Source organism: Geodermatophilus sp. SYSU D00703 (assembly GCF_054050155.1).
The window spans coordinates 1-44,499 of the sequence record NZ_JBJGYU010000037.1 but is presented as its reverse complement, the minus strand read 5'-3'; the positions used below and the strand labels follow the sequence as shown (position 1 = coordinate 44,499).

General features: G+C 69.7%; 33 protein-coding genes and 1 pseudogene. 24 read left to right on the top strand and 10 right to left on the bottom strand.

Annotation, left to right across the window (positions count from 1 at the left end):
• Positions 1 to 191, bottom strand: a 191-nt coding sequence (locus tag ACI782_RS22695) for a 3-hydroxyacyl-CoA dehydrogenase NAD-binding domain-containing protein (protein WP_456912370.1), incomplete at its 3' end; no start/stop codon positions are given.
• 566 nt (positions 192 to 757) lie between these two features.
• On the opposite strand from ACI782_RS22695, the gene ACI782_RS22690 reads away from it, so the two are divergent.
• From ACI782_RS22690 to ACI782_RS22680, 3 genes are all read left to right on the top strand, one after another.
• Entirely contained in the window at positions 758 to 1,996 is a 1,239-nt protein-coding gene (locus ACI782_RS22690; RefSeq protein WP_456912369.1) for a glycosyltransferase, read from the top strand.
• Positions 1,993 to 3,711, top strand: coding sequence for a right-handed parallel beta-helix repeat-containing protein (locus ACI782_RS22685; protein WP_456912368.1), 1,719 nt, complete (start codon positions 1,993 to 1,995; stop codon positions 3,709 to 3,711). The genes ACI782_RS22690 and ACI782_RS22685 overlap by 4 nt, the downstream gene beginning before the upstream one ends.
• A gap of 62 nt (positions 3,712 to 3,773) precedes the next feature.
• A complete protein-coding gene (locus ACI782_RS22680; RefSeq protein WP_456912367.1) occupies positions 3,774 to 4,859 on the top strand; it encodes a hypothetical protein in 1,086 nt (361 codons plus the stop codon).
• 376 nt (positions 4,860 to 5,235) lie between these two features.
• Here ACI782_RS22680 and ACI782_RS22675 read toward each other — a convergent pair whose 3' ends face one another.
• On the bottom strand, positions 5,236 to 5,748 hold the full coding sequence (locus ACI782_RS22675) for a hypothetical protein (protein WP_456912366.1): 513 nt from the start codon (positions 5,746 to 5,748) through the stop codon (positions 5,236 to 5,238).
• A 2,170-nt stretch (positions 5,749 to 7,918) separates the two neighbouring features.
• Here ACI782_RS22675 and ACI782_RS22670 point away from each other — a divergent pair.
• The 10 genes from ACI782_RS22670 (at position 7,919) to ACI782_RS22625 (ending at position 23,676) form a co-directional block, all read left to right on the top strand.
• Positions 7,919 to 9,124, top strand: a complete 1,206-nt coding sequence (locus ACI782_RS22670; protein ID WP_456912365.1) for a Gfo/Idh/MocA family protein — start codon at positions 7,919 to 7,921, stop codon at positions 9,122 to 9,124.
• Positions 9,125 to 9,731: 607 nt separating this feature from the next.
• The gene (locus ACI782_RS22665) at positions 9,732 to 10,679 is read left to right on the top strand and encodes a UDP-glucuronic acid decarboxylase family protein (protein WP_456912364.1); all 948 of its coding nucleotides are present in this window, start codon (positions 9,732 to 9,734) and stop codon (positions 10,677 to 10,679) included.
• Positions 10,680 to 11,076: 397 nt separating this feature from the next.
• Positions 11,077 to 13,515, top strand: coding sequence for a glycosyltransferase (locus tag ACI782_RS22660; RefSeq protein WP_456912363.1), 2,439 nt, complete (start codon positions 11,077 to 11,079; stop codon positions 13,513 to 13,515).
• Positions 13,512 to 15,482 (top strand): ABC transporter ATP-binding protein, encoded by a 1,971-nt coding sequence (locus ACI782_RS22655; RefSeq protein WP_456912362.1) that lies wholly within the window; start codon positions 13,512 to 13,514, stop codon positions 15,480 to 15,482. Before ACI782_RS22660 ends, ACI782_RS22655 begins: the two co-directional genes overlap by 4 nt.
• The gene (locus tag ACI782_RS22650) at positions 15,479 to 17,953 is read left to right on the top strand and encodes a glycosyltransferase family 2 protein (RefSeq protein ID WP_456912361.1); all 2,475 of its coding nucleotides are present in this window, start codon (positions 15,479 to 15,481) and stop codon (positions 17,951 to 17,953) included. The genes ACI782_RS22655 and ACI782_RS22650 overlap by 4 nt, the downstream gene beginning before the upstream one ends.
• A complete protein-coding gene (locus ACI782_RS22645; protein WP_456912360.1) occupies positions 17,950 to 18,759 on the top strand; it encodes a hypothetical protein in 810 nt (269 codons plus the stop codon). Before ACI782_RS22650 ends, ACI782_RS22645 begins: the two co-directional genes overlap by 4 nt.
• Complete coding sequence (locus tag ACI782_RS22640; protein WP_456912359.1) at positions 18,756 to 20,084, top strand: glycosyltransferase family 4 protein; 1,329 nt, start codon at positions 18,756 to 18,758, stop codon at positions 20,082 to 20,084. The genes ACI782_RS22645 and ACI782_RS22640 overlap by 4 nt, the downstream gene beginning before the upstream one ends.
• 151 nt (positions 20,085 to 20,235) lie before the next feature.
• The gene (locus ACI782_RS22635) at positions 20,236 to 22,038 is read left to right on the top strand and encodes a glycosyltransferase family 2 protein (protein ID WP_456912358.1); all 1,803 of its coding nucleotides are present in this window, start codon (positions 20,236 to 20,238) and stop codon (positions 22,036 to 22,038) included.
• Positions 22,013 to 22,714, top strand: a complete 702-nt coding sequence (locus ACI782_RS22630; protein ID WP_456912357.1) for a class I SAM-dependent methyltransferase — start codon at positions 22,013 to 22,015, stop codon at positions 22,712 to 22,714. The genes ACI782_RS22635 and ACI782_RS22630 overlap by 26 nt, the downstream gene beginning before the upstream one ends.
• 65 nt (positions 22,715 to 22,779) lie before the next feature.
• Positions 22,780 to 23,676 carry a hypothetical protein gene (locus ACI782_RS22625; RefSeq protein WP_456912356.1) on the top strand — a complete coding sequence of 299 codons (897 nt, stop codon included), beginning with the start codon at positions 22,780 to 22,782 and terminating at the stop codon, positions 23,674 to 23,676.
• 197 nt (positions 23,677 to 23,873) lie between these two features.
• On the opposite strand, the gene ACI782_RS22620 is transcribed toward ACI782_RS22625, so the two are convergent.
• Positions 23,874 to 24,728, bottom strand: a complete 855-nt coding sequence (locus ACI782_RS22620; protein WP_456912355.1) for a glycosyltransferase family 92 protein — start codon at positions 24,726 to 24,728, stop codon at positions 23,874 to 23,876.
• Between the two features lie 94 nt (positions 24,729 to 24,822).
• Positions 24,823 to 25,080 carry a hypothetical protein gene (locus tag ACI782_RS22615; RefSeq protein WP_456912354.1) on the bottom strand — a complete coding sequence of 86 codons (258 nt, stop codon included), beginning with the start codon at positions 25,078 to 25,080 and terminating at the stop codon, positions 24,823 to 24,825.
• Positions 25,081 to 25,528: 448 nt separating this feature from the next.
• Here ACI782_RS22615 and ACI782_RS22610 point away from each other — a divergent pair.
• The 3 genes and pseudogenes from ACI782_RS22610 (at position 25,529) to ACI782_RS22600 (ending at position 28,031) form a co-directional block, all read left to right on the top strand.
• Positions 25,529 to 26,796: pseudogene (locus ACI782_RS22610) on the top strand (IS256 family transposase).
• Positions 26,797 to 26,853: 57 nt separating this feature from the next.
• Positions 26,854 to 27,018: a hypothetical protein gene (locus tag ACI782_RS22605; protein ID WP_456912372.1), complete on the top strand. Its 165-nt coding sequence runs from the start codon at positions 26,854 to 26,856 to the stop codon at positions 27,016 to 27,018.
• Between the two features lie 156 nt (positions 27,019 to 27,174).
• Positions 27,175 to 28,031, top strand: a protein-coding gene (locus ACI782_RS22600; RefSeq protein ID WP_456912371.1) for an IS5 family transposase whose coding sequence is annotated in 2 segments (ribosomal slippage) — positions 27,175 to 27,690 and positions 27,693 to 28,031 — 855 coding nt in all. Because the reading frame shifts where the segments join, the coding sequence is not laid out codon by codon here.
• A gap of 19 nt (positions 28,032 to 28,050) precedes the next feature.
• Here ACI782_RS22600 and ACI782_RS22595 read toward each other — a convergent pair.
• From ACI782_RS22595 to ACI782_RS22570, 6 genes are all read right to left on the bottom strand, one after another.
• Positions 28,051 to 28,947, bottom strand: coding sequence for a class I SAM-dependent methyltransferase (locus tag ACI782_RS22595; protein WP_456912353.1), 897 nt, complete (start codon positions 28,945 to 28,947; stop codon positions 28,051 to 28,053).
• A 357-nt stretch (positions 28,948 to 29,304) separates the two neighbouring features.
• Positions 29,305 to 30,873 carry a glycosyltransferase gene (locus ACI782_RS22590; protein WP_456912352.1) on the bottom strand — a complete coding sequence of 523 codons (1,569 nt, stop codon included), beginning with the start codon at positions 30,871 to 30,873 and terminating at the stop codon, positions 29,305 to 29,307.
• Positions 30,870 to 32,093 carry a DegT/DnrJ/EryC1/StrS family aminotransferase gene (locus ACI782_RS22585; RefSeq protein ID WP_456912351.1) on the bottom strand — a complete coding sequence of 408 codons (1,224 nt, stop codon included), beginning with the start codon at positions 32,091 to 32,093 and terminating at the stop codon, positions 30,870 to 30,872. Before ACI782_RS22585 ends, ACI782_RS22590 begins: the two co-directional genes overlap by 4 nt.
• A 6-nt stretch (positions 32,094 to 32,099) precedes the next feature.
• Positions 32,100 to 32,765 carry a class I SAM-dependent methyltransferase gene (locus tag ACI782_RS22580; protein ID WP_456912350.1) on the bottom strand — a complete coding sequence of 222 codons (666 nt, stop codon included), beginning with the start codon at positions 32,763 to 32,765 and terminating at the stop codon, positions 32,100 to 32,102.
• On the bottom strand, positions 32,762 to 34,090 hold the full coding sequence (locus ACI782_RS22575; protein WP_456912349.1) for a glycosyltransferase: 1,329 nt from the start codon (positions 34,088 to 34,090) through the stop codon (positions 32,762 to 32,764). Before ACI782_RS22575 ends, ACI782_RS22580 begins: the two co-directional genes overlap by 4 nt.
• A gap of 2 nt (positions 34,091 to 34,092) precedes the next feature.
• Positions 34,093 to 35,355 carry a glycosyltransferase family 2 protein gene (locus ACI782_RS22570; RefSeq protein ID WP_456912348.1) on the bottom strand — a complete coding sequence of 421 codons (1,263 nt, stop codon included), beginning with the start codon at positions 35,353 to 35,355 and terminating at the stop codon, positions 34,093 to 34,095.
• A gap of 121 nt (positions 35,356 to 35,476) precedes the next feature.
• Here ACI782_RS22570 and ACI782_RS22565 point away from each other — a divergent pair, with 121 nt between their 5' ends.
• From ACI782_RS22565 to ACI782_RS22530, 8 genes are read left to right on the top strand one after another with little or no spacing between them, the layout of a single operon-like run.
• Positions 35,477 to 36,514 carry a hypothetical protein gene (locus ACI782_RS22565; RefSeq protein ID WP_456912347.1) on the top strand — a complete coding sequence of 346 codons (1,038 nt, stop codon included), beginning with the start codon at positions 35,477 to 35,479 and terminating at the stop codon, positions 36,512 to 36,514.
• Between the two features lie 6 nt (positions 36,515 to 36,520).
• Complete coding sequence (locus ACI782_RS22560; RefSeq protein WP_456912346.1) at positions 36,521 to 37,678, top strand: glycosyltransferase; 1,158 nt, start codon at positions 36,521 to 36,523, stop codon at positions 37,676 to 37,678.
• Complete coding sequence (locus tag ACI782_RS22555) at positions 37,675 to 38,244, top strand: class I SAM-dependent methyltransferase (RefSeq protein WP_456912345.1); 570 nt, start codon at positions 37,675 to 37,677, stop codon at positions 38,242 to 38,244. Before ACI782_RS22560 ends, ACI782_RS22555 begins: the two co-directional genes overlap by 4 nt.
• Position 38,245: 1 nt before the next feature.
• Positions 38,246 to 40,225 carry a right-handed parallel beta-helix repeat-containing protein gene (locus ACI782_RS22550; protein WP_456912344.1) on the top strand — a complete coding sequence of 660 codons (1,980 nt, stop codon included), beginning with the start codon at positions 38,246 to 38,248 and terminating at the stop codon, positions 40,223 to 40,225.
• 12 nt (positions 40,226 to 40,237) lie between these two features.
• Positions 40,238 to 41,398, top strand: a complete 1,161-nt coding sequence (locus ACI782_RS22545; RefSeq protein WP_456912343.1) for a hypothetical protein — start codon at positions 40,238 to 40,240, stop codon at positions 41,396 to 41,398.
• 10 nt (positions 41,399 to 41,408) lie between these two features.
• Positions 41,409 to 42,554: a glycosyltransferase gene (locus ACI782_RS22540; protein ID WP_456912342.1), complete on the top strand. Its 1,146-nt coding sequence runs from the start codon at positions 41,409 to 41,411 to the stop codon at positions 42,552 to 42,554.
• Complete coding sequence (locus tag ACI782_RS22535; protein ID WP_456912341.1) at positions 42,551 to 43,570, top strand: phosphotransferase family protein; 1,020 nt, start codon at positions 42,551 to 42,553, stop codon at positions 43,568 to 43,570. The genes ACI782_RS22540 and ACI782_RS22535 overlap by 4 nt, the downstream gene beginning before the upstream one ends.
• A complete protein-coding gene (locus ACI782_RS22530) occupies positions 43,567 to 44,313 on the top strand; it encodes a carbohydrate deacetylase (RefSeq protein ID WP_456912340.1) in 747 nt (248 codons plus the stop codon). Before ACI782_RS22535 ends, ACI782_RS22530 begins: the two co-directional genes overlap by 4 nt.
• Positions 44,314 to 44,499 lie beyond the last annotated feature (186 nt).

The window sequence follows — 44,499 nt, the reverse complement described above, 5'->3', positions numbered from 1 at the left end:
AACCGGCCGGTGCCCAGCGTCTTCCGCAGCAACTCCTCGAACCCCGGCTCGTAGAACGGCGCCCTGGCGTCGCACAGCGCCGCCACCTTGCGCTCGTCGACGTCGATGCCCACCACCTCGTGCCCCAACTCCGCCATCGACGCCGCGTGCACCGCGCCCAGGTAGCCGCAACCGATCACCGAGATCTGCATGCCGTCCCCGTTCCGAGAAAGTCGTCGACGCGACGCGCCGGAATGCCGCGAGGAATGCGCGGCCAGGTGCGCACCGTAGGGCGGCAGAAGTGCGCGGCGCCAGTGCAGGGCGTCGGTAATGCGCATCACGGTCCATTACGCACAGTCATGGGACTGACGAGTAGCGTCATGACACGAAGTGTTCACGCAATTCGACATGCGCGGAGAGTGACCGGGCCTGCATGATCCCCCCAGTCGGCGCGCGAGACCTTCGCGACCGGCTGAACTGGGGGGACCGTCCCGATGCGGGGGGCGGGCCCGGGTCCGCACCGCGGTGCGGGCGCCCTCGTCCGCTCTGCGCGGACTCTTCCCGAGGGCCTGGGAACGGCCGTCCGGCCGTCGAGTCGAGTCCTGGTGCCCGCCTGGAGTCAGGCGACCGGGACCCGGGGCCTGCATTTTCCACTGGAGCGATTCAGGCATTGCTCACCATCCAGGGCCATTGCCCGCGATCGCCGCCGATCGGTGGCTGATCCCTGCGGTTCCACGCTGCGCGCGTACCGCCATTGCACTCATGGGGGAATTTCACCGTGTCCGACCTGCTGTCCGTGATCGCCCGCGACTGGCACCTGTTCCTGCCGATCGGCGTCGTGGGTGCGCTGTCCTGGTCCATCTGGCTGATCCGCAAGGTCCTGTCCGCCCGCTACCGGCCGACCATCAACTACTTCCGGACGACGACATCGGTGGTGGTGCCCTCGTTCCGCGAGGACCCCGACGTGCTCGAACGGTGCCTGGACACCTGGCTGGCACAGCACCCCACCGAGGTCATCGTCGTGCTCGACGTCGAGGACACCGAGGCCTTCCAGCGGCTCACCTCACGCGACGACAGCCGCCTGACGGTCATCTCCTTCGCCCACGAGGGCAAGCGATCGGCGCTCGGCGTCGGCATCCGCGCGGCGAAGGGTGAGGTCCTGGTCCTGTGTGATTCGGACACGCTGTGGCGACCGGGCCTGCTGAGCTTCGTGCAGATGCCGTTCGCCGACCCCACAGTGGGCGCGGTCAGCACCAGGCAGAACGTCTACCTGCCGACCTCGAGCATCTGGCGGCGGGTCGCCGACTGGATCATCGACCTTCGCTACCTCGACTACGTGCCGGCCACCGGCCGCGCCGGGGCGGTGGTCTGCGTCTCCGGGCGGACGGCGGCCTACCGGCGCAGCGCCGTCCTGCCGGTCCTCGAGCACCTCGAGCACGAGTTCTTCCTCGGCCGGCGCTGCATCGCCGGCGACGACGGCCGGCTGACCTGGCTCGTGCTGGCCAGCGGCTACCGGACCGTGTACCAGGCCGGGGCCCGGGCGCTGTCGATGTTCCCCAGCACGTTCCGCGCCTTCTGCAAGCAGCGGGTGCGCTGGAGCCGCAACTCCTACCGCTGCTACCTGACCGCGGCGTGGAAGGGCTGGCTGTGGAAGGTCCCCCTGGTCAGCCAGGTGACCGTGCTGCAGATCCTGTTCACGCCGGTGACGATGTTCGCCGCCGTCTACTACGTCGTCGCCTCGGGCTTCTCCGACCGCGGCTGGCAGGCGCTGGCGCTGGCCCTGGCCTGGGTGTTCGTCGGGCGGGCCATCCGCAGCACCAGCCACCTGCGGCGCCGGCCGTCGGACGTGCTGATCCTGCCGCTGGTCGCCCTCGTGATCGCGATGGTCGCGCTGCCGATCAAGACCTACGCGCTGTTCACCATGAACAAGCAGGGCTGGCTCACCCGCCGCACCGACCTCACCGGCGGCGAGGGTCAGGACGAGGCCAGCCTGGGCCCCGCGGCGGTGGCGGCGTGACCCGCCGGCGGCTGGTGACCGGCCCGCGCCTGGTCGCCGCCTTCCTGCTCACCGCCACCGTGCTCGCCGTCCCCCTGCTCACCGGCCCGCTGGGCGGACAGCAGGTGACGGCCGGGGTGCCCCTGCCCCGGCCGGCTGCCGGCCTGACCAACCTCGACCGGACGAGCGCGGAGCGGCAGAGCGCGCTCCTGGCCGAGGAGGACCAGCGGCTGCTCACGCTCGTCGCCTCCGTGCGCCCCGGGTCGGCCCCCTACACGGTCACCCTGGACGACGAGGAGACGCTGGTGCTCACCGCGGGCGGTCTCGCCTACGACCTGGGCGACCTGGTGAAGCTGGGCGCGGCGGAGCTCCAACCGGGCGGCGTCGTGCTCCTCACCAAGCACGTCTTCGTGGCGCCGGACGCGCGCCTGGCGATCGAGGCCCCGGGCACGACGCTGCGGCTGCGCAGCGAGGAGTCCGGGTTCGCGACGCTGGTGTCGTGGAAGGCCGACCTGTTCCTCTCCGGCGACGACGCCGGCCGGCTCAGGGTGACCAGCTGGGACCCGGACCGCGGGGCCCCCGACGAGGAGGTCGAGGACGGCCGCGCGTACGTCCGTGAGGTCAGCGGCGACCTGACCATCGAGGACGCCGGCTTCGCCCACCTGGGTTTCTGGGCCGGGCGGACGGGCGGAGTCGCCTGGACGGGGAACTCCAGCACGGTGGCCACCGGGTCGGTGGTCGACGCGACGTTCCGGGACAGCCACTACGGGGCCTTCGCCTCCCAGGGCGAGGACCTCGAGTTCACGCGGGCCACGTTCGTCGACAACACCGTCGACGGCCTGTCCCTGCACCGCAGCACGGCGGAGACGACGATCGAGGCCTCGGCCGCCCGCGGCAACGGCCGGCACGGCTTCTCCACCGACCACGCCTCGAAGTCGGTGTCCTACACGTCGGTGACCGCGACCCGGAACGGTGCCTACGGCATCTTCTTCAGCGGCACCCCGCTGGCCGAGGGGATGTCCGCGGGCGGGGCGTCGCTGGAGGGGTACGGCGACGTGACCATCGAGGGTGGCGAGTTCTGGGAGAACGGCCGGGCCGGCGCTCGGGTGGTCGACGGGGACCACGTCGTCATCCGCGACACCCACCTCGTGGACAACCGCGACGGCATCGTCCTGGTGGACACCGCGGCGCCGACCACCGTGCAGGGGGTCACCGTCAGCGGCGACCACCGGTTCGGCATCTCCGTCGAGGGCGGCTCGGCCACGGTCGAGGGCAACGAGGTGACCGGCGGCGGGACGGCGATCCGCGTGCGGGACGCCACGGCGGAGGTCAGCGGCAACACCGTCGCCGCCGCCACCGCCCACGGCATCTCGGTCGTCGGCCGGTCCGAGGGCTCCTCGGTCCGGGGCAACACGATCGGCGGCCGCGGGCCCAGCGGGCTGGACACCTTCCGGGTGCCCGAGGGGGTGACCGTCAACGTCGCGGACAACGACGTCGAGGGATGGGAGACCGACCGCGACAACTGGGCGTACTGGTCGACGTTCATCCCGAACCACCCGATGCTGCTGCTCTGGGTGGTCGTCCTGGGCCTCCCGCTGGGCCTGACCCTGCGGGCCCGCAAGCACCGGGTGGCTCCGGGGACGGCGCCCTACCGGGACGACCTGCGCCGCGAGCGACCACCGGCGCTGAGGGTGGACGTCGGCCGCCGCGGTGTCGCCTCAGGGAGGACTGCGTGAACAAGAAAACGTGGCCCGCCGAGGTCACCTCCCGTACCCGCGGTCTCCCCTACCGTGGGCGGATGAGACGACCGGCCGGCCTGTCCCTCCTCCTCGGCATCGCGCTGCTCGCGGGGTGCACCGGCGAGTCGTCGTCCGACGGGGGGACGGCGGCGGAGAGCACGTCGCCCGCGCCGTCGTCGTCCCCGGGCGCGTCTCCGTCGCCGTCCGCCGCACCGGCTCCTGCCCCGCCGGCCGCGACGGCCGGGTGCGACGGCGGCGAGGTGGTCGACGTCAGCACCGCGCGGGAGCTGCAGCAGGCGCTGGACGATGCCCGGCCCGGACAGACCATCCGGCTGGCCGACAGGCGGTACGAGGGCAACTTCGTCGCGTCCGCGCAGGCCGGCGCGGACGCCCCGATCGGGCTGTGCGGCGGCCGGGGCGCGGTGCTCGACGGTGGCGACGTCGAGGGCGACTACACCCTGCACCTCTCCGGTGCCACGTACTGGCACGTCAGCGGGCTGACCGTCACCGGCGGGCAGAAGGGCGTCATGGTGGACGCCGGCGTCGGCAACCGGATCGAGGGTCTGCTCGTGACGTCCATGGGCGACGAGGCGATCCACCTGCGGACCAACAGCACCGACAACGTGGTCGTCGGCAACACCGTCCGCGACACCGGGCTGCGCAAGCCGAAGTTCGGCGAGGGGATCTACGTGGGCAGCGCCGAGAGCAACTGGTGCCAGCTCACCGAGTGCGAGCCCGACCGCAGCGACCGCAACCTGATCGAGGGCAACGACATCGCCGGGACGACGGCCGAGGCGGTCGACGTCAAGGAGGGGACGACCGGCGGGGTGTTGCGGAACAACACCTTCGACGGCGCGGCGATGGTGGAGGCCGACTCCTGGGTCGACGTCAAGGGCAACGGATGGACGATCGAGGGCAACGTCGGGACGTCGGCGTCCGAGGACGGCTTCCAGGTGCACGAGGTCGTCGACGGCTGGGGCCGGGACACCGTCTTCACCGGTAACGCGGCGGGCGGCGTCCCCGGCTTCGCGATCAACGTGGCCGGGCCGCGCGCGATCCGGGACAGGACGACCGTCACGTGCGACAACGACGCCGGGGATGCTGAGGCTGGCCTCAGCAACGTGGAGTGCCGCACCGACCGCTGAACGAAGTCAGGACTCCCCGGTTTCGGCACGGCATCGGCCTAATCCCTCACGCACGGTGAGACCTCGCCGAAGCCGGTTCACCACGGGACCGACGGGGCTTCCAATCTCCGGAAGCGCCACGAAGGGTCTCCGGTCATCGCACAGCAGTGAGGGGCTCCAACTCCGGGTCACCTCGCACCGCCGCTCTGTGACCGAGGGGGACTCTCGTGGGGGTCGGCTGCACCGCCGTGCGGTCGCCCGGCGAGCAGATGCCGGGCACGACCGTCACGAACGAGTGCCGCCATCCCACCGGGGAGTCCTGGGGCCGCCGTCTCCTCGTCGCCGTCCTCACCGTGGTGGGCGCGTGGCTGCTGCTGAGCCTGCTGGCGGGTCCGGCTCAAGCCGAGCCGGGGGGTGACGGCTCGGCTGGGGGCGGGTCGTCCTCCCAGTCCCGGGACAACGGTTCCTCGCGGGGGCAGGACTCCTCGGACCGTTCGTCGGACAACGGTTCCTCCCGGGGGCAGGACTCCTCGGATCGGTCGTCGGACAACGGTTCCTCCCGGGGGCAGGACTCCTCGGACCGTTCGTCGGACAACGACTCCTCACGGCAGCAGGACTCCTCGGACCGTTCGTCGGACAACGACTCCTCACGGCAGCAGGACTCCTCGGATCGGTCGTCGGACAACGACTCCTCGGGGTCCGACGACTCCGCCAACCAGACCTCGGACAACGACTCCTCACGAGAGCAGGGCGCCTCCAGCCGGTCCTCGGACAACGACTCAGCAGAGAACGCCGACTCGGGCAGCCAGTCCAGGGACGAAGCCCCCTCCAGGGACGACGAGTCCCCCGGCCGACCGTCGGACAACGGCCCCATCGACACCGGCGACCGCAGCCCGATCGACGAGAGCACCTCTCCGGACCGGTCCGGCGACCGAGGTCCCGAGGACCAGGGCGCCACCCCGGATCGGGGGCCGGACAACACCACGCCGGACCGACAGACGGACGCCGGCACTCCATCCGATCGAGGCTCCGACAACACCCCACCGGAATCGCCGGCGGACAGCGACCGCGGCCACGACGCCTCGCCGCCTGAGCAGCCGGCGGACCCACCGGGTCGACCCGCCGACAGCGGCACCCCACCGGGGCGGCCAACTGAGCCCGGCGATGCGCCCGATCCCGGACCTGACACCAGCGCTCCTGGCCGGCCCACCGACACCGGCAACGGCACCCCACCGAGCCGCCCGGCCGACCCGGGCAACGCACCCGAGGGCGAGACCGACACAAACGCACCCGACCGGCCCAGCGACACCGGCAACGGCACCCCACCGGGACGGCCCACCGTTCCCGGCAGCGGCCCCGGCACCACCCCGCCGGGACAGCCCGCGGACGCCGGCCGCGGCCCCGACGGGACCGCTGGGACGCCCGACGTCCCTGCCACGGACAACCCGCCGAACAGCCCTGCTCCGCCCGACCAACCACCGGCGTCGGGTTCCGGCGAGGGAACCACTCCCCCGGAACCCGGGCAACCGGCGACAGTCCCCGAGTCACCCGAGTCACCGACCACAGATCCGCCTCCGCCCGGGGACAGCCCCGAGCAGGAGACCACCACCCCGCCCAGTTCGGGCTCCTCCACCCCGGCGCCTGGCTCGGATCTCCCCGCTGGCGACACCCCCTCTGACCCGGTCCCCCCGCCCGCCGTGGATCCACAGGAGCCCGGACCCCCGGCTTCCGAGCCGGACACGGGGAGCACCACTGGACCGGAACCCGGTGAACCAGCGACCGGTCCCGAGACGCCTGAGCCACCGATCAACGCTCCACAGCCACCCGTGACCGCCCCCGAGCAGGGGCACGCCGACCCCAGGGATGCAGGCCCGGACCTGCCAGCCACGGACACCGACTCCCGACCCGTTCCGTCTCAGGCCGACGACCCGCCGCAGTCGAGGTCGACTGCATCCGGCACGGGAGCCACCGACGACACCGATCCCGCGGTGCTGGCATCGGTCCCCGCCAGAGAGGACTCACAGCGGGACCGCCCCTCCAGCGAGGAGACAACGAAGGACGGCCCGTCGGCCACGACACAGGACGGGGCCGGGACGGACGCAGGCGCAGGGTCTTCGGCTGCCGATGCGTCGGAGACCCGAGAGCCGAGAGTCACTGCGGACACCCGTGGTGGGCAGACGACCGCGACGAACGCGCGCGAAGATGACCAGCCGAGCGTCAGCTCGAGCGCTGAGCCCTCGATCGCAGCACCGGTCGATACCCAGATCCGGATCACGACCGTCCATCACGCTGAGCCACCGGTGACGACGCCGCCCGCGGCGCCATCGCCCGAGGCGCCATCGCCCGAGGCGCCATCGCCCGAGGCGCCATCGCCCGAGGCGCCATCGCCCGAGGCGCCATCGCCCGAGGCGCCATCGCCCGAGGCACCATCGCCCGAGGCACCGTCGCCCGCCCTCCTGTCCACCCCTGCGACGGCAGCGACACCTCCACCGGCACAGGCGGCTGCTCCAGAGGCGCCGGCCGTGCTCATCTCCGCCACGGACCCTTGCCGCAGCGTCCAGGTCCGCGATGCGCTCAGGCTGAGCTCCACGGGAAGACCAGGAGCCACGGGAACCAGCTCTGCGGGCAACGGCAAGGGTCAGGCCCGCTCTGCTCGGGCAGGCACAGCGACTGCAGTCGTGCCCTCGAGCGGGCCCACAGATCGTTCGTATCCGCTCGCGCCGCTCCGGACGCCCACCCCCCTGGTCCCCACCGCGCCGACAGCGCCGACCTCGGGCTCGGCCAGCAACACGTCCGCCTGCGGGACCGGCAGCGGCTCCTCCTCTGCCAACGAACTGGCGGTCCTCTCGACCGCGCCCGAGGTCGCCCCGGCGCAGGCGTTGGCCCTCGCCAACGCGCGTGCCGCTGACCGGACCTCTGAGAAGACGTACGACCCGGGATCCCGCCCCGGCTGAGTCAGGTGCACGGCGCTTCGCCCCCACGCTCGTCATCCCGCACCGCAACCTGCACCCGGCCAGCACGCCGCCGGAATCCGCCCTCTTCTCCTGTGCGCGAGCACAGATGCTCCAAGGACCGATCCCATGCAGAACGACCTGCACGTCCCGACCATCCAGCACACCCGCGACAGCGGACGCCCCGAGTCCACGCACCAGTGGCTCCTGCAGGAGACTCCCGCTCCGTCGCGTGACCGCATCGCCGTCGTCGGCTACGGCTACTGGGGCTCCAAGCACGTCCGGGTGCTCAGCAGCACCCCGGGCGTCGACGTGACCATCGTCGACGGCCAGCGCGCGCGGCTGGCGGAAGCGGCGATGCACTACCCGTCAGCACACCTCGCCACCCACCTGGCCGACGTCCTCGACCAGGTCGACGCCGTCGTCATCGCCACGCCACCCCGGACCCACGCGCCGATCGCGCAGCAGGCCCTCGAGGCCGGCAAGCACGTGCTCGTGGAGAAGCCGCTCACCACGTCCGTGGAGGACGCCGAACTCCTCGTCAAGACCGCGACCCGCCAGGGCGTGCACCTGATGGTCGGCCACACGTTCGAGTACAACGCGGCCGTCCGGAAGCTGCGGGAGCTCGTGCGCTCGGGCGCACTGGGCCGGATCCTCTACGTCGACACCGCACGGCTCAGCCTGGGGCGCTACCAGAGCGACGTGAACGTGATCTGGGATCTCGCCCCGCACGACATCTCGATCGTGTCCTACATCCTCGACGAGATGCCGTCGTGCGCGACGGTGTGGGCGCACAGCCACATCAGCAGGCAGCACGCCGACGTCGCCTACCTCCGCTTCGACTTCCCCCGGTCGCAGACGCGGGCCTACGTCCACGTCAGCTGGCTGACGCCGAACAAGGTCCGGCAGGTCACCGTCGTCGGCGAGAAGAAGATGGCGGTCTACGACGACATGTCGGACACCGATCGGATCCGCATCTACGACATCGGCGTCGACGTCGAGGAGATCGACGACCCGATGGAGGCCCACGCCCTGCCGGTGACCTACCGCACCGGCGACATCGTCTCCCCGTACATCCCCTTCTCCGAGCCGCTCCAGCTCCAGGACCAGCACTTCATCGAGTGCATCCGAACGGGTGCGCGGCCCGACACCCCAGGGGAGCGAGGCCTCGAGGTCGTCCGGGTGCTCGCAGCCACGGACGAGTTGACCGGCGTCGCCGGTGAGGACGTGGAGGCCGGGGCCGGGGCGTCCACCGGCCAGCCCGACAACGGGTCGTTCACGCTTCCACTGGCGCGAGACCGTCGCCGCCCCTCGGCTTCAGGCGTGTCGGTATGACCGCCACCACATCCACTCCCTTCCTCAACGGCCGGGGGACCACCACTCGTGTCCGCGACCGCCTGGACCGTAACTGGGAGGACGTCGTCGCCCGCGGACACTTCACCGGCGGACCTCACGTGGAGACCTTCGAGGCCCGATGCGCGGACCACGGTCCGGGGGCGGACGTCGGCCGGATCCTCCGACGGATGTCGGCCGCGGGGCGGACGGCCGGCCCAGTCGGCCCTCGGGGGCACGGAACGGTTCCCCGTGTCGGCTTGCCGCTCCGGGAACCGGCCACCGCACGGGTTCGCCGTCAGGTCCTCGACATCGCGTCCGTGCTGGTCCTGGGGCAACCGCGGAGTGTCCAGCGTCTCGGCAGCGCTGCGTCCGGTCATCGGCCACAGCCCCGCGGCCCCCGAGGGCCGTGTCGCCCCTGCCCGGCCGCGACCCGTCGCAGCCTCCCGGTCATCTCCGACATCCGGATCCTGCGGCGCGTATCGGGTGGTGGCACTCGTGCCCCGAGCCCGACACATGGTCATTCCGTTGCCAGAGAGCCCTGCAACCACCCACTACGCAATGTGTTCACGGACCCTGTCCTGCACTACCCCCGAGTGAGGATTTGATCATGCCCAGAGTCGTAATCACGGGAGGCGCGGGGTTCCTGGGCTCGCACCTGTGTGACCGCCTGCTCGACGACGGGTGCGAGGTGGTGGCGCTCGACAACTTCATCACCGGCACCCCTGTCAACGTCCAGCACCTGTTGGGCCGGCCGGGCTTCCACCTGGTCAAGGCCGACGTGACGGAGTTCGTGCACGTGCCCGGTCCGGTCGACCAGGTCCTGCACTTCGCCAGTCCCGCTTCACCGATCGACTACCTGATGCTGCCGATCGAGACCCTCAAGGTGGGGTCCATCGGGACGTTGCACGCACTCGGCCTCGCCAAGGAGAAGGGCGCCCGGTTCCTGCTGGCCTCTACGTCGGAGACCTACGGAGACCCTCAGGTCCACCCGCAACCAGAGACGTACTGGGGTCACGTGAACCCGGTGGGGCCGCGCGGGGTGTACGACGAGGCCAAGCGCTACGCCGAGGCCCTGACCATGGCCTACCGGCGGACGCATGGCGTCGATACGGCGATCGTGCGGATCTTCAACACCCACGGCCCCCGGATGCGCCCCAATGACGGACGGGCCATCCCGGCCTTCGCCACCCAGGCCCTCACGGGCCGGCCGATCACGGTGGCAGGCGACGGCTCGCAGACCCGGTCGATCATCTACGTCGACGACCTCGTCGAAGGAATCATGCGACTGCTGCGCAGCGACCTGGCCGGTCCGGTGAACATCGGCAATCCGCACGAGACCTCGGTGCTCCACATCGCCGAGACGATCAAGCACCTGGTCGGCAGCAGGAGCGAGATCGTCTACGTCCCCCGCCCCGTCGACGACCCGTGCGTCCGCCAGCCGGACATCACCGTGGCGCGGCGGGAGCTCGGCTGGGAACCGAGGATCGGCTTCGCCGAGGGCCTCACTCGAACCGTGGAGTGGTTTCGCACTCAGGAGAGCGTGGTGCAGGCATGAGTGCTCCAACTCGATGTGTGCCCCACGGTCCTGAGGTGCACGTCGCGGTACCTCTACACACGGCGTCGAGTCCTCGTCCCAGGTCGGGGTGGCGCCTGGAGGACATGGCAAGGGTCCCGGACTCCGGTACCTCTGGATCGAACGGGCCCTGGTCCGGAGCCGCTTGCGAAACGGCACCTGACCGTCCGAATATGTGCCTCTGCGTTAGCCACACCGGACAGCCAGTCCTCTCCCCCAGCCGATGCCGTGCGCAGCCTTAGCCCGTCGTCGCGAGACCGAGTGGGGATCTGATGGAGTCCACCACGCCGCCGCCCTGTTCGATCGATTCCTCGAGCCATCGTCTCGGCCGTCGCGGTGATCGTCATTGGGGCCGCTCGGACGAGGGCCTGAGTCATCGGTGGCCGGCGTGAGCGATCACGTTCGGGCGGACGGGAAGCACTTCTCCGTGGGCGGGAGGCGCTTCCTGTTCCGGGGGGTCACGTACGGGACGTTCCGGCCTCGCTGCGACGGGGCCAGGTATCCCGAGCGAGATACGGTCAAGCGGGACTTCGCGATGATGCGCCAGGCGGGGTTCACCGTCGTCCGGACCTACACCCCGCCGCCCGACGACGTCGTCGATCTCGCCGCCGACTGGGGTCTACGTCTGTTGGTCGACGTCTTCTACCCCGACTGGCGGTATCTGGTCGGGACGTCGCGTAAGTCACGTCGGTGCATGGCACAGGACGCCGCCGCCCGGGTCCGGTCCGCCGCCGAACGGTACGCCGGAAACCCGTGGGTCCTGGGGCTGTCACTTGGCAACGAGGTGCCGGCGGACGCCGTCCGATGGCACGGCACCGACCGCGTGGTCGGGCTGATCGACGACCTCACGGACATCGTCCATGCAGTCGACCCTGACCGACTCGTGACCTACGCGAACTACCCGACCACGGAGTTCCTGTCTCTGGACTGCCTGGACTTCGTGACCTTCAACGTCTTCCTGGAGAGGCGCGCCGACTTCCGTCGATACCTCACCCGGCTCCACCACCTGGCTGGGGACCGGCCGCTCGTCCTGGGCGAGATGGGGATCGACGCGGGTGAGGACAGTGCCGGCCAGGCCCGCCAGGCGGAGGTGATCGACTGGCAGATGGAGACAGCAGTGGAGAGAGGCGCAGCCGGTACCTGCCTCTTCTCCTGGTGCGACGAGTGGTGGGTGGGTGACGCTGCTGTCGAGGGCTGGCACTTCGGCCTCACCGCGACCGACCGATCCCCTCGTCCGGCGCTCGACGTGGCCGCGCAGTGGAACAGCCGGTCGGTTGCGGACCTGCCGGTCGAGTGGCCGAGCCTCACCGTCGTCATCTGTGCGTACAACGCGGCGACCACGTTGCACGAGTGCCTCATGCACACGTGCGCCCTCGAGTACCCCGGGCTGGAGATCTTGGTTGTCGATGACGGCTCCACTGACGACACCGCCGAGATCACCACGTCCCATCCCCGGGCGCGGCTCCTCCGCATCCCCCACGGGGGTCTCGCGGTGGCTCGCAACGCCGGACTGGAGGCCGCCGCTGGCGAGTTGATCGCCTACCTGGACAGCGACGCCTACCCCAGCCAGGAATGGCCGTACCACCTGGCCCTGGGACTGGACGGTCCGACCGTCGGTGGCGTCGGCGGACCCAACGTCCCGCCCCCGCAGGCCGGCCCCGGGGAGCAACGCGTGGCCCGGGCGCCGGGAGGACCGGTGCACGTGCTGTTCAGCGACGACCGGGCGGAACACGTCCCGGGCTGCAACATGGCGTTCTGGAAGCAGGTGCTCCTGGAAGCGGGCGGCTTCGACCCCGTCTACACCTCCGCCGGGGACGACGTCGACATGTGCTGGCGCGTCCTCGACCGGGGCTGGGACATCGCTTTCCATCCTGCAGCCCTGGTGTGGCACCACCGTCGGGCCGGATTGCGCCCCTACCTCCGCCAACAACTCGGCTACGGCCGTAGCGAGGCGTTGGTCGAGGCCCGGCATCCCGACCGATTCACTCCCTGGGGAACGGCCCGGTGGCGCGGCTCGATCTACGATGCTGCGGCGCCGACCCTGTGGCGGCAACGGGTGTACCGGGGACCGTACGGCACGGCGGCCTACCAGTCGGTGTACCGAGCGGGCGGGCACGCCTTGGACCTGGCACACCAGGTGGGGGTCCCCGGCCTCACGGCCGTGCTTCTCACCGCGCCGCTGGGTCTACTCTTCCCGGCGTTCGTCCTGCCGGCCGTTCTTGGGCTCCTCGGCCTGCTCGTGCTGGTGTGCACCGACTTCGCCCGGGCCGATCCCCCGCGGACCTACGCCGGCCGCCGACTGCGCTTCCGAGCGGGTGTGGCGGTCCTGCACCTGCTCCAGCCGCTCGTGCGCACCTGGGGACGGGCCCGCCATCGGACCGTGGCACGGCGCGAGTGCCCGCCCGGCCCGGCTCTTCCCGGGCCGCTGACCACCGTCGACCGCAGTACTGTGATGACTCCGTGTCCTGGTGAACGCGCCGAGGTGACGGCGGCTGCGGTCGCCGTCCTCCAGCGTTCGGGGTTCCGCGTCGCTCCTGGGAATGGTTGGACCCACTTCGATGCGCGGATCCGCTCCGGCCCCTTCGCCACCGGGGACCTGGTGACCAGCGGCCACGTCCAGGGCTGGGTCCAACTGCAGGTCCGACGGCGGCTGCGCTGGCGTACCACGGTGGCCTTCCTGACGCTCCTAGGCCTGCTGGCGGCATCGAGCAAACTGGTGGCCGTGGTGGTCCTCGCCGTCGGACTCGGCGAGATGGCCCGCGGCCTGACGTGGCTGTCCACGGGCGTTCGCCGCTGTCTCGAGGAGGCCGCGCGATGAGCGGCGGCCGGGCCCGACACCGCAAGCCGACACGTCGGCCCTTCCGGTGGGTCGTTCGGCGACGGTCGCGTGCGGTGGAGGAGCCACGCCCGGCGGCGAACCGGGCACGGCCTCCGGTGAAGGAGTCCCACGGGCTGGGTGCCGCACTCCGGTACATCCCACGCGTCTTCCCCTACCTGCGTCCGTACCGGCATCTCATGGGCTTCGCGGTCGTACTGATGGTGGTGCTGGCCGCTCTCAGCCTGGCGGCACCCTGGCCGCTCGCCTTCCTCGTCGACAGCGCGCTGGGCGATCGACGCCCGCCCGAGTTCGTGTCCACGCTCGTGGGCACGAGTCCCTGGCGGATGATCCTGTTCGCTGTCCTCCTCGGGCTCTTCCTCACCTTCCTGTCGAACGCCGTGAGCATCCTGAACGCCTACGTGCAGACGCGGCTCGAGCAGCGGATGATCTTCGACCTGCGCAGCGACCTGTTCAGCCACGTGCAGCGGTTATCCCTGGCCTTCCACGACAGGACCCGCACCGGCGGGCTCATGTTCGCCATCAACTACCAGGCCGCGTCGGTCGGGGAGATCACCGTCTCGGTGCTGCCACTCGCGCAGAACGTCCTCACCGTCGCGGGAATGGGCTTCATCGCGTACCGCTTCGACCCGCGGCTGGCCCTGCTGGCGCTCACGATCGTGCCCGCCATCTACTACTCGACCCACGTCTACGCCAACCGGGTGGAGCCGCGCCTGCGGAACGTGCGGGCGCTCGAAGGAAACTCGTTGTCCATCGTGCACGAAGCGATGTCGATGATGAGGGTCATCGTCGCTTTCGGCCGGGAGCGGTACGAGCACCAGCGCTTCCGCAGCCAAGGGCGGGAGGCCGTCGACGCTCGGATCGACGTCACCGTGCGGCAGACCGCCTTCTCGCTAGGCGTCAACCTGCTCACTGCCGCCGGAACGGCAGTGGTCCTGGCGTACGGCGCGCACCTGGTGCTACAGGGGCAGATGACGGTCGGTGAACTGCTCGTCGTGCTGGCCTACATCGGAGCCGTCTACCGTCCGCTCGAGGAGATCAGCGGCACGGTTGCCGCGGCGCAGGAGCAACTGATCAGCCTCGAGGGAGCCGCTGAGCTCCTCGACACGGAGGTCGAGGTCAAGGATCCACCGGACGGCACGGTCCTCGACCGAGCGGCCGGCGCGATCACCTTCAGCGGGGTCCACTTCAACTACGCAGGGCGCGTCGACACGCTGACGGACATCTCCTTCCAGGCACCGGCCGGGGAGGTCGTCGCGCTGGTGGGTCCGACGGGTGCCGGCAAGAGCACGCTGGTCAGCCTCATCCCGCGCTTCTTCGACCCCAAGCAGGGGCAGGTCCTACTCGACGGTGTCGACATCCGGTCAGTCACCCTGGAGTCACTGCGCCGGCAGATCAGCATCGTGCTGCAGGAGCCGCTTCTCTTCTCGGGGACCATCGCCGAGAACATCCGCTACGGCCGGCTCGACGCCTCGTCCGACGACATCATCAGTGCGGCACGAGCTGCCAACGCCCACGACTTCGTCATGCGGCTACCGGACCGGTACGACACCATCCTGGGCGAGGGCGGAGCGCACCTCTCGGGAGGCGAGCGGCAGCGCATCTCGGTGGCTCGGGCCTTCCTCAAGGACGCTCCGATCCTCATCCTCGACGAACCGACGTCGTCGATCGACTCACGGACCGAGGCCGTCATCCTGGACGCGCTGGACCGGCTGATGGTCGGACGGACGACGTTCATGATCGCGCATCGTCTGTCGACCGTCCGCAATGCCGGACAGATCCTCGTCCTCGACCAGGGCCGGATCGTCGAACGAGGCACCCACAACGAACTCGTGAGGGCCGAAGGCCTGTACCGGGAGATGTACGAGGCCCAGAACGGGAGGCGTTCCTCGCCCGTCGTCCCACCGGCCCCGATCGTGGTGCCGGCCGACGGCAGGGGTGCGCGATGACCGCCCTCGTCGGGAAGCCCGAGAAGATCGTCCTGCTGGGGATGATCACGAAGATGCCCGTCGCGGGGGTGGTGTGGCAGACCCTGCACTACCTGCTGGGCTTCGAGCGGCTCGGGTACGAAGCCCACTACGTGGAAGCCCACGCCCGCACGCCCTCCATGCTGATGCGGCACGAGGAGGACGACAGTTCCGCGCGCGCGGCCGACTTCCTCGGAACGCTGATGCGGCGCTTCGGGCTCGCCGATCGCTGGGCCTTCCATGCGTTGCACGCCGACGGCAGGTGCTACGGGATGAGCGAGCCCGAGCTTCGGCGGCTCTACCGCTCAGCCGCCTTCCTGGTCAACCTGCACGGTGGGACCCAACCCCTGGCCGAGCACGCCGAGACCGGCCGGCTGGTCTACCTGGAGACCGATCCGGTCCTGCTCCAGGTCGAGCTGCACGATGGCGTGCCGGAGACGGTGGACTTCCTGTCGGCACACCAGGCCTTCTTCACGTTCGGGGAGAACATCGGCAACCCCGACTGCGGTTTGCCCGTGTCCAATCGGTTCGTGTTCCGGCCCACACGACAGCCGGTCGTCCTCGACCTGTGGGCGGAGAGGGGGACGCGCTCGAGGCCGGTCTTCACCACCGTCGGCAACTGGCGGCAGGAGTGGCGCCCGGTGCGGCTCCGAGGTGAGACGTACACCTGGAGCAAGCACCAGGAGTTCCTCAAGGTGCTGGATCTCCCGAGGGCCACGGGGCAGCGGTTCGAGCTGGCTCTGAGCAGTTGGTCCGACGCCGACCGCGCCGTCCTCGAGGAGCACGGCTGGTCCGTGCGTGCAGGCCTGGATGTCTCGACCGACATGGACGTCTATCGCGACTACATCGGATCCTCCCTGGGCGAGTTCACGGTCGCCAAGGACCAGAACGTGCGCCTGCGCAGCGGATGGTTCAGCGACCGCAGTGCGACCTACCTGGCAGCCGGCCGACCGGTCATCACCCAAGAGACCGGCTTCAGCAAGGTCCTGCCGACAGGGGAAGGCCTGCTTCCCTTCACGACCCGAGACGACGCGGTCGCGGCCGTGACCGACGTCGTCGGCGACTACGACAGGCACTCCCGGGCCGCCGTCGAGGTGGCCCGGGAGTGCTTCGACAGCGACGTGGTGCTGGGCAGGTTGCTGGCCGACCTCGGCGCCCGCCGACCCGGTCACCGGCAGCGCGCCGACGTCGCAGCCGACCCACCCCTGCCCGTGGACCTGGTCCTGACGCCGGTCTCGAAGCGGCCGACCAGGGTGCCTGAGGACACGGTCCAACGGGTGCTCGCGCTCCCCCTCCCGCTGCCGGACCGCGGCGGTCCCCCGGCGACGTTCCCAGCGGAGAGTGTCGTCATCGTCTCCTACGACAACCTCGTCTTCACCCGGATGTGCCTGGAGAGCGTCCTCGCGACGACGGACGAGGGTACCGAAGTGATCGTCGTCGACAACGCCTCGGCCGACGGGACCCCGACCTACCTGCAGGAGATGGCGACGCGGATCGCCCGGATCCGGCCGATCCTCAACGACGCCAACCGGGGCTTCGTCCGCGCGGCCAACCAGGGCCTCGCCGCGGCCCGAGGACAGCTCCTGGTCCTGCTCAACAACGACACGATCCTTCCGCCGGGCTGGCTGGACGGGCTGACGGCCCACCTGGCCGACGGCTCGGTGGGCATGGTGGGCCCGGTGACGAACGCCGCCGGCAACGAGGCACAGATCCCTGCCCCGTACCGCACCTACGGCGAACTGCTGGCCTTCGCCGACAGCATCAGCCGGCAGCCGCCGCAGCCCGTCGACATCCCCGTCCTGACGATGTTCTGCGTCGCCATGCGCCGGGACCGGTACTTGACCGTCGGGGACCTCGACGAGCGGTTCGGGCTGGGGATGTTCGAGGACGACGACTACGCAGAGCGGATGCGTGCCGCCGACCTGCGGGTGGTGTGCGCGCAGGACGTCTTCGTGCACCACTTCGGCGAGGCTTCCTTCGGGAAGCTCGTGCCCACTGGCGAGTACGGCGAGCTGTTCCGGGCCAACCGGCAGCGCTTCACCGAGAAGTGGGGCCGGCCATGGAGGGCGCACGGTCACCGTCCGGACCCCGAGTACGCGGGTGTGATCGAGCAGATCCGGGCCGTCGTCCGCGCACAGATCCCGCCAGACGCCACGGTGCTCGTTGTGAGCAAGGGCGACGACCGCCTCCTGGAGCTCGACGGCCGACGGGCGATGCACTTCCCCCAGGACGCTGTCGGCGTCTACGCAGGTCACTACCCGGCGGACGACCGCGAGGCGATCGAGCACCTCGAGGCACTTCGCGCACAGGGCGCGAGCCACCTGCTCATCCCCCGGACCGCGGCATGGTGGCTCTCGCACTACACGGGCCTGCGCCGTCACCTGGAGGACCGCTACACCACCTGCCCGGCTGACGACGCGTGCGTCGTCTTCGCGCTCCAGGGGTCACCGTGAGCACGGAGACAACGCGCACCACGGAAGACCCCCATGCCCGCCACCGCGCCTACCAGGCGTTGGTGGGACGCCTGCGCGACCTGGTGCATCGGACCGTGCCGCCCGGCGCGACGGTCGCCGTGGTCAGCAAGGGCGATCCGGACCTGGTGTCGCTGGAAGGGCGCCAGGGATGGCACCTCCCCCAGGACGACAGCGGCGGGTACGTCGGTTACCACCCCCGGGACAGCGCGGCCGCGATCGAGGCGCTCGAGGCGCTGCGCACCCGAGGAGCCGACTTCCTGGTCCTGCCGGCCACCACCCGTTGGTGGCTCGACCACTACACCGACTTCGCGATCCATCTGCAGCGCAACTACGAGTCCTTGGTGGATCTGCCCGAGACCGGCACCATCTACAGCCTGAACCCGGCCGGTCGCCTCGTCGCCCAGGCCGACACCGCACCGGATGGTGGACTCGAGAGGCATCGGCGGGAGCTGCTGGCCCAGCAGATCCAAGACCTCGTCGAGCACCTCCTGCCGGCCGGGCAGCCCGTCGTGGTCGTCGACGGCGAGGGCGCCTCGGCTCTGCAGCTCCCGGGCCGATCGACGATGCACCTACCGGCTCTCCGATCCGATCGGGTCGACCGGTTGGAGACCTTGCGCCGCCAGGGCGCGGCCTACCTCGTCGTCAGCCGGACGGCGTTCGACCGGTGGCGGGCCGACGACGTCCTCCGCCCGCACGTCGAGCAGCACTACCGCTGCATCACCCGGCAGGCACACGTCTGCTTCCTGTACGAGCTTCTCCCAGCAGAGGAACCCGTGATCCCATGACGCGCCGCGTGTTGTCCGTCTGCCACAACCACCCCGCCGTCCGCCCCGGGGGCGCCGAGGCCTACGCCTACGAACTGCATCGCAGCCTCGCCGCCACGCCCGGCTACCAGTCGATCTTCCTGGCCAAGGGTGGCCCGCCGGTGGGCTACAGCGGCTCCGTGCACGGCGGCACCTGCTTCGGGGCCACGGGCGAGGGAGAGGACGAGTACTTCTTCTACACCGACGGTTACGACTTCGATTACCTCTTCGGCACCCAGCCGGGCAAGGACTTCTACACGAGGCACTTCCGCGGTTTCCTCCAGGCCTACGAACCGGACATCGTGCACTTCCAGCACACCCTCTTCCTCGGCTACGACCTGATCCGCGAGGTCAAAAACGTCCTTCCGGACACACCGATCGTCTACACGCTCCATGAATACCTGCCCATATGCCATCGAAATGGGCAGATGGTGCGCACGGGCTCCGAAGAACTGTGCCACCGCGCCTCACCGCGGCGTTGCCACGAGTGTTTTCCGAGCATCTCCCCGCAGACGTTCTTCCTGCGGGAGCGCTTCATCAAGTCGCACCTCTCCCTCGTCGACATGTTCATCGCGCCGAGCGAGTTCCTGCGACAGCGGTACATCCAGTGGGGGATCCCGGCGGAGAGGATCCGCACGGAGGAGTACGGCCGTCGTCCCGTGGGACGGACGGCGAGGACCTCGGACCGTCCGCGACGTGATCGCTTGGGTTTCTTCGGGCAGCTCAGCGGCTTCAAGGGTGTGGACGTGCTCCTGGAGGCCATGAGGATCCTGCAGGGGGAGGACGACGCCGCGGCAAGGGGGCGGGGACAACCGCGCCGACTTCCGCAGCTACGCGTGCACGGGGCCAATCTGGAGCTGCAACCCGGCGAGTTCCAGAACCGCTTCAACGCCCTGCTCGAGTACACGCGTTCCACCGTCACGTTCGTCGGGAAGTACGACCACGAGCACCTTCCCGGACTGATGGAGCACGTCGACTGGGTCGTCGTTCCCTCGGTGTGGTGGGAGAACTCACCCCTGGTGATCCAGGAGGCGTTCTTGCACCGCCGCCCAGTGATCTGCAGCGACATCGGTGGAATGGCCGAGAAGGTCACGGACGGCGTCAACGGACTGCACTTCACAGCAGGGGACCCCACCAGCCTCGCGGAGACGATCGAGCGTGCCACGGGGACGCCGGGACTCTGGCAGGAGCTGCGCGACGGCATCCCGGAGGTCTACGACATGACTCGGCACATCGACGAGCTGGACCGCCTCTACACCGCACTGCTGGCCGGCCGGGACGCCGAGGACGTCGCACATGTCCACTGAGATGCGCGTGCTGGGCTCAGGGAGGGGCATGTCGGGCTCGGCCCCCACGGCGGTCGGTTCACGGCTCGAACCCCGACTGGGTCATGCCTGCTGGCTGTCGGCCGACGTCCTGTTCCTGACGACGTCGGGGGCCGCACCCCGGAGCGCGCAGGTGAAGGCATTCGTGCGGTGCCGCGGACGCACCGTCCCGCTGGCCGTCCGCGCGGTCGACTACCCCCGGCCGGGTACGGACACTGCCGGCTCCGGAGGCATGGCGCAGGCCGCCATCCTCCGGCTACCTCCGGGTCACACACGGGTCGACCCGCTCGACGTGGTGCTGCGCTGGTCCGGCCGTTCCCTGCGCCTGGAAGCCGCGGAGCTGCGCGCGGCCACGGTGAGCCTGGACACCCTCCTGCGCGAGGAGCTCGCGGCCCTGGAATCCGCGCAGAGAGCGGACATCCTGGACTTCATGGCCGGCGGACCCGGAACAGCCGCGGCCGCGACGGACGACGTACTGGGGACGGGAGCGGGCTGCTGTGCCGAGACGACGGGCGGGCGACCTCTGTCCGGCGACCTGCACCTGAGCAGGAGCCTGCACGCCGCACGGGAGGCGTTGCGGGAACGCCTGCCCGTGTGCGTAACCTCGCGGGATGCCCCGCAGGGGCTCAACGTCGACGCCGTGCTCGCCGTGGACGACCACGGCTTCTACGTACAGGGCTGGATACATGACGCGGAGGCGGCGCTGACCCGGCTGACCGCGGTATCGCCGGAGGGGTCGCGAACGGAGCTCTTTCCCCGGCTCTACCGGTTCCGACGGCCGGACGTCGAACGGTTCTACGACGACAGGTCCGATGCGCAGCCCCGCCCCGAGCACGGTTGGATCTCATACTTCGAGACCTCGGCACCGAGCCGGCTGACCGGCGGCTGGACGTTCGAGATGGGCAACGCGGTAGGGGCCGCGTTCGAGGTCTCGGCCCCCGCCACCACGCGGGACATCGCAACGGTTCGGGAGAAGATCCTGCACGACCTCCTCCGCGAGCGCCTGCCCGCGGACGTCCTGCGGAGTCGGCACATCGCGCCGGCGCTGACGCGGCTGGAGGAGCGCCGCCGCTCGCTGGCCCGAGTGGAGAGCGTCGACCAGCACGGAGTCCCGCCGACCAATCCGGAGGTCACCGTCGTCGTCCCGCTGTACGGACGGATCGACTTCCTCGAACACCAGCTGGCGCAGTTCGTGCACGACCGAGAGCTGCGGCGGGCGGACCTGATCTACGTCCTCGACTCCCCGAATCTCGCCGAGCCGTTCCGGGTGACCGCGGCCCAGCTGGCCGAGCTGTACGACATTCCTTTTCGTGCCGTCGTGTTGAGTCACAACATCGGCTTCGCCGGGGTCAACAACATGGGCGCCGACCTGGCCCGGGGACGGTTGCTGCTGCTCCTCAACTCCGACGTCCTCCCCCGCGAGCCCGGCTGGCTGAGCGCCATGCTGGACTTCTACGACGCAACGCCGGGGATCGGCGCGCTCGCCCCGAAGCTGCTGTACGAGGATGACTCGATCCAGCACGCCGGCCTCTACTTCCGACGGCTGCCGAACACGGGTCTGTGGAACAACGAGCACTACTTCAAGGGGCTGCACCGAGCCCTGCCCGCCGCCAACGTGCCGCGACCCGTCCCAGCGGTCACCGCCGCGTGCATGATAGTCGACCTAGCTCTCTACCGGGAGATGGGTGGGCTCCGGGGGATGTACGTCCAGGGCGACTACGAGGATTCCGACCTCTGCCTGCGGTTGGCGGACGTGGGCCGCGATGCCTGGTACCTCTCTTCCGTGGAGCTCTACCACCTGGAGGGACAGTCGTATCCGTCGGAGATCCGTGCGCTGACCGGCGCCTACAACCAGTGGCTCCACACGCACGTGTGGGGTCCGTGGATCAGTCGGAAGATGGGGGAGGTCGATGAGCGACCCCGTGACGACGTCTGACCGTGCCGCGCCGCCGACTGCCCGGGACCGGCTCGAGGAGCTGATCCGCTGGTGTCTGGGACTTGACTACGTCTCGAGGTCCTCGAAGGACGGCATCGAGACTGGCAACCACTACCAGTCGGTGCTCCTTGGAGACTTCAGGACAAACGGCTTCCGCAGCGACCGGACGGAGTTCCTCGACAGGGTCGACTTCCGCGCCAAGCGCGTCCTGGACCTCGGCTCCAATCTCGGCGAGACCAGCCGAGCGGCGCGTGCCCGCGGAGCGGACCTGGTGGACGGCTTCGAGCAGGATCCGTTCTTCGTCGAGGTCGCCCAGCTGCTGAACGCCTACAACTCCACCGAGCGGGTGTCGTTCTTCCGGCGGGACATCACGGACGCAGCGTCGTACGAGGGTCGGTACGACATGGTCATGGCGCTGGCGGTGTGGACGTTCGTTGCGCCGCGACTCACGTCCATCGCCAGCGTGACCGATGTGTTGGTAATCGAGACGCACAACCTGGACGGAAATCTCCAGCGTGACTACCTCGACGTGCTCAGCCGCCATTTCCCGGCCTATCGCGTCTTGGGCGAGTCGGACTGGGGGCGGACCCACGGCCCCGAGGGAGGCCGCGCCGTCGTCATGAGCGCCAAGACCGAGGCAGCCCTCGAGCGGTCGATACTACCGCCCGTATCATGACGACAGGGCCAAGGCCCGGTCCAGGGGCGACTGAGGCACCAATCGAGGGCCAGAGCTCCACCCGGATGCTCGACGTCCGGCGCACCGATCTGCACAGCCGATTCTTCCACGTCTTCCAGTACCGGTTCGCCAGCGAGTTGTTGGAGGACCTGGAGCAGCTCCAGCTCGACCACTTCTCGTTCGGGCGAAGCCTGGATGCGCAGCGATCGCACTACGGCGGATGGCACTACTGGTTGCTCTACCTCAAGGGGTACACCCAGTACCAGGCACTGGGCACCGTCGATGCGGACAACGTCTATCTGCGGCATCTGGCACGCGGCCTCACGGCGCAGAGCGTCGACCCGACCCTTCGCTCATCGTCGGCTCCGGCTGTCACGGAGATGATCCTCCGCCGGTTCAGGGACTGTGACCGGCTCAGTCGGCCCGCGACCGCCCGGCAGTTCGCCGCCAACGAACTCGCGCCGGTGACGGCGTTCGTCCGGACTCCGCCCAGCGTCGAGGACATGCTCACGCTCTACAGCGTCGACTCCCCGGAGCCCACCAGGGCGCGTCTGGTCGACGGGCACCACCGGTTGTTCGCCGCTCGGCTCTTCGGCGTCAAACGGCTCCGATTCCGGGTCGTCATGGAGCCGGCGACCGTGCCAGCGGTACCAGGAGAAACACGAGTCCTCGAACTAGCCGACAACAAGCTGCGCATCCACGGCTGGTTGTCACCACGCTCGGCAGCAGTGCAAGTGGTCGAGCTCCGGTGCGACGGCCGGACGATCGGCCGCGCCCCCGTAGAGGTGCTGGCTTCCGCTGGGCTCGACTCAGAGGGGCCTCGACACTACGAGTTCTCGATCGACGTCGACAACCCAATCGTCGACGGCATCACCTCTGTAGACGTCATGGCTCTCTCGGACTGGCTGCCCGTGGGGCGACTCCCCGTCAGACTCAAACCACCGGGCGAGAGACAGGATTGAACTGGCTCGAAGACGCCCCTACCACAGGACACCGACCCAGTGCACCGCTTCGACGGAGGGAGGGGCCGACCATGCCGGCCGAGGATGGCATCCCCTAATGCTGCAACGGCAGTTTTGATGCGTACCCACACGCCTCGTGACCCACGTGCGTGGAGGGGGTGGAACGGCTCCAACTTCGCGAACACATTGATGAACCCCTACTTCGAGCCCTCGGAGCCAGGCGTAGCTGTGCGCTTTGCGTGGCGGCTCTCGGCTCGGTCGCCTCGGCGCTCGCGCAACGCCGTGTGCACAGGCTCGACGTAGGGCTCGATGATGTAGTCCTCGACTTCGCTCAGCCGGTCGAGCTCGGCCTGCGGGAGCGGGTCGCGAAGCTGGCCGGTATCGGCCCGGATCCGGTCGAACTTCTCCCGGCGTTCCTGCTCGGACTTCGTGTAGTAGTGGTGGATCCTGAGCCGCGAGACCGAGAACGTCGCCGTGTACGGGCCGTAGATCAGCTCCTTGTTCTCGTCCGAGGTCACGGTCCCGGGATGAGCAAAGCTGTGCGCGCCGCGGCAGTGGGAGGTCCGCGTTGGATCGAGGACCACTTTCTTGGTGTTCTTCGGGGGCTCCCCTCGCCGGCGCACGTAATTCTCGATCACCAACCCGTCCGGTTTCGCGACGTGCCCAGAGGTCCCGTAGATCACGACATTGACCCCGACGCCGGGCAACTCCTCGTAGTCGACCAGGATCTCGGGCACCGATCTGCCCGTGGGCGAGAAGAGGAACTCGTCGACATCGATGAACGCGATCCAGCGCGAATCGTCGCGGTGTCTCTCGAGACAGTCGTTGTACGCCGGGATCTGCGCCTCGACCATCTCCGCCGGCCAGTCGTGTACTACGACTGTCCCTTGCTCCATGTAGGGGCGGAGGATCTCGGCATGGTCGTCTGTGCTGCCGTGGTTGTAGAGAAAGAAGCGCTCGACACCGATCAGGCGATGGAACTCGAGCCATTCCTCAAGGTATTGCGCCTCGTTCTTGTATATGGCGCACACGGACAGGTAGGGCCTCGCCATGCTTCGCTACGGTACCTGATCGCTTGGCTGCGCTGGTCGATCGCGTCGAGATACACAGTCGCTGGTGGCCTCCATCACCACCAATGACAGCTGTTCAACGACCAGATGCTCTCGGAACGCCAAGATGGAGTTGTTCGTCGAAACAGAAGTTGCCAACTGCGTTGGAGGAGTCCTCTCCCCACTGCTGGCCAACATCGCCCTGTCCGCTCTCGACGATCACTTCGCCGAGAAGTGGCAGGCGACCGGAACCAGCATGCGACGCCGAGGCATCCGCAAGCGCGGCGGCGCGATTTATCGACTCGTGAGTTACGCGGATGACTTCGTCGTGATGGTCAACGGCGCCCGCGAGCACGCCGAGGCGATCCGGGGCCGGCCGGTCCGGCCTGCTCGTAGCGGACCGCCCACCGCTTGGCCGTGGGCCAGGCGACGCCGGACACCGCCGCGGCGCAGAAGATGGTCCAGCCGTCCTGGACCACGGCACGGGCCAGCCGTAGACGCTGGCGGGGAGTCAGAGCGGCATTAGCGTGGGCCTCAGTGTCGGGGTGCTGAGCACCGCATTGGATGGTTGCGGTGGTTGGGATCCTGGCCGGCGGTGGCCTGGCTCTTAGCGTGGGTGAACCGCCCCGGGTTCAGTTCATTGGAGGCCCCATCAATGCCGGGTGGCGTGTCAGATTCGCTGTGTAAGTGCGTGACTCCGGAGCTGAGCCTCCGTGGCTTGGAGAGGGCACGCAGTGACAAACACAGTGCAGTCGCCGGTGGTCGACGATGGTGCGGTGCCGGCCGACAGGCCCCGAGGACGGGTGGGCCGGCCGCGCCGTGACAGCGGTGAGCAGCCGCTGGTCTCACCGGACCTGGCGCGCCGGCTGGTGGCCCAGGCCCGCGAGGAGGGCCCGGACATCGCCGGGGATTCCGGGCTGCTGCAGCAGATGATGAAGTCGGTGCTGGGGCCGCGCTGGCCGAGGAGCTGACCGACCACCTGGGCTACGAGCCCGGCGACGCGGCCGGTCGCGGCTCGGGCAACTCGCGCAACGGCAGCACGCCCAAGACGCTGCTGACCGAGGCCGGGCCGGTGGCGCTGGAGACACCGCGGGATCGGGCGGGCACGTTCGAGCCGCAGATCGTGCGCAAGGGCCAGCGCCGGCAGGACGGCATCGACAAGATTGTCCTCGGCCTCTACGCGAAGGGCATGAGCACCCGCGACATCACCGCCCACCTGGCCGAGATCTACGACGTCGACGTCTCCCCGGATCTGATCACCAAGATCACCGACGCGGTGCACGCCGAGGTCGCCGAGTGGCAGGCCCGCCCGCTCAACGCCGTCTATCCGGTGATCTTCCTCGACGCGCTGGTCTGCAAGGTCCGCGACGGCGGCAGCGTGCGGAACAAGGCCGCGCACCTGGCCGTCGGCGTCGACGTCGAGGGCCGCACGGAGGTGCTGGGCATCTGGGTGGAGACCACCGAGGGCGCGAAGTTCTGGCTGCGGGTGATGAACGAGCTCAAGGCCCGCGGAGTCGCCGACGTGCTCATCGCCGTCTGCGACGGGCTGACCGGGCTGCCCGAGGCGATCACCGCGGTCTGGCCCCGCACGGTGGTGCAGACCTGCATCGTGCACCTGGTCCGGGCCTCGCTGCGCTGGGTCAACTACAACGACCGCAAGAAGGTCGCCGCGCTGCTGCGCACCATCTACAGCGCGCCGACCGAGGCCGCCGCCCGCGCCGAGCTCGAGGCGCTGGCCGAGTCCGACTTCGGCCGGAACAACCCGGCGGTCATCCGCCGCTGGCGCGACTCCTGGGAGCGGGTCATTCCGCTGTTTGACGTCGCTCCCGAGGTCCGCAAGGTCATCTACACCACGAACATGATCGAGAGCATCAACGCGACGCTGCGCCGCAGCACCCGCAACCGCGGCCACCTTCCCTCCGACGAGGCCCTGCTCAAGGTCCTCTACCTGGCCTGCAAGGAGATGGGCCGCACCACCACCCGGGCCACCGCCGGCCGCGGCAGCGGCGCCTGGAAGACAGCACTCAACCAGTTCGACATCATGTTCCCGGACCGGCTCGACCTGGCCTGACCCATCACCGAGTCAGGCACTTACACAGGCCAGCTGACACACCCGATGGCGCCGACGGTGCCCAGGGCCCACCTCATCGCCGAGCCCGACACCGGGCTGATCACCGGCTGCGCGCTGACCCGGGCCAGCGGCGCGGATACCGGCGACGCCACCGTCGGGCTCGGGCTGCTCGCCGGCGACCCCACGCTCGGCGAGCCGGTGCAGGTGCTAGGCCGTGTTTGAGAAGTCGCCCGCGCAGCGGGGCGGGCGTGTTGGTGCCGTGAAGAAGGCGAGGTCTCCGGTAGAGGGATCAACGACCAAGAAGACCCTCACCACGGAGACCTCGTGGACGGCACCCTACCGACTGGTGCCCGCCATGACCTGACCGACGAGCAGTGGATGATCCTGGCCGCCCTGCTCCCGGGCAGGTCACGGACAGGCCGACCTCGCCGCTGGACGTTGCGGCAGCTGATCGACGGCATCCGCTTCCGAACCCGCACCGGTTGTCCCTGGCGGGACGTGCCCGAGCGCTACGGCACCTGGCAGTGCGTCTACGGCCTGTTCCGCGCCTGGCAGCTGGCCGGCCGGTGGGCAGCGATCGAGACCGCGCCGCAGGCGGTGGCCGACGAGGTCGGGTTGATCAACTGGACGGTGTCGGAGGACTCCACCGTCAATCGGGCCCATCAACACGCCGCCGGCGCCCGCCGCCATCCCGAACAGCAGCTCCAGCCACCGGTCGGCGAACCGGCCGACCATGCACTCGGCCGGTCTCGCGGCGGCCTGACGACCAAGGTGCACCTGGCCGTCGAGGCCGGCCGCAAGCCGCTGGCCACGGTGCTCACCGCCGGCCAGGCCGCCGACAGTCCGCAGTTCACCGTGGTCCTCGGCCGCATCCGGGTGCCCCGACGATCCGGACCGGACGACCCCGGATCCGGCCGGACCGGGTGCTGGCCGACCGGGCCTACTCCAGCCGCGGCAACCGCGCCTACCTGCGCCGACGCGGCATCCCGGCGACCATCCCGAACAAGGTCGACCAGCTGGCCCACCGCCGGGCGAAGGGCTCAGCCGGCGGCCGGCCCCCGGCGTTCGACCGTGACCGCTACAAGCAGCGGCACGCCGTCGAGTGCGGCATCAACCGGCACAAACAGAACCGAGCGTTCGCCACCCGGTACGACAAGCTCGCCGTCCGCTACGACGCCACCGTCGAGATCACCAACATCAACATCTATCTCCGCGACTTATCAAACAGGGCCTAGGTCTCTAGCCCAGGCCGGCCTACGAAGAGCAATAGGCAAGAGCCCCGACAGGCCAGTGTTCTCTGAGGTCATTCGCCGAAGGAGACGTGATGAGTGTGAAGGTCTCCCGCTTCATCGCGACGAACGTGCACCGATCGTGGTGTTCGATCCCGGGTTCACCGAAGTTCAGGTGCGGAGGAGTGAAGCACTCGTAGACTGAACTGAACCCCACATCTTGCAGTGCGTTGACCAGCGATGGCCTCGAGAAGTGGAAGCTCGAGTCATTGCGGAGCGACCCCCACAGCAGTTGAGGTTGGAACTCTTCTCGCAAGGCATGGTCGCCGTCAACGTCAGGCCCCATGTAGTGAGCATGAGGCTCGGGAACTCTGTGACCGTGATAGGTCCTGCCTCTGTACTGGATCGACGTGCTGGGATTCAAGCTCACGTGCGTGTCGATGACGACGACCTGCAGCACTAGATCGAACATCCTCTCCATGAGGATGAAAACATCAGGAGAGTCCAGGTGATAGAGGATGCCACTGCAGAGTATGGCATCGAACCTGCCATGTCGGGACGGGTCGAGGTTCCGAACGTCATCGCACACGAACTCGACATTCTCCAACTGCAGGACCTGCTTCGCGAACGACGCTTTGGCGATACTTCCCGGGCGGCCGTCGATGCCGACGACATGGGCTCCGTGGAGTGCTGCCTCTATCGAGTACTGCCCGTCGAGACATCCGAGGTCCAGCATCCTGCAGGATTCGAAGGGCTTGTCGACCAGGTCGTGGACGACCTGCAACAGGCGTCTCAGTCTGGTGTGCGGGATCCCCTCATTCCCTCTCGTCCAGACTCCGTGGCCGAGTGGGATGTCGAAAGTCCACTCACCGTGACGCTCCACGAGGTCGGACAACTGCGCCTCGATGTCCTCCTTCTTCACCGCTCGTCCTCTTCCACGGAACTCATTCGGACTCGTGCCAGTGGTTTCAGCGGTGTGGGCCCTCTCGAGAGAAGCAGTCGATTGTCGTGCACTGGAGAATGACCCCGCAGAGGGCGCTGCCATTCACGGTCGAACTCGTCGACGTCCATGTCAAAGGTCATCCGGTCTGGTCGGCCATGTTGGCTGCGGAGCCCTACGGGCAGGCGGTACCACGGTCGTGCCACGTGGTGCCGGCACCGTACGTCGTAGTGTTTGCAAGTCGCAACGGTCCTTGGGTGACGTCCCAGGACGTGGTGTAGCGGGTCGGAGGTCGAGCCTCGGCCAAAATTCCCGCGCCCCTCGAGGGGTCCGGGGGGCTCAGCCCGACGCCGGCGCCTCTTCGGTCAAGATATTGGCGAGGACGACCCTACGACCATTCCCCAGTGCGGCGAGGACGGCGAGCTCTGCGGCTGACGGCAGATCGGCCAGATCCACCAACAGACGGAAGCCGGCGGTGCCAGCCCCCGGGACATCGGGAAAGGCAGCGGCGAGGTCCGGTCGAGCCGTCGGGGTTGCTGTCCTTGCCAGGTCCTGGTCCCCGTAGGTCACCCTCACCTCGAAGGGGGACGCCTCCTTGGGCAGAACCCATCCGATCACCTCGAGCATGCCCCCCGTGGTCGCCGTCCCGGGGCGCGGCTGATCGATGTGACCTCCATACAGCTCGTCCGACAAGGGTGGGTCCACCCGTACGTGCGTTACCTCGCGCTCGCGGACGTCCCGAACGGGGAATTCGTAGACGGCGCAGGCACCGTCCTCGATGAGCGGCTCGAGACTCCCCAGGCACGCACGCAGGCCGGGGAACCGCTGGAAAAGGTCCTCGCGTGACGGTACGACGCAGTACACGGACTCGCCGTCGTCTGGGCGTGCCGGGCCCTCGACGCGCCAATGGGGAGCCGAAGGGGCGGGCCTAGGCGACCGTCGGAGCCTGCCCAGTTCTGCCAGGACCTGCGCCTCGTCCGATTCCTCGCTGCAGTCGACCTGCCACACCGGCCGTCCGTTGAAGTACCAGGGCAACCCCGGTGGCTCGCTCAGGACGGCGACGTGGCGGTCATGGCGTAGGCCGGCCCGCTCCACGGCCTGTTGCACCTTGCACCGCTGCAGTCCGGCCCGCAGGGCGCCGCCGTGACGCTCCGGGAGAATGCTCCTCAGATGCTCGTAGACCCGGATCTCCTCGGCGATCTGGTCCTCGCGGCGCATGGCTGACCACAGACCGGCTCCATGGACCCGGTACACGCTGCTGAGGTCGTCGAGACAGCCGAGGGGTCCGCGTTGGGCGCACCACACGAGCGTCAGCCAGTCGATCCACGCGAAGCGAGTGAACCATTCGGGCAGGTCGTCGACTTCCAGGCGCCGGTGCATGACCGAGGAAGTCGGGACGAAGTCCCCCAGCAGGACGTCCTCCAGCGTGAACGTGTCGCGCCCGAGGCTCGGCATCCCGGGCCGGGCCGGGCCGCGCCCGGATTCGGGCAGGACCGTGACGTCGTGGAAGACGACCTGGTGGTCCTGGTTCGCGTCGAGGAAGCGGGCCTGCCTCTCGAGCTTGTCCGTCGACGTCCAATAGTCGTCGCCGTCGAGGATGGCGTAGTACTCCCCTCGGGCGGCCCGCATGACCTCGATGTACATCTCGTTGACGCCCAGGTTGCGCTCGGGCAGGACCATCCGGATGACGTCGGGATGCCGTGCGTGATAGTCGAGCAGCACATCCCGCGTGCCGTCCGTGGAGCAGTCCTCCCCGACGATGATCTCGAAGGGAAAGGTGGTCTCCTGTGCCAATGCGCTGTCGAGGGCCTCGGCGAGGTAGCGCTCGTGGTTGTACGTCGTGACGAGGATGCTCACCTTCGGGGGCGGGCCGGCCGGTGTCCCGCGGACGACGCGGACGGCGCTCATCGGGCTGCCCCCTGCTCGCGCCCCCGCAGTCGTGCTCTGATCTCACCCGCTCGCGCAGTGGCGAACGCCAGGAGCTCGCAGATCTGCTCGATGTCCTCCACCGTGGTCGCGGTGCCGGTGGGCAGGACCAACACCCGCCGGAGGATGGCCTCGGTCACCGGCAGGTCCCGGCCGGCGTCCGGAGACCTCGTCCGGTAGGGCTCCATCCCGTGGCAGCCGGGGTAAAAGTAGCGCCGCGCCCGGACGTTCTCGGCAGTGAGCACCTCGAGCAACTCGTCACGACTCAGTCCTGATTCCTCGTCGACCTCCACGACGACGTACTGGTGGGCCGACGAGCGGTCCGGGAGCGGCGGGTCGTGCATGGTGATGCCCGGCAGGGCCTGCAGCCCCTCGCGGTAGCGGAAGTGGTTGCGCCGGTTCGCCGCGACGAACCCGTCGAGGGACTCGAGCGAGGTGATGCCCATCGCGGCGTGGACCTCGGACATCTTCGCGTTGATCCCGACTGTGACGACCCGGTCCACGTCGACGAACCCGAAGTTCCGGGTCAATGACAGCAGGGCGGCCAGATCGTCGTCCTCGGTCGCGATCGCCCCGCCCTCAAAGGAGTTGCACACCTTGGTCGCGTGGAAGCTGAAGACCTCCGCGTCGCCGAAGGACCCCAGCGGGCGGCCGGCGTAGGAGGTGCCAAGAGCCTGCGCCGCGTCGTAGACCAGTCTGAGCCCGTAGCGTGAGGCGACGTCCTGCAGTCCGGCGACATCACACGGCGTTCCCCACAGGTGCACCCCCACGACGGCGGTTGTCTCCGGGGTGATCAGCTCCTCAACCCTGCGTGGATCAAGCGTCCAGGTCACCGGGTCGACGTCGCAGAACACCGGAGTGATGCCCTGCCAGGTCAGTGCGTGCGCCGTCGCGACGAAGGTGAGCGACGGCATGATCACCTCTCCGCCCAGCTCCAGGGCGGCGGCGACCAGCATGAGGGCACTGGTCGCATTGCTGGTGGCCACGCAGTTGCGCACGGAGAGGACCTCGGCCAATCGGCGCTCGAAGGCCTGGACGTAGGGTCCGTCGTTGGTCAGCCATCGCCGGTCCAGCGCATCATCGATCAGCTGGTGCAGCCGGTCACGGTCACCGATGTTCGGCGCGCCGACGTGCCTGACGGACCGGAACGCCGGCGGCCCGCCGAAGACGGCCAGACCCTCGACCGAGGACTTGACGAGCATCGTCGATCAGCCTCGGCGGTAGACGTAGACCGTGTACTCGTACAGGCCGTAGTCGTGTCTGACGACGAAGTGCCGACTCACCTCGCTGGTCAGGAAGGCCGCCAGCGCGTCGAACGGCAGGTGGAACAGGTCCTCTCGCTGCCAGTCCACCTGCGTGGACATCACATTGAACGCGATGCCGCGTCTTGCCTTCGCGAAGATCGCCGGGACCAGTTCGGTGAAGTAACGCCACATGTCGTCGAAGGCGTTGTCCACCTTCTGGGTGAAGACGCCGTTGGCGACCACGTAGTCGAACGACGGCAGGGTTTCGGGATTCTCTAGGAGATCGAGAAGGTAGTAATCCACGTCGGGGAACTTGGCTCGGGACAGCTCCAGGAACCTCTCCGAGAGGTCGAGGCCGGAGTAGCGGATCCCTTTCCGTCCGGTTGCCAGCGTGTGTTCGTAGAGGTGCGAGAGTCCGCAGCCGAAGTCCAGGAGGGAGATCTCGGTGTTCGGCTCCCGGACGACCCCGAGCATGACGTCGTAGCGAACGTCGGCATGCGCCTGGCTCTTCGTCCATCCCACGCCGAGGTAGGAGTCGCCGTATCTGTCCAGGTACCCCTCGCACGCCGCGACGATGGAGTCCTGGGGCTTGCGACCGGACCGTCGGTCAGAGCCGCGTGACGCGCTCAAAGCCGGTTCCCTCCCCCGCCGTCCGAGGCAAGTCGACGTGCGACGCCGACATAGCGGAGAACGTGCCCGAGCGCACGGGGATCGTGACGGGCCAACGCGACGATCCCCGGTAGTGCCCGACCCCATCGCCCGGAGAGGCACTGGGCGCTCACCTCTCGTGCCAGTGGGGCGCCGTAGTAGTCCTGCCAGAAGCGCCTCCCGGCTTCGTACGCTGCGACACGATCCCGGTCGCCCGCCACGTGGCGCCGCTGACGGCCGGCGATGGAGACCGCTGCCGCCAGCATGGCCGGCAGCCGGCGACTCATGTTCGAGCCGTGCCGCCGGTACTCGGCCACGACGTGCTCGTGGCAGTGGACCGGGAACCGACGGGTGATCCTCAGATTGAGGTCGTAGTCCGCGCAGGCGTCCACCGAGGGGTCGAAGCCAGTCACGTGCTCGAAGACCTCGCGCCGGTAGAGCGCCGTGGCTGGCATCCCCATGTAGTTGGTGCGCAGGAGCGCCACGTAGTGGTCGCCCGCTGCGCAGGGCAGATCGGGGGTCGGCAGCGGCTCCCCGTCGACCCCGACGTGCCGGTAGTGACCCGAGACCAGAGCACTCTCGGGGTGGGCTCGCAGCGCCTCGAACCCGACGCGCAGGGCATCGGGCAACAGGCGGTCGTCGGCGTCAAGGAAGATGAGGTAGTCCCCGGTGCTGTGACGGATGCCGGTGTTGCGCGCCTCCGCCAGTCCCGCGTTCCCCTGGCGGACACAGCGGGTTCCTGGATATCTGCGGACTATCTCCTGCGTGTTGTCGGTCGACCCGTCGTCCACCACGACGATCTCGTGGTGGGGATGCGTCTGGGCGAGCACGGAGTCGATGGCATCGGGCAGGAAGTGGGCCTGGTTGAAGCAGGGGATGACCACCGAGACCAGGGCCGACTCGGCCGGCGGACCGGTGCGCCAGCCCCGCCTCAGCCGTATCGCGGCCAAGCCGGCGCGGGTCTGGTCGGACATGACGGCACGCACGTGCAGAGTCGTCTCCGGGCGGGGCCCCGTGACGTCCAGGGTGGACGTGAATCCCGCACTGCCCGACCATGCCAGGTCCGGGAAGGCGCTCGCGAGATCGGGGCGCGCCACGTCAACCGGGGCGCGCCGGAGCAACCTGTCGTCCTCGAGGAACTCCACGGCGACGGCGGGCGACGAGCTCCCCAGGACCCAACCCACCAGGTCGAGCGCCTGCGCCTCCGCACGGCTCTTCGGCGGCGGCGCGTCGAGATAGCACCCCCGAACCGCCGCCGCTCGTGGCTCTACCAGGTCCACGGCGAGCACCTCCACGACAGCGCCCACGCTCACCTCCCCCGTCTCAGTGCCAGCGGGTGGTGCCACAGCAAGCGGAGGGCGCCATCCGCCGCACGTCTCCAGTCGCCGGTTGCGACGTACGACCGCACGTCCTGCGCCAACTTGCCACCGTGGTAATCCCTCACCCGGCGCAGGCCCTCTCGGTAAGCATCGTGAAGATCTTGGTCATGCTTCACGTGCGTCCATTGTCGGCGAACGACTCTCGATTCCGATCGGAGGATCAGCCCTCGGTTCAGCGTCACGTTGGAACCGTGCCGGCGGTACTCAGCGACGAGCCGGCCGTGACCGTATATCGGCCATGTCCTGGTGATGCGGAGATAGAGGTCGTAGTCCTCGCTGGGACTCACGCCCTCGTCGAGTCCGCCGAGCGCATCGACCACACGGCGCCTGTACATCACTGCACCCGGGGTCGAGATGAAGCACATGCGCAGGAACGCGCGGTACGGCAGGTCGATCGAACGCGGGCGCTCCGGCGTCTCCAGGGCCGACCCGTCTGACCCGATCAAGCGCCACTCACCGAACACGAAAGCGTGCTCGGGACGCGCCATGAGCGACTCGAGTCCGACCTCGAGAGCGCACGGCAGCAATCGATCGTCGGCGTCGAGGAACACCAGATAGTCACCGGTTGCGTTCCGGAGGCCGGTGTTGCGCGCCGCCGCGGACCCGGCATGGCCCTTGCGGATGAACTGGACACCCGGGGAACGCTTGGCGACCTCGGCTGTGTTGTCGGTGGAACCGTCGTCGACGACGATCACCTCGGCGGCAGGCTGGGTCTGGGCCGCGACGCTGGCCAGGGCGTCACCGAGGAAGCGCGCCTGGTTGTAGCAGGGGATGATCACCGACACCCGAGGCGGAGGGGCGGTGGTCACGCTGTCCACGACCGGTCGCAGGCGGATCCTCGCGAGGGGGACCCTCTCCTGACCGGCCAGGACGGCTCGCACCTGTAGGTCGAGGGCTGGATCGGCGCGGACCACGGATGCCTGCGCCCGGAAGCCGCTGATGTCGGCGGCGCCGGGGAAGGCTGCCACGACGTCCGGTCGTGGGACGTCCACCGGAGCCCGTGCGATGACATCGCTGCCTGCGAGCAGTTCGACGGCGACCGCCGGTTGCACGTGGCCGAACACCCATCCGCCGACACGGACAGCGTGAGCGTCCACCGTCTGCCCGACCTCGGGGAACTCGATGTGGCCGCGGCACAGGCCCGCGTGATGGGGTTCGGCCGGACGTAGGTCGAGGACATCGAGGTGGGCCACGCTGCGCCTCCCTCCTCAGCGCCGATCGTGGAAGAGTATGCAGAGCTTCTCGCGGACAGGTCCTGTCCAACCGCGGAGATCCCGGTTCGCGGTACGACCGACCCGATGACGAGCTGAGGCGGTGACCGAGGAAAGCGCGGTGGGCGAACGGTGGATCGGGGTGGAGTCCCCGGACGAGTGGAGGGACGCACTCCACGGCATCGCGCACTCGTTTGCGCACACGTGGGACTACTGCCGAGCGATGCAGTCGTACTCGGGCCGGCCGACCTTCCTGTACGAGGTCCGGACGACGGCTGGCCGCTTCGTGTGCCCGATCCAGGAGCGGTCGTTCCACGGCACGACCGACGTCGTGACGCCCCCCGGGTTCTCCGGTTTCGTCGGCGAGGGGGACAGCCACGGGCTCTGGGACCTCTGGAGGCGCTCGGCCCGCGCAAGGAGGTACGTGTGCGGGTACCTCGTCATGAACCCGGCTCTCCCGAGCACGGTGACCCTGCCGGCCGAGAGCAGGCGGCAGGACAAGCACGTCTACGTGATGGACCTGACGGCCCCGGTGGACGAACTGCACGCGCGGCTCGATCAGAACCGGAGACGCCAGCTCAGGAACTGGGATGCTGTCGCCGCCGGCCTGACCACTGACCGTGGTCGGGTGACCACGTTCATCCTCGAGAACTACGAGGCCTTCTTCGCCCGCCGGAATGCTTCGTCGACGCATGGCCTCTCGCGGACGTCGGCGACCAGCCTCGCTGCTCTGGACAGCGTCTTCACGGTGGGCGCCGACGACGGCGGGACGATCACGGCCGCAGCGATGTTCGCCTGCACACCCAGCGGCGGGGACTACCTCTTCGGCGTCTCCCGGCCGGAGGGACGGCGTCGCTCTGCAGCCCTCGTCTGGGCTGCGATCCTGCAGCTGAAGGCCTGGGGCATCCCCCACCTGAACCTGGGTGGCGGGCTCACCGCCGGTGACGGGATCGCGGCTTTCAAGCAGCGATTCGGGGCGGAGAGGATGGCGCTGCCGGTGTTGGCACAGGTGTACGACCGCGATAGGTACGAAGAGTTGTGCCGTCGTGCAAGTGCCGACCCGCGGTCATCACGAGGATACTTCCCCGCCTATCGGCAGGCCGGCGTCGAGCGAGCGACGGCCTCGTGCCACGGGAGCTGACGCGTCGTGAGGCCCAGGATTGTGGTCGCCGGGTCCATGGCCCAGCGCCCCGGCTACGGCGGTCATGCCTGGGTCTTCCTGCAGTACCTGCTGGGCTTTCGCCGGCTGGGCCACGACGTCCTCTTCGTCGACCGGCTGGAGCCGGAGATGTGCGTGGACGAGGACGGGCGGCGGTGTCCGGTCGAGCGTTCGGTCAACCTGCGCTACCTGCTGGACGTCCTGCGCGAGGTCGACCTGGAGCGGTCCTTCGCGCTGTTGCACGACCGCGGCCGCCGGGTGGTCGGGATGTCCCGGGCAGAGCTGCTCGAACGCTCGAGGACGTCGAGCATGCTGCTCAACGTCATGGGGTTCCTGGACGACGAGGAGGTCCTGGGCCAGGCCCCGTGCCGTGTCCTGCTGGACATCGATCCCGGCTTCGGGCAGATGTGGCAGGACCTGGGCCTGCACGAGTTGTTCCAGGGGCACGACCGCTATGTCACGATCGGGGAGAACATCGGCCGGCCGGACTGCACCATCCCGACGTGCGGCCTCGACTGGGTCACCACACCGCAGCCGGTCGTGTTGGAGTGGTGGCCGGCGCAGCCGCCAGAGGGCAGGCGCTTCACCAGCATCGCCAGCTGGCGTGGACCGTTCGCCCCCGTCGAGTACGAAGGCAGCACCTACGGCCTGCGGGTGCACGAGTTCCGCCGTTTCCTGAGCCTGCCCGGACTGACCGGCCGGGAGTTCGAGGTGGCGCTCGACATCCACGAGGCCGACCAGGCGGACGCCGAGGCGCTGCGGGACGCCGGCTGGCAGCTCACGGAGCCCGCCTCGGTCGCCGGCACACCGTCGACGTACCGGCGCTTCGTCCAGGGATCGGGAGCCGAGTTCATGGTGGCGAAGAACATGTACGTCCGGTCGCGGAGCGGGTGGGTCAGCGACCGCAGCATCTGCTACCTCGCCAGCGGTCGCCCCGTCCTCGCGCAGGACACCGGCCTGGCGGACCGGTATCCGCTCGGCGAGGGCCTGGTGACCTACACGACCCTAAACGAGGCAGCAGCGGGGGTCGAGGAGATCTGCGGCAACCAGAGACGCCACGCACGCGCCGCCCGGGACCTCGCCGAGGAGTACTTCGACTCGGACAAGGTCCTGCGCCGTCTGCTGAGCCAGGTGGGTGTCGCGTGACCGTGGACAGGGCAGAGGCCGGGCGGCCCGTCAGACGGCTCAACTGGGGGTGCGGTGACACCGGGGAGCCCGGCTGGATCAACTCGGATCTCAAGGAGGGCCCCGGCATCGACATCACCGCCGACATCCGGGACGGGCTGCCGATCCCCGACGACAGCCTCGACTACATCGTCAGCGTCCACGCGCTCCCGATGATCCCCTACCCCGACCTCGTCCCCGTCCTCCGCGAGCTGCACAGGATGCTCCGGCCCGACGGCGTCCTGCGCCTGTCTCTGCCGGACTTCGACCGCAGCGTCGATGCCTACCGCCGCCGCGACGAGCAGTACTTCCTGGTGCCCGAGTCCGAGGTGCGCAGCTTCGGTGGCCGGGCCATCGTCCACATGCTGTGGTACGGCTACACGGTCACCCTCTTCACCGCCGACTTCATCGAGGAGATGCTGTGGAAGGCCGGGTACCGGGACGTGCTGCAGTGCTCGTTCAGGCGGACGCACAGCCGGCACGCCCCCGGGATCCTGGAGCTCGACAACCGGGAGGCGGAGAGCCTGTTCGTCGAGGCGGTCAAATAGCGTGACCGAGCCACCGAGGGTCTCCCGCCGCGCGTTGCTGATCGGCGCCGGCGCGGTGGCCCTCGGGGGAGTACAGGCCGTCTGGTACCTGAGCGATCCGCCGGCACGGCAGTTGTCGGTCCGGGACTTCGGTGCGGCCGGGGACGGCATCGCCGACGACGGCCCGGCGCTGCGCCGCGCACTCGACGCCGCACGGGCGGCCGGTCCGGGCACGACGCTCACCCTGGAGGAGGGCCGGTACCGGGTCCACGGCGCGCCCGGTGCCGCCTACGCGCTGCCGGTCTCCGGGGCGGCCGGTCTCACGATCGCGGGATCCGGGGCGACGATCGTGGTGAGCGACCCGGCGCTGGGCTGCCTGTCGCTCAGGAACTGCGACGGCTGCGCGGTCCACGGGCTGACCGTGGACTACGACCCCACACCCTTCGCCCGGACGACGGTCACCGCAGTCCACCCCGGGGACCGGGCCTTCGACGTGGAGGTCGCCGCCGGACAGCCGCTCCTCGACGCCCCGTTCTTCACCTTCGCCGCACCGCAGGAACGCCATCCGTCGGCCTTCGGCGCGGTCTTCGACCCGGGGACGGGGGACCTGAAGAGCGGCGTGCCCGACTTCCTGTTCGTCACGTCCGCCCGAGGACTCGGTCGGCGATCGTTCCGCCTCCGGACGCGGGAGGACCTGCCGACGGGGCTGTCCCCGGGCGACGTCTTCGTCTACCTGGCCAGGCAGTTCGGGCATGCGGTGCTCTGCTCCCGGTCGTCCCGGACCACGCTGCGCGAGGTGCACGTGCGCGCGGCCAACGCGGCGGCCTTCGCGCTGACCCGGTCGGACGCCACCCGGATCACCGGTTGCACCGTCGGCGTCGAGCCGGGTAGCAACCGGCTGCTGAGCAGCAACGGCGACGGCGTGCACGCCCAGGCCTGTCGCGAGGGGCCGACCGTCGAGGACTGCGTGTTCGAGGGCATGATGGACGACGGGCTCAACGTCTACGCACCGCCGATGGACGTCCTCGCGATGCCGTCGGACCGCGACCTCCTGGTGGCCGCCGACGAGCCGGTCCGCACCGGCGACCGCCTGGAGTTCTCCGATCCGGTGACCGGCCGGATCACCGGCGCCCGCCGCGTCGCCGCCCTGTCCGAGGACCGGCACGGTGACCTGCGGCTCCGGCTGGACTCCCCGGTACCGGGCCTGTCCACGTCGAGTCAGGACGGCGTCCCCGACGCCGTGTTCAACCTCAGCGCCAGCGGCGAGGGCTACGTCGTCCGGGGCAACCGCTACCGGTCGCACCGCGGTCACGCGCTGCGCCTGCACACCGGCAGGGGGAGCGTGGAAGGGAACCACATCAGCCGGACGAGCCGGGAAGCGATCCTGATCAGCAACGACCCCGACTGGCCGGAGGGTCCGCACACCCGAGACCTCGTGGTCCGGGACAACACCGTGGAGGCGCCCGGTGGAGACGCGGGGATCGAGGTGCAAGGACGCAAGCTCGGCCGCCAGCTGGCCGACGAGCCCACGCAGCGGGGGCTCCGCGTCCACGGTAACACGGTGCGGAACTGGCAGGGCTCGGCGATCGCCGTCGGTAGCGCCCGGGAGGTCGCCATCCACGACAACGTCCTCGTCCTCGACGGCGCGGCCGAGGCCTCCGTCGCCGAACGAGGAGTCCTTCTCGACCGGGTGGAGGACGTCGAGATCGATGGGCTCGTGCTCCGCGCGCCCCCCGGTGAGGGGCTCCCGGTCGCGGTCGAGATCGCTCCGACGGTCGCAACCGAAGAGGGTGCCGTCCGGGTCTGCGCCCTGCAGGTGCCGGCCGGCGTCAGCGCGGTCCGCGACCGCCGCCTGGGCGCTTCCGTCGAGGGCGCCTCCGCCGTCCTCTGCAGCCGCCGGTCGCGACTCGAGGAGGCTGTGGAGCTCGCGGCCCGCGTCGGCCCCGCAGCCGGGGGGCGGCGTGGGGCGACGGCGCCTGACGTCGCGGCCCGGCGGACCTGAGCGGTGAGTGATGTGACCACCGTCTTCGTCGCCGGCGCGCTGGCGAACAAGCCCGGCAACGGGGGCGAGGCCTGGGTCCGGCTGAGTTGGGTCCTCGGCCTGCGGCGGCTGGGTGTCGACGTCGTCTTCGTCGAACAGGTCGCGTCCGGCGTCTGCGTGGATGCCCAGAGGACCCCCGCGCGGGTCGAGGACTCGGTCAACCTGGCCTTCTTCCGGACGGTCGTCGAGGCCTTCGGTCTGGCATCGGTGTCCAGCCTGGTGGTCGACGACGGCGGGCAGGTGATCGGCATGCCCGAGGAGGACCTGCTCACCCGGGCGGAGTCCGCGGCCGCGCTGGTCAACATCAGCGGGCACCTGACGTACGAGCCGCTGATGCGCCGCCTGGCGCACAAGGTCTACGTCGACGTCGACCCCGGCTACACCCAGTACTGGCACGCCGCAGGCCGTCCGTTGGGGCTGGAACGCCACGACCTGCACGTCACCGTCGGGCAGAACATCGGGACCGGGCACTGCCCCATCCCTGTCGACGGCATCTCCTGGAGGCATGTGCGACCCCCGGTGGTGCTCGACGAGTGGCCACCGGGTCCGGACGCCGACCCGCGACGGTTCACCACGGTGAGCAGCTGGCGTGGCGCCTTCGGGCCGGTCACCTGGGAGGGCAGGACCTTCGGGCTGAAGGTGCACGAGTTCCGCAGGTTCGCCGCGCTGCCGCGAACCGCACCGGCCACGTTCGAGATCGCCCTCGACATCCACCCGGCCGACGGCAAGGACAGGGCGCTGCTCGAGGGCCACGGCTGGCACCTCGTCGCTCCCCGCCGGGTCGCCGGTGATCCGCAGTCCTTCCGGGACTACGTCCGGACGTCCGGAGCGGAGTTCTCGGTGGCGCAGGGGATCTACGTCGAGACGAACAGCGGCTGGATCAGCGACCGTACGGCCCACTACCTCGCCGCCGGCAAGCCCGTCCTCGTCCAGGACACCGGCGCGGGCCGGACGCTGCCCACGGGGGAGGGCCTGCTGTCCTTCACGACCATGGAGCAGGCAGCGGCCGGCGTCCGCGAGGTCGTGCAGGACCACGAGCGGCACCGCTGCGCCGCGCGGGAGCTGGCCGTGACCTGGTTCGACTCCGACGTCGTCCTCAGCGCCTTCCTCGAGGACATCGGCGTCGCGCCATGAGGCCGGGGCGATGAGCAGGATCGTGGTGAGCGGGATGATCGCCGCGGTGCCGGGCCAGGGCGGCGCCACCTGGGCGGTGCTGCAGTACCTCCTCGGCTTCGCCCGGCTGGGCCACGAGGTGTTCTTCGTCGAGTCCCTGGACCCCGAGGTCCTTCAGCCGTCCGACGTCCCCCTGCCGCACTCGGTCAACGCCCGCTACTGCCGGCAGGTCATGCAGGAGCAGGGATTCGAGAACGCCTGGGCCCTGGTGCGGCGGGGCACGCGGGACACCGCCGGCCTGTCCCACCTGGACCTGGCCCGGATCGGGGCGGGCACGTCCGTGCTCGTCGACATCTCCGGGACGCTCGCCGGCGAGGAGCTGTTCTCGGAGGTCCCCGTCCGCGTCTACCTCGACGTCGATCCTGGTTTCACGCAGCTCTGGGACGCCCAGGGCGTCGACGTCGGCTTGGCCGGCCACACCCACTTCGTCAGCGTCGGGCGGTCCATCGGCAGCCCGGACTGCCCCGTCCCCACCGGTGGCCGGAACTGGATCACGACGTGGCCCCCAGTAGTGCTCGACGAGTGGCCGGTCGCGGACCGCAGCGCTGGCACCGGGTTCACCACCGTGGCCAACTGGCGCAGCTACGGGTCGGTCGAGCTCGACGGTGTGCACCACGGGCAGAAGGTGCACTCCTTCCGTCCCCTCATGGCCCTGCCCGCCCGTACCGAGCAGCGCTTCCTGCTCGCCCTCTCGATCGACCCGGGAGAGGTCACCGACCTGGCGGCCCTGCGCGCGAACGGCTGGCAGCTCCTCGACCCCGGGGAGGTGGCCGGCTCCCCCTCCGCGTACCGCCAGTTCATCCGGAGCTCGACGGCGGAGCTAGGAGTCGCGAAGAGCGGGTACGTCGCGTCCCGCAGCGGCTGGTTCAGCGATCGCAGCGTGTGCTACCTGGCCTCCGGCCGACCGGTGCTCGCCCAGGACACCGGGTTCTCCCGGCATCTGCCGACCGGGACGGGCCTGCTGGCCTTCGACGGCCTCGAGGACGCACTCGCTGGCGTGGCCGAGATCGCCGGGGACCATGAGCGGCACTCGGCCGCCGCTCGCTCCCTGGCAGAGGCACACTTCGACTCCGCCCGAGTGCTCCGGCGACTGCTCCGGGAGGTGGACGCGGAGTGACCGGACAGGCAGCGCCACCGGTCGACCGGCCCGAGCTGGCCGGCGCCCTGGAACGCGCGCTGACCTCCTGCCTCCGGCGTCCGTGCCGCATCGTCGTCCTGCGCGCACGGCCGTACGTCTACAGCACCAGCTTTCGGCTGGAGGAGCTCGAGGTGGGGCTGGACGACGGCACCCGCCTCGATCTGGTCTTCAAGTACCTCGGCAGAGCCGGGATGCTCCCGGACGCCCGCCGTTCGAAGCCCGCCTTCCTGTACGACCCCCTGCGGGAGATCGAGGCCTACGCGGACATCCTGCCCCTGGAGGCACTGGGGACGGCCCGCTGCTACGGCACGTTCGACGACGGCGGCCCTGGACTTCTCCTCGAGAAGGTCACCGGCCGCGAGTTGTACCAGGTCGGCGAGCAGGCGGTCTGGCACGACGTGGCCCGCTGGTTGGCCGGCATGCACGACCGCTTCGCCGACCACGCCGGGGAACTGCACCGGACGCGCGTCCACCTGATCCGCTACGACGCCGGCTACTACCGCCGATGGCTCGACCGTGCCCGGACCGCCCTCGGAGACGGCGACGCTGCGGAGGAGCAGCGGTGTGCACTGGGCAGGGTGGGAGCCGGCCTGGAGGGGGTGTTGGAGCGTCTCGCCACGATGCCGGTGACCTTCCTGCACGGAGAGATGTACGCGTCCAACGTCCTGGTGGCGGAGGGTGTCGCTGGTCGACGCGTGTGTGCGGTGGACTGGGAGATGGCCGGGCTGGGCCCGGGCCTGCTCGACGTGGCGGCCCTCTGCAGCGGATGGGACGAGGGCACGAGTCGCGCCCTCGCGCTCACCTACCGCGCAGCGCTGCGACGCCGTCCCGGGTGGCCGCCGGGGGACGAGGAGTTCCTGGTCCTCCTCGACTCCTGCAGCCTGTGCGTGGCCGTCCAGTGGCTCGGCTGGTCCCCCGGCTGGTCACCACCTCGCGACCACGCCCGGGACTGGCTCGGCCACGCCGTCCGGCTCGCCGAACGGCTCGGATCGTGACCGCGCCGACCGGCCGCGCTGACGAGCGCCTGCTCATCGTCAACGGCGACGACTTCGGGCGGACACCGGGGATCAACCGCGGCGTCCGGAGAGCGCACGAGCACGGCATCCTGACCAGTGCCAGCCTCATGGTGCGCTGGCCGGCGGCCGTCGAGGCCGCGGGCTACGCCCGCGAGCGGCCCGCGCTGAGCGTCGGGCTGCACCTCGACCTCGGCGAGTGGGTCCACCGCGACGGGCGCTGGGTGCCGGTCTACACCGTGGCACCCGTGGACGACGCCGAGGCCGTCGCCGCGGAGGTGACGGCTCAACTGGAGACGTTCCGGCGGCTCGTCGGCACAGACCCCACGCACGTCGACTCCCACCAGCACGTGCACCTGCACGAGCCGACGCGGTCGGTCCTGCTCGAGGCGGTGGGACCGCTCGGCATCCCGACACGGGCCTGCAACTCGAGGGTCAACCACTGCGGGGACTTCCACGGGCAGACCGGCAGGGGCGAGCCGTGGCCCGAGGGCATCACGGTGGACGCTCTGCTCCGGATCCTGGCCACACTCCCTCAGGGCTTCACCGAGCTCGGCTGCCACCCGGGAGAGGATGACGACTTCGACTCCCCGTACCGTCTGGAACGGCGCACGGAGGTCTCCGTACTGTGCGACGCCCGGATACGGGCCGCTGTGGATGAGAGCCTCGTGCGGTTGACGTCGTTCCACCAAGCGCCCGCTAGGACCGGCTCCGCGCCCTCCTGAACCTCCGTACGGCCGGAGGCTGCTGGAGCAGGCGGTGACGTCCGCGTCCTCCCGCGGACTCAGCCGGCGCGGCGGCCGAGGGCGCGGTAGGTCCACCCGGCGGCGGTCCAGGCCTCCCGGTCCAGCGCGTTGCGCCCGTCGAGCACCCGCTTGCGGGCCACCACGGTGCCGAAGGCCACCGGGTCC

Excerpts from the sequence above, each read along its gene's own strand:
- ACI782_RS22625 (WP_456912356.1), top strand. The coding sequence starts at position 22,780 with ATGCTCGACGTCCGGCGCACCGATCTGCACAGCCGATTCTTCCACGTC.
- ACI782_RS22640 (WP_456912359.1), top strand. The coding sequence starts at position 18,756 with ATGACGCGCCGCGTGTTGTCCGTCTGCCACAACCACCCCGCCGTCCGC.
- ACI782_RS22590 (WP_456912352.1), bottom strand. The coding sequence starts at position 30,873 with ATGAGCGCCGTCCGCGTCGTCCGCGGGACACCGGCCGGCCCGCCCCCG.
- ACI782_RS22655 (WP_456912362.1), top strand. The coding sequence starts at position 13,512 with ATGAGCGGCGGCCGGGCCCGACACCGCAAGCCGACACGTCGGCCCTTC.
- ACI782_RS22540 (WP_456912342.1), top strand. The coding sequence starts at position 41,409 with ATGAGCAGGATCGTGGTGAGCGGGATGATCGCCGCGGTGCCGGGCCAG.
- ACI782_RS22620 (WP_456912355.1), bottom strand. The coding sequence starts at position 24,728 with ATGGCGAGGCCCTACCTGTCCGTGTGCGCCATATACAAGAACGAGGCG.
- ACI782_RS22630 (WP_456912357.1), top strand. The coding sequence starts at position 22,013 with ATGAGCGACCCCGTGACGACGTCTGACCGTGCCGCGCCGCCGACTGCC.
- ACI782_RS22670 (WP_456912365.1), top strand. The coding sequence starts at position 7,919 with ATGCAGAACGACCTGCACGTCCCGACCATCCAGCACACCCGCGACAGC.
- ACI782_RS22665 (WP_456912364.1), top strand. The coding sequence starts at position 9,732 with ATGCCCAGAGTCGTAATCACGGGAGGCGCGGGGTTCCTGGGCTCGCAC.
- ACI782_RS22680 (WP_456912367.1), top strand. The coding sequence starts at position 3,774 with ATGAGACGACCGGCCGGCCTGTCCCTCCTCCTCGGCATCGCGCTGCTC.
- ACI782_RS22650 (WP_456912361.1), top strand. The coding sequence starts at position 15,479 with ATGACCGCCCTCGTCGGGAAGCCCGAGAAGATCGTCCTGCTGGGGATG.
- ACI782_RS22585 (WP_456912351.1), bottom strand. The coding sequence starts at position 32,093 with ATGCTCGTCAAGTCCTCGGTCGAGGGTCTGGCCGTCTTCGGCGGGCCG.